At 60.5% G+C, this 56878-nt stretch carries 53 protein-coding genes and 2 pseudogenes (2 of these 55 only partly in view); 30 read left to right on the forward strand and 25 right to left on the reverse strand.

From position 1 onward, the window contains the following. A protein-coding gene (locus C934_RS0115380) for an LLM class flavin-dependent oxidoreductase (RefSeq protein ID WP_018857546.1) crosses the window boundary here: on the forward strand, positions 1–472 show its 3' portion. 590 nt of this gene lie to the left of the window's left edge; 472 of the gene's 1062 nt are visible here — the last part of the coding sequence; the start codon falls outside the window, past its left edge; it ends in the stop codon at positions 470–472. Positions 473–578: 106 nt separating this feature from the next. Then, positions 579–1337, forward strand: a complete 759-nt coding sequence (gene map, locus C934_RS0115385) for a type I methionyl aminopeptidase (RefSeq protein ID WP_018857547.1) — start codon at positions 579–581, stop codon at positions 1335–1337. Between the two features lie 4 nt (positions 1338–1341). Here the strand turns inward: map and C934_RS0115390 are convergent, their stop codons facing one another. Then, the gene (locus C934_RS0115390; protein WP_026371824.1) at positions 1342–1911 is read right to left on the reverse strand and encodes a PadR family transcriptional regulator; all 570 of its coding nucleotides are present in this window, start codon (positions 1909–1911) and stop codon (positions 1342–1344) included. Between the two features lie 128 nt (positions 1912–2039). On the opposite strand from C934_RS0115390, the gene C934_RS0115395 reads away from it, so the two are divergent. Then, a complete protein-coding gene (locus C934_RS0115395; RefSeq protein ID WP_025660435.1) occupies positions 2040–3248 on the forward strand; it encodes a YbfB/YjiJ family MFS transporter in 1209 nt (402 codons plus the stop codon). Positions 3249–3372: 124 nt separating this feature from the next. Next, positions 3373–4638: a bacteroid development protein BacA gene (gene sbmA / locus C934_RS0115400; protein ID WP_018857550.1), complete on the forward strand. Its 1266-nt coding sequence runs from the start codon at positions 3373–3375 to the stop codon at positions 4636–4638. Positions 4639–4660: 22 nt separating this feature from the next. Here the strand turns inward: sbmA and C934_RS0115405 are convergent, their stop codons facing one another. Both C934_RS0115405 and C934_RS0115410 read right to left on the reverse strand, forming a co-directional pair. Then, positions 4661–4927: a DUF2277 domain-containing protein gene (locus C934_RS0115405; protein ID WP_018857551.1), complete on the reverse strand. Its 267-nt coding sequence runs from the start codon at positions 4925–4927 to the stop codon at positions 4661–4663. Positions 4928–5061: 134 nt separating this feature from the next. Beyond that, positions 5062–6060 (reverse strand): polysaccharide deacetylase, encoded by a 999-nt coding sequence (locus C934_RS0115410; protein WP_018857552.1) that lies wholly within the window; start codon positions 6058–6060, stop codon positions 5062–5064. A gap of 117 nt (positions 6061–6177) precedes the next feature. Here C934_RS0115410 and C934_RS0115415 point away from each other — a divergent pair, with 117 nt between their 5' ends. The 3 genes from C934_RS0115415 to der all read left to right on the forward strand — a co-directional run bounded on the left by C934_RS0115415 (position 6178) and on the right by der (position 8990). Next, complete coding sequence (locus C934_RS0115415) at positions 6178–6762, forward strand: NnrU family protein (RefSeq protein ID WP_018857553.1); 585 nt, start codon at positions 6178–6180, stop codon at positions 6760–6762. Positions 6763–6866: 104 nt separating this feature from the next. Then, positions 6867–7550, forward strand: a complete 684-nt coding sequence (locus tag C934_RS0115420; RefSeq protein ID WP_018857554.1) for a tetratricopeptide repeat protein — start codon at positions 6867–6869, stop codon at positions 7548–7550. A 15-nt stretch (positions 7551–7565) separates the two neighbouring features. Beyond that, on the forward strand, positions 7566–8990 hold the full coding sequence (der, locus tag C934_RS0115425; RefSeq protein WP_018857555.1) for a ribosome biogenesis GTPase Der: 1425 nt from the start codon (positions 7566–7568) through the stop codon (positions 8988–8990). 14 nt (positions 8991–9004) lie between these two features. On the opposite strand, the gene C934_RS0115430 is transcribed toward der, so the two are convergent. Next, the gene (locus C934_RS0115430; RefSeq protein WP_018857556.1) at positions 9005–9442 is read right to left on the reverse strand and encodes a MarR family winged helix-turn-helix transcriptional regulator; all 438 of its coding nucleotides are present in this window, start codon (positions 9440–9442) and stop codon (positions 9005–9007) included. 159 nt (positions 9443–9601) lie between these two features. On the opposite strand from C934_RS0115430, the gene C934_RS0115435 reads away from it, so the two are divergent. Beyond that, complete coding sequence (locus C934_RS0115435; RefSeq protein ID WP_018857557.1) at positions 9602–10615, forward strand: alpha/beta hydrolase; 1014 nt, start codon at positions 9602–9604, stop codon at positions 10613–10615. Between the two features lie 5 nt (positions 10616–10620). Here C934_RS0115435 and C934_RS0115440 read toward each other — a convergent pair whose 3' ends face one another. Together C934_RS0115440 and C934_RS0115445 are read right to left on the reverse strand one after the other, a co-directional pair. Next, a complete protein-coding gene (locus C934_RS0115440; protein ID WP_083929858.1) occupies positions 10621–11787 on the reverse strand; it encodes a glycosyltransferase family 4 protein in 1167 nt (388 codons plus the stop codon). Positions 11788–11943: 156 nt separating this feature from the next. Further along, positions 11944–12864, reverse strand: a complete 921-nt coding sequence (locus tag C934_RS0115445) for a sugar kinase (protein ID WP_018857559.1) — start codon at positions 12862–12864, stop codon at positions 11944–11946. 151 nt (positions 12865–13015) lie between these two features. Between C934_RS0115445 and C934_RS0115450 the strand changes: the two genes are divergently transcribed. Together C934_RS0115450 and bglA are read left to right on the forward strand one after the other, a co-directional pair. Continuing rightward, positions 13016–13249, forward strand: coding sequence for a hypothetical protein (locus C934_RS0115450; protein ID WP_018857560.1), 234 nt, complete (start codon positions 13016–13018; stop codon positions 13247–13249). Positions 13250–13315: 66 nt separating this feature from the next. Continuing rightward, positions 13316–14965, forward strand: a complete 1650-nt coding sequence (bglA, locus tag C934_RS0115455; RefSeq protein WP_018857561.1) for a beta-galactosidase BglA — start codon at positions 13316–13318, stop codon at positions 14963–14965. 4 nt (positions 14966–14969) lie between these two features. Here bglA and ade read toward each other — a convergent pair whose 3' ends face one another. The 8 genes from ade to C934_RS0115495 form a co-directional block, all read right to left on the reverse strand. Then, positions 14970–16667 carry an adenine deaminase gene (gene ade / locus C934_RS0115460; protein WP_018857562.1) on the reverse strand — a complete coding sequence of 566 codons (1698 nt, stop codon included), beginning with the start codon at positions 16665–16667 and terminating at the stop codon, positions 14970–14972. Positions 16668–16804: 137 nt separating this feature from the next. Next, positions 16805–17908: a branched-chain amino acid ABC transporter substrate-binding protein gene (locus tag C934_RS0115465; RefSeq protein WP_018857563.1), complete on the reverse strand. Its 1104-nt coding sequence runs from the start codon at positions 17906–17908 to the stop codon at positions 16805–16807. 257 nt (positions 17909–18165) lie between these two features. Further along, positions 18166–19494 (reverse strand): aspartate aminotransferase family protein, encoded by a 1329-nt coding sequence (locus C934_RS0115470; protein WP_018857564.1) that lies wholly within the window; start codon positions 19492–19494, stop codon positions 18166–18168. A 265-nt stretch (positions 19495–19759) separates the two neighbouring features. Beyond that, positions 19760–20077 carry an ArsR/SmtB family transcription factor gene (locus tag C934_RS0115475; RefSeq protein ID WP_018857565.1) on the reverse strand — a complete coding sequence of 106 codons (318 nt, stop codon included), beginning with the start codon at positions 20075–20077 and terminating at the stop codon, positions 19760–19762. 96 nt (positions 20078–20173) lie between these two features. Beyond that, positions 20174–20929 (reverse strand): HugZ family pyridoxamine 5'-phosphate oxidase, encoded by a 756-nt coding sequence (locus tag C934_RS0115480; protein ID WP_018857566.1) that lies wholly within the window; start codon positions 20927–20929, stop codon positions 20174–20176. Between the two features lie 32 nt (positions 20930–20961). After that, a complete protein-coding gene (gene choV / locus C934_RS0115485) occupies positions 20962–22014 on the reverse strand; it encodes a choline ABC transporter ATP-binding protein (RefSeq protein WP_018857567.1) in 1053 nt (350 codons plus the stop codon). Beyond that, the gene (choW, locus tag C934_RS0115490; RefSeq protein ID WP_018857568.1) at positions 22011–22856 is read right to left on the reverse strand and encodes a choline ABC transporter permease subunit; all 846 of its coding nucleotides are present in this window, start codon (positions 22854–22856) and stop codon (positions 22011–22013) included. The genes choV and choW overlap by 4 nt, the downstream gene beginning before the upstream one ends. Before the next feature lie 81 nt (positions 22857–22937). Beyond that, positions 22938–23894 (reverse strand): choline ABC transporter substrate-binding protein, encoded by a 957-nt coding sequence (locus tag C934_RS0115495; RefSeq protein ID WP_018857569.1) that lies wholly within the window; start codon positions 23892–23894, stop codon positions 22938–22940. Positions 23895–24131: 237 nt separating this feature from the next. On the opposite strand from C934_RS0115495, the pseudogene C934_RS31995 reads away from it, so the two are divergent. The 3 genes and pseudogenes from C934_RS31995 to C934_RS0115510 all read left to right on the forward strand — a co-directional run bounded on the left by C934_RS31995 (position 24132) and on the right by C934_RS0115510 (position 27098). Beyond that, positions 24132–24733 (forward strand): annotated as a pseudogene (locus tag C934_RS31995) (thymidine kinase). 73 nt (positions 24734–24806) lie between these two features. Continuing rightward, positions 24807–25901, forward strand: coding sequence for a hypothetical protein (locus C934_RS0115505; RefSeq protein ID WP_018857571.1), 1095 nt, complete (start codon positions 24807–24809; stop codon positions 25899–25901). A 75-nt stretch (positions 25902–25976) separates the two neighbouring features. Then, positions 25977–27098, forward strand: coding sequence for a DUF2333 family protein (locus C934_RS0115510; protein WP_018857572.1), 1122 nt, complete (start codon positions 25977–25979; stop codon positions 27096–27098). Between the two features lie 8 nt (positions 27099–27106). Here C934_RS0115510 and C934_RS0115515 read toward each other — a convergent pair whose 3' ends face one another. Beyond that, positions 27107–27832, reverse strand: a complete 726-nt coding sequence (locus C934_RS0115515) for a helix-turn-helix transcriptional regulator (RefSeq protein WP_025660418.1) — start codon at positions 27830–27832, stop codon at positions 27107–27109. Between the two features lie 241 nt (positions 27833–28073). Next, the gene (locus C934_RS0115520; RefSeq protein WP_018857574.1) at positions 28074–28598 is read right to left on the reverse strand and encodes a TIGR00645 family protein; all 525 of its coding nucleotides are present in this window, start codon (positions 28596–28598) and stop codon (positions 28074–28076) included. A 154-nt stretch (positions 28599–28752) separates the two neighbouring features. Between C934_RS0115520 and C934_RS0115525 the strand changes: the two genes are divergently transcribed. Further along, the gene (locus C934_RS0115525; RefSeq protein WP_018857575.1) at positions 28753–30432 is read left to right on the forward strand and encodes a formate--tetrahydrofolate ligase; all 1680 of its coding nucleotides are present in this window, start codon (positions 28753–28755) and stop codon (positions 30430–30432) included. A gap of 57 nt (positions 30433–30489) precedes the next feature. Beyond that, positions 30490–30744, forward strand: coding sequence for a hypothetical protein (locus tag C934_RS0115530; protein ID WP_018857576.1), 255 nt, complete (start codon positions 30490–30492; stop codon positions 30742–30744). 53 nt (positions 30745–30797) lie between these two features. Here C934_RS0115530 and C934_RS0115535 read toward each other — a convergent pair whose 3' ends face one another. Then, entirely contained in the window at positions 30798–31649 is an 852-nt protein-coding gene (locus tag C934_RS0115535) for an extensin-like domain-containing protein (RefSeq protein WP_018857577.1), read from the reverse strand. Between the two features lie 264 nt (positions 31650–31913). Here C934_RS0115535 and C934_RS0115540 point away from each other — a divergent pair, with 264 nt between their 5' ends. The 8 genes from C934_RS0115540 (at position 31914) to queF (ending at position 42553) form a co-directional block, all read left to right on the forward strand. Then, positions 31914–34217 (forward strand): TonB-dependent hemoglobin/transferrin/lactoferrin family receptor, encoded by a 2304-nt coding sequence (locus tag C934_RS0115540; protein ID WP_018857578.1) that lies wholly within the window; start codon positions 31914–31916, stop codon positions 34215–34217. 248 nt (positions 34218–34465) lie between these two features. Beyond that, the gene (locus C934_RS0115545) at positions 34466–36655 is read left to right on the forward strand and encodes an anthranilate synthase (protein ID WP_018857579.1); all 2190 of its coding nucleotides are present in this window, start codon (positions 34466–34468) and stop codon (positions 36653–36655) included. A 17-nt stretch (positions 36656–36672) separates the two neighbouring features. After that, positions 36673–37380, forward strand: a complete 708-nt coding sequence (locus C934_RS0115550; protein WP_018857580.1) for a DUF2161 domain-containing phosphodiesterase — start codon at positions 36673–36675, stop codon at positions 37378–37380. A gap of 254 nt (positions 37381–37634) precedes the next feature. After that, positions 37635–38093: a (2Fe-2S)-binding protein gene (locus C934_RS0115555; RefSeq protein ID WP_018857581.1), complete on the forward strand. Its 459-nt coding sequence runs from the start codon at positions 37635–37637 to the stop codon at positions 38091–38093. A gap of 3 nt (positions 38094–38096) precedes the next feature. Continuing rightward, on the forward strand, positions 38097–40256 hold the full coding sequence (locus tag C934_RS0115560) for a xanthine dehydrogenase family protein molybdopterin-binding subunit (protein WP_018857582.1): 2160 nt from the start codon (positions 38097–38099) through the stop codon (positions 40254–40256). Positions 40257–40267: 11 nt separating this feature from the next. Beyond that, positions 40268–40921, forward strand: a complete 654-nt coding sequence (locus tag C934_RS0115565; RefSeq protein ID WP_018857583.1) for a hypothetical protein — start codon at positions 40268–40270, stop codon at positions 40919–40921. A gap of 252 nt (positions 40922–41173) precedes the next feature. Next, on the forward strand, positions 41174–42088 hold the full coding sequence (emfA, locus tag C934_RS0115570) for a CDF family cation efflux transporter EmfA (protein WP_025660411.1): 915 nt from the start codon (positions 41174–41176) through the stop codon (positions 42086–42088). Beyond that, positions 42089–42553 carry a preQ(1) synthase gene (gene queF, locus C934_RS0115575; protein WP_018857585.1) on the forward strand — a complete coding sequence of 155 codons (465 nt, stop codon included), beginning with the start codon at positions 42089–42091 and terminating at the stop codon, positions 42551–42553. It abuts the gene before it with no gap. A 45-nt stretch (positions 42554–42598) separates the two neighbouring features. Here queF and C934_RS0115580 read toward each other — a convergent pair whose 3' ends face one another. Together C934_RS0115580 and C934_RS0115585 are read right to left on the reverse strand one after the other, a co-directional pair. Next, entirely contained in the window at positions 42599–43393 is a 795-nt protein-coding gene (locus C934_RS0115580; RefSeq protein ID WP_018857586.1) for a glycosyltransferase family 25 protein, read from the reverse strand. Positions 43394–43519: 126 nt separating this feature from the next. After that, complete coding sequence (locus C934_RS0115585; protein WP_018857587.1) at positions 43520–44323, reverse strand: DUF2076 domain-containing protein; 804 nt, start codon at positions 44321–44323, stop codon at positions 43520–43522. 212 nt (positions 44324–44535) lie between these two features. On the opposite strand from C934_RS0115585, the gene C934_RS0115590 reads away from it, so the two are divergent. The 3 genes from C934_RS0115590 (at position 44536) to leuA (ending at position 48584) form a co-directional block, all read left to right on the forward strand. Next, the gene (locus C934_RS0115590; protein WP_018857588.1) at positions 44536–45123 is read left to right on the forward strand and encodes an ATP-dependent Clp protease proteolytic subunit; all 588 of its coding nucleotides are present in this window, start codon (positions 44536–44538) and stop codon (positions 45121–45123) included. Between the two features lie 229 nt (positions 45124–45352). Next, positions 45353–46537, forward strand: a complete 1185-nt coding sequence (locus C934_RS0115595; protein WP_018857589.1) for a benzoate/H(+) symporter BenE family transporter — start codon at positions 45353–45355, stop codon at positions 46535–46537. A 331-nt stretch (positions 46538–46868) separates the two neighbouring features. Continuing rightward, on the forward strand, positions 46869–48584 hold the full coding sequence (gene leuA / locus C934_RS0115600; protein ID WP_018857590.1) for a 2-isopropylmalate synthase: 1716 nt from the start codon (positions 46869–46871) through the stop codon (positions 48582–48584). A gap of 44 nt (positions 48585–48628) precedes the next feature. On the opposite strand, the gene C934_RS0115605 is transcribed toward leuA, so the two are convergent. Next, complete coding sequence (locus tag C934_RS0115605) at positions 48629–49018, reverse strand: winged helix-turn-helix transcriptional regulator (RefSeq protein WP_018857591.1); 390 nt, start codon at positions 49016–49018, stop codon at positions 48629–48631. Positions 49019–49117: 99 nt separating this feature from the next. Between C934_RS0115605 and C934_RS32000 the strand changes: the two are divergent. Continuing rightward, positions 49118–50081 (forward strand): annotated as a pseudogene (locus C934_RS32000) (quinone oxidoreductase family protein). A gap of 26 nt (positions 50082–50107) precedes the next feature. Here C934_RS32000 and C934_RS0115615 read toward each other — a convergent pair. The 4 genes from C934_RS0115615 to C934_RS0115630 all read right to left on the reverse strand — a co-directional run bounded on the left by C934_RS0115615 (position 50108) and on the right by C934_RS0115630 (position 53247). Then, positions 50108–50950 carry an anti-sigma factor family protein gene (locus tag C934_RS0115615; protein ID WP_018857592.1) on the reverse strand — a complete coding sequence of 281 codons (843 nt, stop codon included), beginning with the start codon at positions 50948–50950 and terminating at the stop codon, positions 50108–50110. A gap of 1 nt (position 50951) precedes the next feature. Further along, on the reverse strand, positions 50952–51458 hold the full coding sequence (locus tag C934_RS0115620) for an RNA polymerase sigma factor (protein ID WP_018857593.1): 507 nt from the start codon (positions 51456–51458) through the stop codon (positions 50952–50954). Positions 51459–51627: 169 nt separating this feature from the next. Then, positions 51628–52188: a hypothetical protein gene (locus C934_RS0115625; RefSeq protein WP_018857594.1), complete on the reverse strand. Its 561-nt coding sequence runs from the start codon at positions 52186–52188 to the stop codon at positions 51628–51630. A gap of 150 nt (positions 52189–52338) precedes the next feature. Then, entirely contained in the window at positions 52339–53247 is a 909-nt protein-coding gene (locus tag C934_RS0115630; RefSeq protein WP_018857595.1) for a metallophosphoesterase, read from the reverse strand. A gap of 113 nt (positions 53248–53360) precedes the next feature. Between C934_RS0115630 and C934_RS0115635 the strand changes: the two genes are divergently transcribed. After that, positions 53361–53798, forward strand: a complete 438-nt coding sequence (locus C934_RS0115635) for an NUDIX domain-containing protein (RefSeq protein ID WP_051085592.1) — start codon at positions 53361–53363, stop codon at positions 53796–53798. Between the two features lie 9 nt (positions 53799–53807). On the opposite strand, the gene C934_RS0115640 is transcribed toward C934_RS0115635, so the two are convergent. After that, positions 53808–54794, reverse strand: coding sequence for a glutathione S-transferase family protein (locus C934_RS0115640; RefSeq protein WP_026371828.1), 987 nt, complete (start codon positions 54792–54794; stop codon positions 53808–53810). Between the two features lie 270 nt (positions 54795–55064). Here C934_RS0115640 and C934_RS0115645 point away from each other — a divergent pair, with 270 nt between their 5' ends. Together C934_RS0115645 and C934_RS0115650 are read left to right on the forward strand one after the other, a co-directional pair. After that, the gene (locus C934_RS0115645; protein WP_025660399.1) at positions 55065–55565 is read left to right on the forward strand and encodes a GNAT family N-acetyltransferase; all 501 of its coding nucleotides are present in this window, start codon (positions 55065–55067) and stop codon (positions 55563–55565) included. A 72-nt stretch (positions 55566–55637) separates the two neighbouring features. Continuing rightward, on the forward strand, positions 55638–56878 hold the 5' portion of the coding sequence (locus tag C934_RS0115650; RefSeq protein WP_018857599.1) for an MFS transporter. Its footprint extends 70 nt past the window's final position; the window shows 1241 of its 1311 coding nt (coding positions 1–1241); the start codon lies at positions 55638–55640; the stop codon falls past the right edge of the window.

Below are 56878 nucleotides of genomic sequence, written 5' to 3' on the forward strand. Positions count from 1 at the left end.
ACTGGCGATCATCGGCGGCGAGCTGCGCCGTTTCGCGCCGCTGTTCGACCTCTATCGCGAGGCGGCTCGCCGAGCCGGGCAGGAGGCATCGAAGCTCAAGACCAGCATCAACGTGCACGGCTTCATCGCCGATACGACGGACGCTGCTGCCGATCAGTTCTACGGCCCGCAGACCGAGGTCATGAACCGAATTGGCCGCGAGCGCGGCTGGGGGCCGACGAACAGGGCGCATTTCGACATGTCCCGCGGACCTAGCGGCGCGCTCTTCGTGGGCGATCCGGAATTGGTCGCGGAGAAGATCATCGCGCACCATCGGTTGTTCAAGAACGACCGTTTCCTGCTGCAGATGGCGATCGGCTTGATGCCCCACGACCAGATCATGCGCGGGATCGAACTCTACGGCACGAAAGTCGCGCCGCTCGTCAGAAAGGCATTGACTGAAAGCGACGAAGAGGCGAAAGCCACCGCCTGAAGCTGGAGCATGATGCCGTAAAGGATGAATTGGATTCTGAACGCCGTCGTGCTCTCATCGTGATCGAGAGCCGGCCGACCGGCCGAAGAAGGCCGGGTAGACGTTCATGATCATTGAAAGCGAAGACGAACTCCTCAAGCTAAAGGAAATCGGGCGAATCTGCGCCAATGCCCTGCAAGTGATGAGCGCATCGCTTGAACCGGGTATCACGACCCTGGAGCTCGATCAGATCGGCCGCAAAGTGTTGGAAGATGCCGGTGCGCGTTCTGCGCCCGAACTTTGCTACCAGTTTCCCGGTGCGACCTGCATCAGCGTCAATGAGGAAATCGCCCACGGCATTCCAGGCCCGCGCGTCATTCGCCCGGGGGATCTGGTCAATATCGATGTCTCAGCGGAGAAGGACGGATTCTTTTCCGACACCGGCGCGTCGTTCAGTGTTCCGCCGCACAGGTCCAAGATCGAAAAGCTCTGCCGCGACGGCAAAAGGGCGCTGTGGGTTGGGCTTAACCAGGTGAAACCGGGCGAGCCGCTGGCCAAGATCGGGCAGGCTGTCGGCGCCTTCGCCCTGAAGAATCGCTATACGCTCGTTGCCAATCTGGCGAGCCACGGGATCGGCCGTTCGCTGCACGAGGAGCCGGCCGAGCTCTCGACCTGGCCGGATCCGTCCGAGAAGCGAATGATCACGGAAGGCCTCGTCTTCACGGTCGAGCCGTTCCTCTCGCTCGGCGCAACATGGGCGGAAGGCGGCGACGACGCCTGGACGCTCTACGCGGACCCGGAGGCCCCGACCGTGCAATACGAGCACACGGTCGTCGCCACGCGAAATGGCCCGCTGATCCTGACGCTGCCGGAAGGCGGCGCCTGAGGCCTCACTCGCCCGAACGTCCGCCGGCAAGAATTTCGCCGGCCGCGCGCTCCAGAATGCCGGCGATGCGCTTGGCCTCGTCCTTCGACCAGGGAAAGCGGAGCCGGAGGGCCGATTTCAGCAGCATTCGTGCAGCTGCGACTTCGCTTTTGTCTTCCGGAAATGCGTCCTCGTCCCGATCGCCATTGCGGCTTTCTGGGTCGAAAATCTTGCGGACATGCGCCATCTTCGCGCCGATTTTCTCCAGCTTTCCGAGCGTCATGTCGATCATCGACTGGTTCTCCTCGACGAGCCTGCGGCCGCTCTCCGTGATGCGGTAGAGCTTCTTGGTGCCTTCGCTCTCCACGTCGGCAAGGCCGGTTTCTTCCAGGTAGGTTAGCGCCGGATAGATTACGCCGGGGCTTGGAACATAGAAGCCGCCCGAACGCTCTTCCAAGAGCTTGATCAATTCGTAGCCGTGGCGGGGCTGCTCCACCAGCAAGGCCAGGATCACCAGTTGCAGGTCGCCTGATGCGAATTTCCGCCCCATGCGAAAACCGCCACCACCCATCATTCCGCCTCTAAAACCTCTCATAGGTCACTCTTAAGATGTATCTTCCACTATGTCGTAAAACATATATCGTAAGATAGTCGCTTTCAAGGGCTGGCTTTATGATTTCGTGAGATTGATCAATCGATCAGAAATTCTTGATTGTCGGCGCCGTGTTGCAGCGCGATAAACACGCCATGTTGGCACGCAATGAAACTTTCCCCGAAAACTTGTTTCGAACTGGCCTTGCAGGCGCCATCGCCATGGCCGCCGCGATGGGCTTTGGACGCTTTTCCTACACGCCGATCCTGCCGAGCATGATCAGCGGCGTGCCGCTCTCGGCCGCCGATGCCGGCTTCATCGCCTCTGCGAACTTCGTCGGCTATCTGGTGGGCGCTGTTCTCGCCGCCTACGGGTGGGCAACAGGATGTGAGCGCAAGGTCGCACTCCTTGCGCTTGCGGCGACAGCATTGCTTCTTGCTGCCATGGCCACGACGACATCCGTCATGGTCTTTGCAGTCATCCGCTTCCTGGCGGGTGTTGCGAGTGCCTTTGCTCTCGTATTCAGTTCGCAGATTGTACTTAGCCACGGAGCCATGGCCGGTAACGACCATGTGCAGGCAGCCCATTTCGGCGGCCCGGGTGCCGGCATCGCGCTTTCATCGGTGATGGTTCTGCTGGTCGGGTTGTTCTTTGATGGAAGCAGCGACGCCTGGCGGGCGTCCTGGGTTGGAGGCGCGATCTATTCGGCTCTCAGCCTGCTGGCAGTCTGGTGGCTGCTGCCGTCGGGCCCGGCTGCCGCGGCACAGACCGGCAAGGAACCGCGGATCGCTTGGAGCCTGCCGATGCTGCTTGTCACGGCGTCCTATGGCCTGTTCGGGTTCGGCTATGTGATTACAGGCACATTTCTGGTGACGATCGCGCGCATGGATGCCGCCGGGCCGATGGTTGAGTTTCTCTGCTGGTTCATCGCCGGCCTGACAGCTTCGGTCGCGCTTTTTGCATGGAAGCCGTTCGTCCGTCCGCTAGGATTGGGCTGGGTCTACGTGGCGGCGCTGCTTATCGAGGCGGTCGGTGTGTTGGCGACTGTTCTACTGCCGCACTCTGTTGCGCCGCTGATTGGGGGAGCGTTGTTTGGAGCGACCTTCCTCGCGATCACCGCCTATGGCCTGCAGATCGGCCGTAAACTTTCGCCGGCCAGCCCGCGCCGGATATTGGCGACGATGACGGCAGCATTCGGAGTCGGGCAGATTGTGGGCCCCATTGTTGCTGGCTGGATGGCAGAGCGAACCGGCAGCTTTACGACGCCGACTTACGCTGCCGCGGCGGCGCTGCTGGTGTGCGCAATGCTGGTGATGCCGGTCGCCAAAAAGCTGTCATAGCGCGTTACAAGTGCGTAACAATGGGGTGAGGCCATTGCCGCTCTTTGCGAACTGCCGTAGTTTTCGCCGCAATCTGTCTGTTTAGAGACACCGAAGACTCCAGTTCAGGAAAGCAAGCTCTCCCGTGTTCGTATCGTATTTCCCCAGGCCCAGGCTTTTCTTCATCTCAGCTGTTGCTTGGGCACTTCTGGCCGTTCTCTTTTGGTATTTCGTGGGTTCCGGCCTAGGCTCGGTGATCGGCCTCCCGCCGCTGGCTCCAGGGGCGGAGGCTCCAATCGGTGTTTCGGTCTTCTGGTCGGCTCCGTTCCTGTGGTTCTACATCTATTATGCTTTGGCCGTGGCGCTCTTCGCCGCCTTCTGGTTTACCTACAGCCCGCATCGCTGGCAGATGTGGTCGGTGCTCGGCTCGGCACTGATCATCTTCAACACCTACTTTTCGGTTCAGGTGAGCGTCGCCATCAATGCGTGGTATGGACCGTTCTATGACCTGATCCAGCAGGCGCTCGCAAAGACGGCGCCGGTGACCGCAATGCAACTCTACCTCGGCATGTTGGGCTTTGCCGGCATCGCCTTCGTGGCGATCACCGTCGGCGTGCTCAACCTCTTCTTCGTCAGCCATTGGATCTTCCGCTGGCGCACGGCGATGAACGAATACTACATGGCACACTGGCCGAAGCTCAGGCACATCGAGGGCGCCTCGCAGCGTGTCCAGGAAGACACGATGCGCTTTTCCTCCACGGTCGAAAGCCTTGGCGTCAGCCTCGTCAGCTCGGTCATGACGCTGATCGCCTTTCTGCCGGTGCTATTCAAGATCGGCGCTAATATCACCGAGTTGCCGCTGATCGGCGAGGTGCCGCACGCGCTCGTCTGGGCCGCAATCTTCTGGTCGATCTTCGGAACAGTCTTCCTCGGATTGGTCGGCATCAAGCTGCCGGGCCTCGAGTTCCGCAACCAGCGCGTCGAAGCCTCCTACCGCAAGGAACTCGTCTACGGCGAAGACCATGCCGACCGCGCGACGCCGCCGACTGTCGCCGAGCTTTTCGCCAATGTGCGCCGCAACTATTTCCGGCTCTATTTCCACTACATGTATTTCAACGTCGCCCGCATCTTCTATCTGCAGGCGGATAACCTCTTCAGCCTGATCGTGCTCGTGCCGTCGATCGTCGCCGGCAAGCTGACGCTCGGCTTGATGACGCAGATCAACAACGTCTTCGACCAGGTGCGCGGCTCGTTCCAGTATCTCGTCAATTCCTGGACGACCATCGTCGAGCTGTTGTCGATCTACAAGCGCCTTCGCACCTTCGAATCCGCGATCGAAGGCGAGCCGCTGCCGGATATCGACCAACGCTATCTGGAGCGCGAGGCTGGCATCGTTCACGCCGACGGCTAGAGTCGTCGGCTGTGAGGCCCTCTTAGGCGAACCGCATCGCTGTTCTCGCGCGAGCCTTTGCGGCCACTTCTTCACGGTCACGAGGAGGCTGGGAAGTCTCCAGTGAATCAAGCAACTCGTGGGCGCATTTCGCGATCGAATTGACCGCACGTTCGAACGCCGCCTCATTGCGTTTCGATGGTTTGGTCGTTCCGCTCAGCTTCCGCACGAACTGAAGCGCCGCATCATGGATCTCCTCGTCCGTTGCTGGCGGATCGAAATTGAAGAGGGGTTTGATATTCCGGCACATGACTAGCTCCCGGTCGTCTTCTCTCCGCCACTACGAGGAGGGTGGCGTAGGACAGAAGGTAGTCGCGTAAGCGCTAATTGCAAACGGACCAGATGGCCGCGCCGGCAAAAGGCGGAAGGGATGGCAATGCCTGCTTAAAGACCCGATGTTTGCGTCTGGTCCTGCAGCTTACCCCGCGCTTCGATCATCGGGATCGCCTTCGAATAGCTGACGCAGGCTACGTCCGCGCGACGGCAGACATCGCTGACCAGCCGGTCGAGCGCGCGCCAATAGGCGCCGCCGTTCATCTCGACGAAGTGAAAGCCCAGCTGCAGCGGGATGCGGCTGCCTGAATACTGCTTGTCGAAGGCTTCCTTGAAGGCGGCATAGGAGCGGTCTTCGAATGCCTTCGAATCGGCCTTGTCTTCCTCGCCGTTGGAGTGGCGAACGAAGAGGTTGTAGTCCATGCCGATGATCGGTTTTTCGCGCGGGCCCTCGGGGATCAGTGGCAGGCCGAAGCGGATGATGCCGTTTTCCTCGACCGGCAGGGTCGGCCCCTTGGTCACCAGGCTGGCGTCATAGGTGAAACCGGCCTTCCTTTCCGCGGCGATCATATCGGCGCCCGGCGTTGCCGAGAGATAGGGCGCGCGGAAGCCGTGGATGCCATGGTCGACCAGATCCTGCCAGCCCTTGGGTTCTTCGAGGTCGACGCTCTTCCAGGCATTTTTCAAGGTGGCTTGGAAGGTGGCGAACTCCTTGCCCCAATCTGCCTCGCTCCACTGCCGTCCATCGAAGTGGCCGCAGGCGTGGCTCGAGATGTCGTGCCCCTCGAGGTGGGCGTGCCAGATGTTGCCGAGCCGCTCGCGAATCTCGTCGTCGCCCTGGGCAAAGCCGACATTGGATTTGCCAAGCTTCTGGTGCGGCGCCTGATAGGCCTTCTTGGTCGCCTGGTTCATCAGGAAGGTGCAGGAGAGGAAGTAGGTGAAATGGGCGCCGTTCTTGGCGGCCATCTCACGGCTTTTCTGCCAGAGCGCATTGTCGTGCGCACCGTCGAACGAGATCATCACCAGCTGTTTCGGCTGGTCGACAGCGCCCGCTGTGCCTGGAATAAACAAAGAGAGGGCGAGGGAGGCCTGGAAAAAAGAACGAAACATGGACACCGCGAGAATTTGTTTGCGGCTTTCCTGTTACAGAAATGCGGCGAAGCTGCGGTGACGCTGGCGTTTTTGCGCGGCTCCGGCTAAGTCTCGGAAAACGCACAGGAGATCGCCATGACATTGCTTATCGTCGGCATCATCATTTTCCTCGGACTTCATCTCATACGCGTCATCGCGCCCGGCTTTCGACAGTCCATGATCGATAGTCTCGGCGAGAACGGCTGGAAGCTGGCGTATTCCATCGTCAGCATTCTCGCGCTGATCCTGCTGATTTACGGCTTTGGTCAGGCCCGTCAGGTGACCGGCTTGCTCTACACGCCGCCGGTCTGGATGGCGCACATCACCCTGACCCTGATGCTGCTCGCAATGATCTGTCTGGTCGCCGCGCTGCTGCCGGCGGGGTATATCGCCGTCAAGGCGAAGCATCCGATGGTGCTTTCGGTGAAGATCTGGGCCTTCTCGCACCTGCTGGCCAATGGCGAGACCTCTTCGGTACTGCTGTTTGGTGCTTTCCTGGCATGGGGTGTGATCCTGCGGATTGCGCTGAAGCGTCGTGAGCGCGCCGGCGAGCTCACCCTTCGTCCGTTCGTCTCGGGCAAGTATGATCTCTATGCCGTCATCATCGGCGCGATCGCCTGGGCGCTCATCACGTTCAAGCTGCACGAGCTATTGATTGGCGTGGCTCCGATCGTTATGTGACGAATCTTTCCAATCCCCCTTACAACTGCTGAAAAATGGGGTAGAAGGCGCCACAATGTGCGTGCAACCCGCATGCCGAAGCATATCCGCGGCCGGAGACGAGAATGGCATTCAACGACGACAGCTTCATTCGTGAAGTTAATGAGGAACTGCGTTCCGACCAGGTGAAAGGCGCATGGCGCCGGTTCGGCCGCTACCTGATCGCGCTCGCCGTCCTGATCGTTCTCGGCACCGTCGGCTACAAGGTCTATGAATATTGGGACGACAACCAGTCCTCCGGCGCGGGTGACAAGTTTATCGCTGCCATGAAACTCGCCGACGAGAACAAGCACGACGAGGCGCTGGCAGCGCTTGAGACGCTCGAAAAGGAAGGCCACGGAGCCTATCCGATCCTCGCGCGGATGCGTGCCGCAAGCGTTCTCGCCCAGAAGGGCGATACGGCGGGTGCTGTGGCGGCCTTTGAGGTGATCGGCAAGGATAACGCCGCGCCGGCAGCTGTGCGCGATGCCGCCAGAATGCGCGCCGGCTGGCTGCTGATCGAAGGTGGCACCTACGAACAGGTCTCGGCCCAGGTTGAGGAAATGGCTGTTCCCGGCAACGCCTTCCGTCACTCCGCCCGCGAAGCACTCGGCCTTGCTGCCTACAAGGCTGGCAACATGCCGCAGGCACGCCAGTGGTTCCAGGCGATCGCCGACGACGCGCAGAGCCCGCGCAATGTTGCCAATCGCGCCCAGATGATGCTTGATAACATCACCGCATCCGGCAAGGCGCCCGCCGCACAGGGCTGAAAGTAAGGAATATCAATGAGCTTCACGGTCGCCATCGTCGGTCGCCCGAATGTTGGCAAGTCGACGCTTTTCAACCGCCTGGTTGGGAAGAAGCTGGCGCTTGTCGACGACACGCCGGGTGTCACCCGCGACCGTCGCCCCGGCGAGGCGCGGCTCGTCGACCTGCGTTTCACCATCGTTGATACCGCCGGTCTTGAAGAGGCCCATGAAGAGAGCCTGCAGGGCCGCATGCGCGCCCAGACCGAAGCGGCGATCGATGAAGCCGACCTTTCTCTGTTCGTCGTCGATGCCAAGACGGGCCTGACGCCTGTCGACACGGCGCTCGCGGAAATGCTGCGTCGTCGCGGCAAGCCGGTCGTGCTCGTGGCCAACAAGTCGGAAGCTCGCGGCTCGGACGCTGGGTTTTACGACGCTTATTCGCTCGGCCTTGGCGAGCCGACTCCGATCTCGGCGGAGCACGGGCAGGGGATGCTCGATCTTAGGGATGCGATCGTTGCCGCGCTTGGCGAAGACCGGGCGTTTCCGCCGAAGGAAGATGTCGCCGTCACCGACGTCGATATCCCTCAGTCGTCCGGCGAGGAAGGCGAGGAAGAGGAAGAACCCGTATACGACGACACCAAGCCGCTGCGTGTGGCGATCGTCGGCCGCCCGAATGCCGGCAAGTCGACCCTGATCAACCGCTTCCTGGGTGAGGACCGGTTGCTGACCGGACCGGAAGCCGGAATCACACGCGACTCCATCTCGGTTGAATGGGACTGGCGCGGCCGCACCATCAAGATGTTCGACACGGCAGGCATGCGCCGCAAGGCCAAGGTGATCGAGAAGCTGGAAAAGCTTTCGGTTGCAGATACGCTCCGCGCTATCCGCTTCGCCGAACTTGTCGTCATCGTCTTTGACGCGACGATCCCCTTCGAGAAACAGGATCTGCACATCGTCGATCTCGTGCTGCGCGAGGGCCGGGCTGCCGTGCTCGCCTTCAACAAGTGGGACATGATCGAGGAGCCGCAGGCGGTTCTCGCGGACCTGCGCGAAAAGACCGACCGGCTGCTGCCGCAGGCGCGAGGAATCCGCGCCGTACCGATCTCCGGCCAGACGGGTCGCGGGCTCGACAAGCTGATGCAGTCGATCATCGATACGGACAAGGTCTGGAACAAGCGCATCTCGACCGCTCGCCTCAACCGTTGGCTGGAGCAGCAGCAGGTTCAGCATCCGCCACCGGCAGTCTCCGGTCGCCGTATCAAGCTCAAGTATATGACGCAGGTGAAGGCTCGCCCGCCGGCCTTCATGATCTCCTGCACGCGCTCGGACGCGTTGCCGGAATCCTATACGCGTTATCTGATCAATGGCTTGCGCAACGATTTCGACATGCCGAGCGTGCCGATCCGCATTCACTACCGCTCGCCCGAAAATCCGTACGAATCGAAGAAAAGACGGAGCTGATCAAGCGAGCAATCTTACGTCTCATAACGCGACAGCGTATCGCGTAGTGTGATGATATCTGCCGCCAGCCGCTTCAGTTCTGCAAATTCCCGGCCCGATGCATCCAGAATGCAGCCGGGAATGGATGCCGCACGCTTCCTGAGTTCGCGGCCTTCCTCAGTCAGGCCAATAATGACGACACGCTCGTCCTCCTTGCCGCGCTGCCGCTTGATGTAGCCGGTCGCTTCCATGCGTTTGAGGAGGGGGGTAAGGGTGCTCGACTCGAGATGCAGCTTCTCGCCGATGCCGCCGACAGTCTGTCTGTCTTCCTTCCAGAGAGTGACCATTACCAGATATTGCGGGTATGTGAGATCCAGTGCGTCAAGCATCGGCTTGTAGACGCGGTTCATCGCGTGGTTCGCGGTGTAGAGGGCGAAGCACATAAAATCGTCGAGGTTGAGATCGTCGCTCATGTCGTGTTCTCCGGAAATGATCTAATTATATCGCGCAATAAATAATCGCAATCAAGTTTGTTGCATAGGAGTTATGCCAGAATGTTTATCGTGCGATAAACAATAGTGCGATAAACAAATGGTGTGTTCACGACGAACCGCAACCAAGAGGACTGGACAATGTCGACCATCAAGACCGCACTCTCCGCAGCCACGATCCTGGCAGCCACCACATTCGGCGCCGCTGCCGATCCGGTATTGGAACCGACGACGCAGAAGTTCATCGACGCGCTGGCCGGCGCCAAGCCGATCTACACGCTGTCTCCGTCCGACGCCCGCGACGTACTTGCCGGAGCGCAGAAGGGCGATGTCAAGAAACTCGCCGCCAAGGAAGAGAACCTCACGATCAAGGCTGGTCCGACCGGCAGCATCAAGCTGCGCGTCGTCCGTCCGGAAGGCGCGAAGGGCAAGTTGCCCGTCGTGATGTATTTCCACGGTGGCGGCTGGGTTCTCGGCGATGCCGAGACGCATGACCGGCTCGTTCGCGAGATCGCCAACGGCGCCAAGGCCGCCGTCGTCTTCGTTGATTATGAGCGCTCGCCTGAGGCACGCTATCCGATCGCGATCGAGCAGGCCTATGCCGCTACGAAATACGTCGCTGAGCATCAGAAGGAATTCAACGTCGATGCGAGCCGCCTGGCAGTGGCCGGCGATAGCGTCGGTGGCAACATGACGGCAGCAGTGACCCTTCTAGCCAAGGAGCGGGGCGGTCCCGCAATCGATCAGCAGGTCATGTTCTATCCCGTGACCGACGCCAACTTCGAGACCGGCTCCTACAACCAGTTCGCCAATGGTCCCTGGCTGACCAAGGAGGCCATGAAGTGGTTTTGGAACGCCTATCTGCCTGACGAAGCCAAGCGCAAGGAGCCGACCGCTTCGCCGCTCCAGGCATCGCTCGACCAACTGAAGGGCTTGCCGCCGGCATTGATTATTACCGATGAGAACGACGTGCTGCGCGACGAAGGCGAGGCCTATGGCCGCAAGCTGACGCAAGCCGGCGTCAAGGTAACCTCCATCCGCTACAACGGTACGATCCATGACTTCGTGCTTCTGAACGCCATTGCCGAGACACCGGCAGTGCGCAGCGCGGTCTCGGTCGCCAGCCAGACGCTGCGCGAGGCGCTCAGCAAGTAACGCCTTCAGGTTCCCGAAGAGACAGGCCCGGCGGCTTCGCCGGGCTTTTTCGTTCTTGGCAGCGACTTGGCGGCAAATTGCCAGGCCTTTTTCCATTTCGGCGTAATGACACCGTTGGCAGCGCGGATGTTGTTGATGAACTGCGTGGTTGCCGCTTCCCAGGAATATTGAAGCGCGAGTTCGCGTGCTTTCTCGCGGGAAGCAGACAATGCCGTCAGGCAGGCCGTTTTCAGGTCGTCGTCGAGTGCTCCGACTTCGTTGTCGTCTCCGATGATGTCGAACGGGCCGGTGACAGGGTAGGCGGCCACGGGAACGCCTGACGCGAGGGCCTCGAGGATCGTATTGCCGAACGTATCCGTCAGCGACGGGAAGACGAAGACATCGGCCTGGGCATAGGCCTTTGCCAGCTCCTCGCCGACTTTTAGGCCGGTGAAATGCACATCGGGATAGCGTTTCTCGAGTTCCGTGCGGGCCGGCCCGTCACCGACGACGACCTTCGATCCGGGCAGGTCGAGATCCAGGAAGGCCGGCAGGTTCTTTTCCAGGGCAACGCGGCCGACTGTCATGAAGATCGGGCGGGTAAGGCTGAACGGCGCATCTTCCGGGGGCATGGGGCGGAAATGATCGGCATCAATGCCGCGGCTCCACGGCATGAGGTTTCGAATGCCCTTTTCGGAGAGTTCGCGCGCGAGGCTTGGGGTCGCGACCATGCAACCGGCGCCCGAGTTGTGAAACCAGCGAACGAAGGCGTAAAGCCAGCTCTTCGGTATGGGCAGGCGAGCCGAAACGTATTCCGGAAAGCGGGTGTGGTAGCTGGTGGAGAAAGGCATGCGATTCTTCAGGCACCAGCGCCGCGCCGTCAGTCCCAACGGGCCCTCCGTCGCGATATGAACGTAGGAGGGCATGTGTTTCTTGATCTCGCGCGCGACGCGGCGGTAGCTCGCTATCGAGAGACGAATTTCGGGATACGTGGGGCAGGGCACGCTGTGAAAGCCCTGCGGCGTCACCATCGCCACGTCGATGCCCATCTTCGCCAGTTCGCGATTGGTGTTCTCGATCGAACGGACGACGCCGTTGACCTGCGGATGCCAGGCATCGCTGACAATCACCAGCCGTTCCGCCATGCCCAGCCGAGATGCATACCGGCCTTCGTTGCCTCCAACATCCGACATATGTTGCAGCACGCCCCAATCCCATCCATGCCGCGCCCGCGGGGGCGCCGGCCCAATTCCCGGCTGACCCGGAGACTCGATTCCCGCGCCTCACATTCTGGCGGTCGTCGATGATGGAAATATTACAGTCGCACTGCGCCGATCGTTCGATGTTGCTCAGGTCTTGTCGATGCCGAGCTTTTCCCATGCGACGAGGGCGCCGTGTTCGCTAACCACGCGTGCGGCGACCTTCGCGGCAAACGCCGCTGCAGCAGGGGCGTCCTTCGTTTCGAGATAGCGGGCGAGAAATGCGCCGTTGAAACTGTCGCCGGCGCTGGTCGTGTCGACGACCTGTTCGACCTTTTCGGCTGGGACGAAGCTCTCCACGCCGTCGAAGCTCAGGGTCGCTCCCTCTGCGCCGTTCTTAACGACCACATCGGTCGCGCCAAGCGTGCGATACCGCTGGATCGTCGCAGCGATCGAGACGTCGCCGAAGTGCGTTGCTTCGTCGTCAAAACTCGGCAGCACCAGGGACGAGGCGCGCGCACCTTCGCTGATCGTCGCATGCATCACGTCATAGCCGGACCAAAGCCGCGGGCGGATATTGGGGTCGAAGGCCACGATCTTGCCGGCGGCCTTGGCGCGACGGACTTCGGCGAGCAACGTATCGGCGTCATTGCGAGACAGGATCGCAAGTGTGATGCCGGAGAAATAGATGACGTCGCATGCCTCGATCGCCTCGCGCAGGAGCTCCGCATCGGCTGCCAGCTGGCGGGCGGCCGAGTTGTCGCGCCAGTAGCTGAAGGAGCGCTCGCCGTCCTTGAGGCTGATCATGTAGAGACCGGGCGCTTTACCCTTGATGCGCCTGATAAATTCCGTGCCGATGCCAGCCTGCTTGTAGAAGGCGATCATCTCATCGGACATGGCTTCGTCGCCGAGCGCGGTAAAATACTCCACCGACCAATCTGCCGGCAGGCAGGCGCGAGCATACCAGGCGGTGTTCAGCGTATCGCCGGCAAAGCCCTTGCGTAGCAATCCGGCGCCTGCCTGCGAAAGCTCCACCATGCATTCACCGATCGATAAAAAACGCCCGCTCACAGAAAGCCTCCCTGAATTTTCCCGTTTCGCTGATACGCGCAGAGCACCTTCCTGACAAGCCGAGAGCGGCATGTGCCTGCGGCATTAGGCCGGATTTGTTGACCGTGTGGACGGGGCGCATAATGACGCGCGTAGCTATGGGGATATGTTCATGCAGAAGATCCCAGTTTCTCTGATCGCCATTTCACTTATCGCGGGACTATCCCTCTCAGCTATTCCCGCTTTCGCACGCGGCGGAGGCAAGGGCCGAAAGATGGATTGCCAGACACTCGCCATGCAGGAGCGCAACTCCGTGGGCGGCAAGCTACCGAGCAAGGACATCAAGCGCCGCGACAAGATAAAGCGCAGAATGCAGAAACTTGGATGTGCGACGGATCCCGGCTGAAGGTTGTTTTTTGGCGCGCCCGCTTTAGTCTTGGCATGATTGCGTGATGCGGGAGATGATTGGCTGATGTCGGTTGCAGGCAAGACGGCGGACTGGTGGCGGGGTGCTGTCATTTATCAGGTCTATCCGCGATCCTTTCAGGATACCAACGGAGATGGTCTCGGAGACCTGAAGGGCATTACCCGGAGATTGCCCTATATCGCCAACCTTGGCGTAGATGCGATCTGGCTGTCGCCGTTCTTCAAGTCACCCATGGCCGACATGGGTTACGATGTTTCGGATTATTGCGATGTCGATCTGATCTTTGGCACGCTTGATGATTTCGATGAAATGATGGCGGCCGCCCATGGGCTCGGCCTCAAGATCATCATCGATCAGGTCATTTCCCATACCTCCGATGTTCATCCCTGGTTTGTCGAAAGCCGCTCGAGCCGGACCAATCCCAAGGCGGACTGGTATGTGTGGGCGGACCCGAAACGGGATGGGACGGCCCCCAACAACTGGCTCTCGATCTTCGGTGGACCAGGATGGGAATGGGACGGCGTGCGCCGGCAGTATTACCAGCATAACTTCCTGACCTCGCAGCCGGATCTCAACTTCCACAGTCCGGAGGTTCAGGATGCCGTGCTTGCCACCGTGAAGTTCTGGCTCGACCGCGGCGTCGACGGCTTCCGCCTCGACACTGTCAATTATTACTTCTGCGACAGGCTGCTTCGCGACAACCCTCCGCATGCGCCCGATGAGAGCGATACCGGTCTCGATGCGCCGGATACCAACCCGTACGGCATGCAGAACCACCTCTACGACAAGACGCAGCCGGAGAATGTCGGCTTCCTCCGGCGGTTCCGGGCGCTGCTTGATCGCTACGAGGCGCGCGCGACGGTCGGCGAGGTCGGCGACGGTGCCCGCTCGCTGAAGACCGTCGCCGCCTATACGGGCGGCGGCGACAAGCTGAACATGTGCTACACCTTCGACCTGCTCGGACCGGACTTTACCGCGACGCATATTCGAAACTGCGTCGATGCCTTCCAGAAATCGGTTGCCGATGGGTGGGTATGCTGGGCGTTCTCGAACCACGACGTCAACCGTCATCTGAGCCGCTTTGCCAAGACGGCAGCAGAGCGGCCCGTGATCGCCAAGCTCGCCATGTCTGTGCTGGCGACGCTGCGCGGCTCGATCTGCCTCTACCAAGGAGAAGAACTTGGGCTTCCCGAGGCCGAGCTCGCCTTCGAGGATCTGCGTGATCCCTATGGCATCCGCTTCTGGCCGGCGTTCAAGGGACGTGACGGATGCCGCACTCCGATGCCCTGGGAGGCTGCCAAGGCGCATGCTGGCTTTACGAGCGCCGAGAAGTCATGGTTGCCGGTGCCTTATGAGCAGGCGGCGCTTTCCGTCGATACGCAGGAGAGCGATCCGAATTCCGTGTTGCACCACTACCGGCAGACGCTCAATTTCCGGAAAAGCCACCCGGCTTTGCTCAATGGCACTATGGAATTCATCGGTACCAATCAGGACCTTCTCGCCTTCACGCGCAGCAAGGGAAGCGAGAAGCTGCTCTTCGTCTTCAACCTGACGCGCAAGCCCGCGCAGTTCATGCCGCCGGCCGGAATGGTGATCGGAGAACGGCTGGCGATGCCGGGCTTCGCGGCGGCAGCCGGAACCGGTCCAATCAAGCTGGCCGCACTCGATGCATTCTGCGCACGGGTGGCTGGCTAGACGCTCACCCGACGAGGGCGAACTTGTCGACGTCCACCATTCCGCGATCCGAGATCTTCAGGTGCGGAATGACCGGGAGCGGCAGGAAGGCCACCTGCAGGAAGGGTTCCTCAAGCGTCGTGCCGAGCGCGTAGGCGGCCTTGCGTAGATGGTGGAGCGTGTCGCGCACCGTCTCGTAGGTCTCGAGGCTCATCAGGCCGGCAATGGGCAGGGCGATCTCGCCGGTGACCTTGCCATCCTCGACGACAACGAAGCCGCCGTTGATTTCGCCGAGGCGATTGGCGGCGAGGGCCATGTCATCCTCGCTGACGCCGACGACGCAGATGTTGTGACTGTCATGCCCGACGGTCGAGGCGATCGCACCTTTCTTCAGGCCGAAGCCCTGGACGAAACCATTGGCATGGTTGCCGTTCTTGCCGTGCCGCTCGATGACGGCGACCTTGATGATGTCATTGCCGAGATCGACGTCAGTCTGGTTGCCCTTCACCGGTAGCCGGTAGCGGCGATGTTCGGTGATGATCTTGCCGGGCGTGACGCCGATCACAGGGGTTTCGCCGTCGGCGACGGGAACGCCGAAGTGCGCGGCGTTGACGGGCCGGGCCTTGACGCTATCAAGGCCGACCGGTTCGACGGGCTTGCGCGTGGCGAAAAGCTCTGGGGTCACTTGGCGCCCAGCGGCAAAGACGAGATCTGCGCGGCAGTTTTCGAGGCTGTCGATGACCACGAGGTCTGCACGCCAGCCGGGGGCTACGAGACCGCGGTCCCTCAGGCCGAAGGCACGGGCAGCCGAGATCGACGCGGCGCGATAAATGGCCAGCGGCTCGACGCCGTTCTTGATCGCGGTCCGGATCATGTAGTCGAGATGGCCTTGCTCGGCGATGTCGAGGGGATTGCGGTCATCAGTGCAAAGGGCGAGGTACGGCGACAGGCGCTCGGTGATGATGGGCATCAGGGCCGCCAGATCCTTCGACACGGAACCCTCGCGCACGAGGATATGCATGCCCTTGCGCATCTTTTCTAGCGCTTCGGCAGCACTGGTGCATTCATGCTCTGTGCGGATGCCGGCGGAGAGGTAGCCATTCAGGTCATTGCCCGAGAGCAGGGGGGCGTGGCCGTCGATATGCTGCCCCTGGAAGGCATCGAGCTTGGCCATGCAGATGGGATCCTTGTGGATCACACCGGGGAAGTTCATGAACTCGGCGAGGCCGATGACCTTCGGATGATGGCGAAATGGAAGGAGACGTTCGATCGGCAGATCTGCGCCCGATGTTTCCAGATGCGTGGCGGGCACGCAGGAGGAGAGTTGGACACGGATGTCCATGATCGTTTCGAGGGACGAATCGAGGAAATACTGAATGCCTTCGGTGCCGAGAACATTTGCAATCTCGTGCGGGTCGCAGATGACTGTCGTTACGCCATAGGGCAGGACGCAGCGGTCGAATTCGTGCGGCGTCACCAGCGACGACTCGATGTGGAGATGCGTATCGATGAAGCCCGGCACCACGATCTTGCCCGAGATATCGATCTCGGTTTCGCCGTCGTAGCTGCCGCACGTGCCGACGATACGATCCTGTGCGATCGCGACATCGGATGCCACCAGTTCGCCGGTCACGAGGTCGAAGAAGCGTCCGCCTTTCAGAACGATGTCGGCGGGCAGGCGGCCCGTCCCTTGGTCGATAAGGCGTTCGAGCTTGGCGGTCATGGCATCCTCGTGCTGGCGTTTCACCAGTTATAGCCCATGTGTCTGACAAAGCGAGATCGGCTTTGTCGGCCGGTCCACAAACGAAAACCGGGCGCCCCAGAGGGACGCCCGGCGATCGAAATCGGAAGATCGAAGGCTTATTCGGCCGGAACGATCTTGCCAGCTTCCCACTTGTAGAGCGCGAAGCTCTGCGAAGTCAGGTCGCCGGTTTCGCCGTAGGTCAACTTGCCGATTGCCGTCGGGATCGCTTCGCCGCCCTTCAGCGCCTTGGCGACTGCTTCGGAATCCTCAGCGCTGCCAGCCTTCTCGATACCTGCCTTCAGGACTTCGACTGCGGCGTAGGCGTTGAGCGTGAAGGCTTCGGCCGGGATGCCCTTGGCCTTCAGCGCATCTGCAGCTGCCTGCGAATCCGGGCTCTTGGTCGCATCCATGGCATTGGTGAAGATCGTGCCGCCGGCTGCGTCGGTACCGATGTTCCAGAACTCGCTGTTCGAGAGGCCGTCGCCGCCGATGATGACGGCCTTGACGGACAGGTCATGCAGCTGGCGGGCCAGCAGGCCGCCTTCCGGGTGATAGCCGCCGAAATAGACGACATCGACGTTCTCGGCCTTCAGACGGGTGGTCAGCGCGCTGAAATCCTTGTCGCCAGGGGTCAGGGAGTCGTCGAGCACTTCCTTGATGCCGCCAGCATTCAGTGTGGCCTTGAATGAATCGGCCAGGCCCTTACCGTAGGCGCCCTTGTCGTTGATGATCGCAACGCGCTTGTCCTTGAAGTTCTTCAGGACGTAGTTGGCGGCGACTTCGGCCTGCTGGTCGTCGCGACCGCAGGTGCGCAGGACGTTGGCGAGGCCACGCTTGGTGAGGTCTGGTGCGGTTGCCGTCGGGGTGACCATCAGCACGCCGTTCTCAGCAAGAACGTCGGAAGCCGGGATCGCGACGCCCGAGGTGACCGGGCCGACGACGAAGCGGATACCGTCGCCGACGAGCTGGTTTGCAGCGGAAACGCCCTGCTTGGGTTCGCCGGCATCGTCGGCATATTTGAGGATGACTTTCTCGCCGAGGATGCCGCCCTTCTTGTTGATCTCGTCAACAGCAGCCTGCGCGCCATTCTTCACCTGATCGCCATAGGCGGCAACGGGGCCAGTCAGCGGCGCGATGAGGCCGATGGTGACGTCAGCATGGGCGAGCGGCGCAAAGGCAAGCGAGGCGACGAGGGCCGCCGACAAAGTCTTCAGACTCATTTTCTTTCTCCTTGGGTGGGTATCAAAACCCGCGATTTAAGTGCCGCGGCGGCGAGCCCAGATCGTCAACAACCCTTGCAGGGGGATGCGCCAAGAGACGATGAGCAGCCGCGCGCCGAAACACCCGCCCTCCATATTTGGCTTCGACGGACGCTTTGCAAGTTTCTTAGGAATTTACCGTCGATTTCGCAAGAAGATAAAGAAATAGGGCCCGCTTTTGCCTGATTTGACAAAAGCGGGCCCCGAAAACGCGTCGTTTAGATGTTATTTTGCAAAATTTCGCGCAGTTTTCCGAAGAGCTCGTCGATGTGGTGCTTTTCGATGATGAGCGGCGGCGAGAGCGCGATGATGTCGCCGGTAGTGCGGATCAACAGGCCCTTCTCATAGGCCTTCAGGAAGGCGGTAAAGGCGCGCTTGGTCGGCTCGCCGGCGATCGGATCGAGCTCGATCGCGCCGATCAGGCCGGTGTTTCTGATGTCGATGACATTCGGGCAGTCCTTCAGGGAGTGCAGCCCGTCGGCCCAGTAATCCGAGAGCTCGGCGGCGCGGGTCAGGAGGCCTTCTTCCTTGTATGTGTCGAGCGTGCCGAGTGCTGCGGCGCAGGCGATCGGGTTGCCGGAGTAGGTGTAACCGTGCATGAACTCGATCATGTGCTCGGGGCCGCTCATGAACGCGTCATGGATCTCTGCGGTCACGAAGACCGCGCCCATAGGAATCACACCGTTGGTCAGGCCCTTTGCGGTGGTGATCATGTCCGGCTTGACGTCGTAGTACTGGGCAGCGAACGGCGCGCCGAGGCGGCCAAAGCCGGTGATGACTTCGTCAAAGATCAACAGGATGCCGTGCTTGGTGCAGATTTCGCGGAGCTTCTGCAGGTAGCCCTTCGGCGGGATCAGCACGCCGGTCGAACCGGCAATCGGCTCGACGATGACGGCGGCAATCGTCGAAGCGTCGTGTAGCGTGACGATGCGCTCGAGCTCGGTCGCCAAGTCGCCGCCATGCTCGGGCTGGCCGCGGGTGAAGGCGTTCTTGCCCGGCTGATGCGTGTGGGGCATGTGGTCGACGCCCGTCAGCAGCGTGCCGAACATCTTGCGGTTGGAAACGATGCCGCCGACGGAGATGCCACCGAAGTTGACCCCATGATAGCCGCGTTCGCGGCCGATCAGACGGAAGCGCGAGCCGTTCCCCTTCACACGATGGTAGGCGAGGGCGACCTTCAGCGCCGTCTCGACCGATTCAGACCCCGAATTGGTGTAGAGAACGTGGTCCATGCCTTCGGGCGCGATGTCGACGAGGCGGTTCGCGAGTTCGAACGCCTTGGGGTGGCCGAGCTGGAAGGCCGGCGCGTAGTCGAGCTCACCAGCCTGTTCGCGGATCGCTTCGGTGATCTTCGGCCGGCAGTGGCCAGCATTCACGCACCAGAGGCCGGCGGTGCCGTCGAGCACCTGACGGCCGTCATGGGTCTGGTAGTACATGTCCTTGGCGCTGACGAAAAGACGCGGCTCCTTCTTGAACTGGCGGTTCGCAGTGAAGGGCATCCAAAAGGCCCGAAGGTCGTTTGGCGTGGTATTGAGGCGATTGGACATGCTGTTCTCCATGGCCGTTTCGGAGGCCCTTCCCAGTATTGGCTGATGCGGTTTTTTTACTGCCCGGTCAAATTATCAGCGGTTCTTCGGGCGTCAAGCCGCTGACATTGCCGTCAGGCCGTTGCATCGGAGGTACGCGCAAAAAATAGACCGGCATCGCTGCCGGTCTAAAAGTATGTAAACGTGCTGAAATGAGGTTGCCACACTATTCCGGATGCATTTCACGGCAGTGGGGCTTATCAGCTGACATTATGTCAGCTTGTCCTTACGCCGCGGACTTTGCCTGGCTTTGAACAGAGTAGATGTCGGTGAGGGCTTCGAGGATCCTGAGGACCGGCTCGGAGCTGCTGGAGTAGTAGATCGTCTGGGCGTCGCGGCGCGTCTTCACCAGTTTCTGGGCGCGCAGCTTTGACAAGTGCTGCGACAGCGCGGACTGGCTCAAGCCAACCTCCTGCGCCAGCGCACCGACCGGGATTTCGCCCTTCACGAGGTTGCAGAGAATGAGAAGCCTTTTCGGGTTTGCCATTGCGGACAAGAGCGCAGCGGCAATATTCGCATTGGCGGTTAAATCGATTGTGTCCATATCTTCTTCCCGATGTGAAACTAATTTCAAAAACGCATGTTCCCGCTCAATGCCGGACGGCGAAAACTATCAATACGGCGTCAAGATTGTATATAGCTAAATTTCAGGTATTGCGGATTTTATGTTAGATATATGGAAATAAACGTCCTCGATGTCCTCTGCGACGGCAGCGAATTCGCAACGCAGAAGCAAATCACCCGAAATCAGATCGAAACCGGCGCAGTCCACTCCACAAATGCGCCAATCGCCGCCGTTGCCGGCCTTCAAACTCGCTGCGGTCATGGGGGCGAGATCGGGGCTTGTACCTAGTAATTCTTGCACTATCGCATCGGCCTGCGCCGCCACGTTCTCGTTCCCGGGGGATCGAATCGTCAGGTCGTCTCCATCAAGAAGATAGGCGCGACCAAACCCACCATTCAGGCTCGCGGATTGCGGCACCAGCCGGAGGAAGCGGAAATCCGGGAAATCGATATAGAGCTTTGCCTTGGCATGGCGGTTGAGGAAGCGGCTGCGAATCCGGGCATGGATGACGCTGTCGCGCTCGACCAGTTCGGCAAGGCATTGGGTCGTCAAGCGCGGATAGGCCAGTGGATCGCCCTTGCCGGGCTCGCCCGTCAGAAGCGACGCACGGCGATCGGCGTCGAGCGCGCGGGTATGCGTCGACAGGCCCGACACGAGAATGACGGGAACGCCATCGATGTCGGTGCCGAGAAGTACCCGGCTGGCAAATGGGAAGCCGGTCTCGGGATCGAGGACGGCGATTGCAGCATAACGGGCGGAGCGGAGAAGCGTGCGCGCGAGCTTGCGGGCTTCTCCGTCCGTTTCCCTGAGAACGGAAGCTTGATCTTTCATGTCCACTTTTCTGACCGAAGCGGACGGTCGGATCAAGCTTCTTCTTTGCGGCGATGCTGCGTCAGACCCTCAACGATATCCTGGGCCGAAATGGTACCGATGATCGCGCCGTTTTCCACCACCCCGATACTGCCGGGCTGGCGCGACAGTGCATCGAGAATGTCGATCAATGGTGTCTCGGCGCGCGCAGTGCCGCTGACGCTTGCGCCAGCGGCGGCGTGGCCGAGGCCTGGCTGCATTACGTCCTGCGCCGTCAGCATGCTGATCGGATTCATGTGCTGGACGAAATCGGCGACGTACTGGTCGGCGGGGTTTTTGACGATCTCCTGCGGCGTGCCGCATTGGATGATGCGCCCGCCCTCCATGATGGCGATGCGGTTGCCGATGCGGAAGGCCTCATCCAGGTCGTGGCTGACGAAGAGGATCGTCTTCTTCAGCCGCCGCTGGAACTCGAGAAGCTCGTCCTGCAGGCGCGTGCGGATAAGCGGATCGAGCGCCGAGAACGGCTCGTCCATCAGCAGGATCGGCGCACCGGTCGCGAAGGCACGAGCGAGGCCAACGCGTTGCTGCATGCCGCCGGACAATTCATTGACCTTGCGGTCCGCCCATTTGGTCAGGTTGACCAGTTCGAGCTGTTCGCCCACGCGCTTCTTGCGCTCGGCCTCGGGCATGCCCGCAAGCTCAAGGCCGAAGCCGACATTTTCCGCGACCGTTCGCCACGGCAGCAAGGCAAACTGCTGAAACACCATGGAAACGGTGTGCATGCGCAGGTCGCGCAGGCCCTTGGCGGTGGTCTTGTAGGGATTGCAGGGGCCGTTTGGCGTTGCGACCGAAACCTCGCCGCGCACGACGGGCGCCAGCCCGTTTACGGCCCGCAGGAGGGTGGACTTGCCGGACCCAGAAAGTCCCATGAGGACGAGGATCTCGCCTTCCTGCACGGAGAGCGAGGCATCAGCCACGCCGAGAACAAGACCAGTCGCAGCACCGATCTCGTCGCGGTTCTTGCCCTGATCGGCCAAAACCAGGGCGTTTTCCGGCTTGTCGCCGAAGACGATGCTGACGTTGTCGAAACGGACCGCAGTCATACGCCTTCTCCTTCACCCGCAGTGCGGAACATTCGGTCGAGAATGATGGCCAGGATGACGATGCAGAGACCCGCTTCGAAGCCCTTGGCGACGTTGACCGTATTGAGTGCACGAACCACCGGCACGCCGAGGCCGTCGGCGCCGACAAGCGCGGCGATGACCACCATCGACAACGATAGCATGATCGTCTGCGTCAGGCCTGCCATGATCTGTGGCATGGCAAAGGGCAGCTCGACCTTGCGCAGCACCTGCATCGGCGTAGCGCCGAAAGATTCTGCCGCTTCCACCAGGGAGGAAGGGGTCGAGATGATACCGAGGCGCGTGAGGCGGATGGGGGCGGGGATTGCGAAGATCACGGTTGCGATCAAGCCCGGCACCATGCCGAGTCCGAAAAGGATAAGTGCAGGAATGAGATAGACGAATGTCGGAATGGTCTGCATCAAGTCGAGGATCGGGCGCAGGGCGGAATAGACCCAGGCGCGGCGCGCGGCGGCGATGCCAAGAGGAATGCCGACGATCATGCTGACAAAGGTTGAGGCGAGTACCAGCGCCAGCGTCTCCGTCGTCTCCTTCCAGTACCCCTGGTTCACGATGAAGAGGAGGCCAAGACAGGTGAAGACGGCCACGACGATCGAGCGACGGAGCCAGTAGGCAATCGCCCCGATCCCGAGGATGACGATTAGTGGGTGAGGTTTCTGCAGAATGAAAAGCAGCCCGTCGATGACGTGGGACAGAATGAAGGCGAGCTGATTGAAAAACCAATCGGCGTTGGAGGTCAGCCAGTCCACGAAGGCTTTCGCCCAGGAGCCGATGGGAATTTTAGTGTCGGTGAGCCAGGTCAAGGGAGCGCCTATCCATTAGGAACAACAACATTTCGCGACGATAGCGAGATGGGGCGGCGCGAGCCGCCCCGCTCGTCGTTATCAGAGGCCGAGGCTCTTCTTGACGACCGCGAGGCCATCGCCGCTGTCATCGCGCGCCTTGACGCCGGCAAGCCACGGGTCAAGCGCGGAAGGATTGGCCTTCAGCCACTCTGTCGCTGCCTTTTCCGGCTCATCGCCGTCGTTCAGGATCTTGCCCATGATCTGGTTTTCCATCTCGAGCGAGAAAACCATGTTCTTGAGCAATGCACCGACGTTCGGGCACTCATTGAGATAGCCCGCGCGCACGTTGGTGAAAACCTTCGCGCCGCCGAAGTCCGGCCCGAAGACATCGTCACCACCGGTCAGATAGGTCAGCTTGAAGTTGTCGTTCATCGGATGCGGCTCCCAGCCGAGGAAGACAACGGGCTTGCCTTCCTTCTCGGAGCGAGCCACCTGCGCCAGCATGCCCTGTTCGGAAGACTCGACCACTTCCATGCCCTTGAGGCCGAAGGTGTTCTTTTCGATCAGATCCATGACGAGGCGGTTACCGTCGTTTCCGGGCTCGATGCCGTAGATCTTGCCGTCAAGGTCATCCTTGTGAGCTGCAATATCCTTGAAATCCTTGATGCCGAGCTCAGCGCCCTTGGCGTTGGTCGCCAATGTGTATTTTGCGCCGACGAGATTCGGTCCGAAGGATTCGACCGATTTATCATCAAGGAAGGGGCGAACGTCTTTTTCCTGTGTCGGCATCCAGTTGCCGAGGAAGATGTCGATGTCCTTGTTCTTTAGCGATTGGTAGGTTACCGGCACGGAAAGAACTTTGACGTCAGGGGTATAGCCTAGTCCCTTCAGCACGACTGCTGCAGTCGCCGTTGTGGACGTGATGTCAGTCCAGCCGACGTCCGAAAAATGAACGGTGGAACAACTGTCTGGATCTGCGGCGAGTGCAGCGGTTGCGACAGAGAGAGCGGCAACTGCGGTGGCGGTGATCAGTCTGAATGCGCTTGTCGTTTTCATTTATAGACTCCCAGTCTTACGTTCCCAAGCCAAGCACCAATAGCCGAGTTTTACAAGCGACCTCAGCGCGTTTGCGCCGCATTGCAGTACTCGATTGCGACGTGGGTCATTTTTCCGCCAGTGCTGAGATTTCAAAGGTTTTTGGCGATTTTTGGTCCTGAATTTCCTGTGACTATCAGAATGAGGGACTTTTCTTCGCGGTTTCGAGCTTCCAAGAAGCGAACGACGGAGAAAACGATGGCAAAGCTCTATTTCAACTACTCGACCATGAACGCCGGCAAGTCGACGATGCTGCTGCAAGCCGCCTACAACTACGAGGAGCGCGGCATGCGTGTCGTTCTGCTGATTGCGGCCTTCGACGAGCGTGCTGGAAAGGGGATTATCGGTTCCCGGATCGGCCTGCAGGCAAGCGCCGTCGCCTTCGAACCGGAAGCTGACCTCCAGGCCTTGATCGGCGAACTCGGCAAGGAGGGAGAGCCGATCGCCTGCGTCTTTGTCGATGAGGCTCACTTCATGACGCGCGAGCAGGTCTGGCAGCTCGCCCGGGTCGTCGATCGCATGAATATACCTGTCATGGTCTATGGATTGAGAACTGATTTTCAGGGGCGCCTCTTCCCGGCGTCGCAGGAGCTTCTGGCGATTGCCGACGAGATGCGCGAGGTGCGGACCATCTGCCATTGCGGACGCAAGGCGACGATGGTGGTGCGTCTCGACGCAAATGGAAAGGTGCTGCGCGAAGGCGCACAGATCGATGTCGGCGGCAACGAAAAATACGTCTCGCTCTGCCGGCGTCACTGGGATGATGCAGTGAACGGGGATGGCTCGCCACGGCGGTGTGACCGGTCCTCAAAGTGATTCCGGTTTGGCAGCTTATGCGCTAGGTTCGCGATAACCGATTCATGGAGCCGCCCGGTGCGCAAGCCCTTCTCCTTCGATACCCAGCTCGAAGCCGCGCGAGCGCTCGTGGAGCAATTGCGTCTTGAAGCCAAGGTCTGCGTCGAATTCATCAACGAGTTCGCACGCCAGGCGGCTGCCGTCGATGACGAACGGTTTCTGGTCGAGAATGGCCGCTTCCAGGCGTTTGTTGCAAACGGCGCGAGCTTGACCAATCTTCTTGCTGAGCTCGTTTTCGTCCTCGACACGCTGACGGTCAAGATTTCGGCGGATCTCGATGGTTTCCGTGGCCTGACCGCCGGCGAAAGATTCATCGGTCGTTTTTCGCGCCAGCGGATGTGGCGTCGCCACAGCGCGCGCGTGCGCGCAGCCCCTGTCGTGGAGCGGCTGCGCGACCTGCTGGTGAAGTCCGAAGCCACGGCAGGTGTCATCGCGATCTACCGCACGATTGCGATCGACTTTCACAAGCTGGGTGAGCATGGGCTGATCGGCATCGTCGAGCAGCGCCGTCGGCTTGTCGACAAGATCGACATCGCCCGCCTTCGCATCCGGGAATTGAACGCCAAGGCACTGACGACGCAGGGCAGGATCGGCCTATACGGAAGCAGAGCCGAATGGGAGCTTATGGAACAAGAGCGGCGCTCGCTGAAAGCGGAGGCCGACCGTGTTGCCGATGAGGAACACGGAATGCGCGAGGAGAGCCAGCGCCGCGAACGCTTCATCAATCTCTTCCAGGTTTTCGTCGATGCGCTGAATAGCCAGGTGGGCCAGTGCAACGCCCTCAGGCGCAAGATGTTGATAGACACCGAAGAGCGGCTGCTGATCTATCAGGCGCAAGTCGACACCGACATCCCGGGATCGAAGGTTCAGATTTCAGCGGAGCTCTTTCCCGCCATCGCCGGTCCGATTGAATTGTTTGAGCGCAACATGCTGGCGCCACAGGAATTGGAGCAGCGCAAGCGGGCCGCCGACGCCGTCTTCGCGAGCAAGTTCGAAGCTTTCGGGCAGGAGCCGGAGGAGGGCTTCGCAGTGCCGATCATCGATACGACGGAAATCTCCAGGCGACTGCGCTTCCGTTTTCTGCGTCCTGGCTTCTGGCCGAAGAAACAATAATATCAGCACGATATTGTTCTTCCTGGAGCGAGCGCATATGTCAGTGCGCAGACCAAACTTATCAAGGAGAAGACGATGCTCGACCGGATCGCCGGTTTTTTCAGGCTGATCGGCCGAACAATCGGACGCTGGGCGCGGGTTTTCTTTGCCTGGGCTTTCTGGCCATTCATCGCTGCCCGCGGCTGGTACGTTCAGCGGACTTGGATGATCCGCTTGCCGATCCTTGGTCTGATCGCGCTTCTTGCTGTCCTCTATTGCTATTTCATTTGGCAGACGCAGGTCTGGTCTAACTTCAATCCCTCCTTCGTGAATGAGTACAGACTTTCCGAGCGCAAGGTTCCTGCCGGCCAGGAGCTGCCGTCAACAGACGGAGCGGCAGCCAAGACTTGCCAGCGGTCGGCGATCGTCGATGTCGCAGCCGACCTGACCGATTTCAACGTCAACCAGAATGCGTGGATCTCCTCCATGCTTCTCTACCGTTTCGGCTTCTTCGGCATCGACTGGGATCACACGCCGTTTCTCGACAACAAGGCGTCGTTCCAGCGGGGCGTAAACCAGGCGGTTCGCCGCACCTCGGTCGAACTCGTCGATACGCTCGGGCGCGTCCGCGGGACGTCAGGGATCAATAACGATCTGCAGAAGGCGCGCGGCAACCTGCAATTCGACGAGTACAGCTGGTACTTCGGCCTTGATCCGTTCGGACCGAAGACACCGACGCCGAGCTATTATCGCTCGGCGCTCGACAGCCTGCGCAAGTTCAATACCGACCTCGCCGCCTGCAACGCCATCTTCGATGGGCGGGCGGATAACCTGATCCAGTTCATCGACCGCATCGCCAACGATCTCGGCAGTACCTCCGACGTGCTCGCGGACCGCTCGCAGAACCATCATCGGGGCTGGTTCGATACACGTGCAGACGATCGCTTCTGGTTCGCCTATGGTCAGCTTTACGCTTATTACGCCATCCTGGCGGCTGCACAGTCAGACTTTTCTCAAGTTATCGCGGAGCGCAATCTGGGCGCCATCTTTGGCGCAACAATGAGACAGTTCCAGGCGGCACTGAAGATCCAGCCGGCAATCATTTCTAACGGCCGGGAAGACGGCTGGCTTATGCCGAGCCATCTGGCAACGATGGGCTTCTATATTCTCCGCGTCCGGTCGAACCTCGTCGAGGTCCGCTCCGTGCTCGATCGCTGAGCGCTTGCTTAGTTGATCAGCTTCATACGGATCGCCTTGGCGACGAGCTGCGTCCGGTTCACACAGTCGAGCTTCTTGATGGCGCTCGTCATGTAGGCATTCACTGTGTGGTCGGATAGCGAGAGGATCTGGCCGATCTCGATCGACGTTTTTCCCTGCGCCGTCCACCGGACGACCTCGCGTTCGCGAGCGGAAAGGGGCGTGTGTTCCGGAAGCTTCGAATGCTGCGTGCGATGATACGCGTCGAGCAGATGGAGGATCGCAATGGTGAGTTCGTTGAGCTCGGTCTGCGCGAGCAGTGGGCGGTCGCCGGCCAGCCAAAACAGGATGCGCTCGCCGTCGCGAGTGTAGGCGGGCACCGCAACGCCTGTCGGTATGCCGAAGTGATGCAGAAGTTTGCTCAACTCATTGGGGAAAATTTCGGCGGAGGAACTGTCCAGAAGGCTCCATGAGCGCGGCAGGGCCGACTCGCTCATGCCCATTGCCAGCATGGGAAAACGCATGATGCGGGCGCGGTCGAACTGATTGAAGTATGCGGACGGAAGTGTTGTTTCGATGACCAGGGCCTTGAGGAGGACGCTTTCAGGAGCGGGCGCGAGCAACAGCGTGATATGCCGGAAGCCGTAGGCACGGGCTACCTTTACAAGAACTTGCGCGAATTCGGCCCTGGTATTGACAGCTGAAATCTCTGTGGCCAGTGACAACTGTCTTTCCAAGGTAGTCATGTAAGACATCGATGCGTCCCTGCTTACCTTCATATCAGCGCCATAGAATATGCAAACTGATATATTTGCTAGTGCGAAACGGGGAGGCGCGCAGCGATTAATTTCAAATGTATTACTTTAACCACAGCGGATCGTCCCATGGTTGCGTTATTGTTTTCCAAAAACGCAACTTCAGGCACAATCGAGTTCCTCTTCTACGCCGCAGGAAAGCACACGGGTTCGCCGGAGAATAGACCAAAGCGTCTTCGAATCACTTGGCGATCAGATCTTGTCCTTCACCCTTGGCCTTTTTTGTCAGCTGCTCGAGGAAACCGAGCATCACCGCGGAGACGACGAACGCAAGATGCATTGCCGTCAGCCACATGATCTTGCTGTCGGTGTATTGTTCGGCATTCAAGAAGACCTGGAGGAGGTGAATCGATGAAATTGCCACGATCGACGAGGCCACCTTGACCTTGAGGCTGCCGGCGTCGAGCTTGCCAATGAACGAGACGTCCTCCTCGCTCTCGTCAAAGCGGCTGACGAAGTTCTCGTACCCGGAGATCATCACCATGACGATGAGGCTCGCGACCAGGGCTGCGTCAATCAGGCCGAGCATGGCCAGGATCATTTCCCCCTCGTTGAGGACAAACACGCCGCCCGCCACCTTAAGGAATTTGTAACCGAAGGACACGGCGTACACGGCGAGCGCAAGAGCGAGACCGAGATAGAAGGCGACGAGTATCCAACGGCTCGAAAGGATGATGCGCTCGACAATCAGTTCGAGTGATTTCATGTCCGGTCCTCGCAATGTAAGAATCAATGCCTGACAGATAGCGGCTTGGATGAGCGTTGGGCAACCAGCGCGCTATTCACAGTCTCGGCATATTTCGCTATCCCGTTGAAACAATATGGGCGCGCCTTCGAGCGCAGAAAACCGGGGAACGGGGATGGCAGCACACAAGTCCGACATCGAGATCGCGCGCGCGGCGAACAAGAGACCGATCTTCGAGATCGGTGCAAAGCTCGGTATTCCGGCCGAGCAATTGGCGCCTTATGGGCATGACAAGGCTAAGCTCAGCGCGCAATTCATTGCCGCGCAGGCAGACAGGCCCGACGGCAAGCTGATCCTCGTCACGGCAATCAATCCGACCCCGGCAGGCGAGGGCAAGACGACAACGACCGTCGGTCTCGGCGACGGGCTGAACCGGATCGGCAAGAAGGCGATCGTCTGCATCCGCGAGGCCTCGCTTGGGCCATGCTTCGGAGTGAAGGGCGGGGCGGCGGGCGGCGGCTATGCCCAGGTCATTCCGATGGAAGACATCAACCTGCATTTCACCGGTGATTTCCATGCGATCACGTCGGCCCACAATTTGCTCGCAGCGATGGTCGACAATCACATCTATTGGGGCAACGAACAGGATATCGACCTCAGGCGCGTCACGTGGCGGCGCGTCATGGATATGAACGATCGGGCGCTGCGCGAGATGGTCTCTTCGCTGGGTGGTGTGGCCAACGGCTTTCCCCGGCAGAACGGCTTCGACATCACGGTCGCTTCCGAGGTGATGGCCATTCTTTGCCTCGCCAAGGACCTCGAGGATCTGGAAGAACGCCTCGGCAACATCATCATCGGCTACCGTCGCGACAAGTCGGCCGTCTACGCCCGCGACCTGAAGGCCGATGGGGCTATGGCGGTTCTTCTGAAGGACGCCATGCAGCCGAACCTCGTCCAGACGCTGGAAAACAATCCGGCCTTCGTCCATGGCGGCCCCTTCGCCAACATTGCCCACGGCTGCAACTCGGTGATTGCGACGAAAACGGCGTTGAAGCTTGGCGACTATGTCGTGACCGAGGCGGGCTTCGGCGCGGATCTCGGAGCCGAGAAATTCTTCGATATCAAGTGCCGCAAGGCGGGACTGGAGCCGGATGCCGCCGTCATCGTTGCGACGGTGCGTGCGCTCAAGATGAACGGCGGTGTAAAGAAGGAAGATCTCGGAACGGAGAATGTCGCTGCGCTGAGAAAGGGCTGCTCCAATCTCGGGCGCCATGTCGCCAACGTTCGCAAGTTCGGCGTTCCGGTTGTCGTTGCCATCAATCATTTTATCTCGGACACCGATGCGGAAATCGCTGCGGTGAAGGAGTATGTCTCGCGCCTCGGGGCTGAAGCGATCCTCTGCCGGCACTGGGCCGAGGGCTCTGCCGGTATCGAGGAGCTTGCCTACAAGGTGGTCGAGCTCGCGGAATCGGGACAGTCGAGATTCGAGCCGCTTTATCCCGACGATGTCTCCCTGTTCGAGAAGATCGAGATCGTCGCTTCGAAGATTTATCACGCAGGAGAGGTGACCGCTGATAAGGCGGTGAGGGACCAATTGCTTGCCTGGGAAGAGCAGGGTTATGGACACCTGCCGGTCTGCATGGCCAAGACGCAGTACTCCTTCTCAACCGATCCGAACCTGCGGGGTGCGCCGGAAGGGCATATCGTGCCGGTCCGTGAAGTTCGCCTATCGGCGGGCGCGGGCTTCGTTGTCGCCATCACAGGCGAGATCATGACCATGCCCGGCCTGCCGAGATCGCCGTCGGCGGAGCGGATTTACTTGAACGATCAAGGGTATATCGAAGGGTTGTTCTAATCTTCGATTAAGGACGGGGAGAGCTTATTGTCCCAGCCTATCAATTTGGAACCGATAATGTCGGCCTATTGGCGAAGCTGCGTTTTTGGCGTGGCTGCAGTTGTTTCTGTGATGGCAAGCAGCGCTGCGACCGGTGAGTCGGTTGCTACCGAACAAAGCATGGCCGACTTCATGAAGGGCAATCCCGACTGCGTGGAGTTCAACGATCAATGTTCGATCTGTACCGTGGTCGACGCCAAGGCCAATTGCTCCACGCCTAAGATAGCCTGCATCAAGAAGCCTTATGTCTGTACGCGGCGTTCGGACAAGTGAGTTGACGTCGACGGATGGCCGAGAGCCGCGATAAGGGACATTGGCGAAGCTTGCTAATGACAGTAGCGATATCCGCCCTTGCGTTCCAAGACATCGAGGTGGAAGTGGGTTTCGTGTGCTGCATCGCTTTCCGGATCCAGCACTGTCGTGAAGAAGAGGCAGCCTGCGGAACTGACTGTGCGCTGGAAGGCACCGATCAGAGTCGAATCCTCGCGGCGAGGCTGCACGGCGATATCCTTCCCTTTTTCGAAGCTGAAACTTGCGATGTCGATCGCGTTGCCGCGGGCATGCTCGGACACCTTGCCGGTCTCGGCACCATTGCGCAGGCGACAGATGTAGGATGATGCCTGGTTGATGCCGACTATGCTCCCCTGATCCGGCGCGGCAACGCGGGCGGCCGGGATGACACTCTCCTTCATCCAGCGGGCGAGGCCGAGAGCCACGGGGCATCGGAAGACGGCATCCGGTTTTATCTTGATGCCCGGAAGGACCTCGGTGACCTTGATGGGCTTGTCGATGCCGCAACCGTTGCCATCATCGATGCGCGAGATGTCCTTGAAGACGACGCCAAGGGCCTGAAGCTCCTTCACACATTCAGAATGTTCCGCATCGCTCTCGGGGGCGATTGTCAGGTGTTGCTCCTCGAGCGTCTGCTGGGAGGGGAGCTTCGGCCCCTGCTTTTCCAACGGAGGAGAAGAGCCGGAAGGCGGCTGAGTGACCGGCGGCGTTTCGGTATCGGGCCTTTCCGGTTTTGGTTCGGGCTTTGGGGGAAGTCCTGGCGTGGGTTCTGCTGTAATTGATTTACCCGGACGGATTTCAGGTCGAGGGCCTTTCTCCGGCAGGCCTGCGTTGGTCAGGAGGCCAATGCAGCTCAGCGCCGCCAGTATCACGATGATCTTCTTCACACATCCACCCTTGTACGTTCGCCCCGGGAGAGAACGTGCGGATGCGGTTTTCGTTGCAATTTCGCAACGTTGATTGCTGCGGCGTAAATATGACTTATTAAATCAAGATATCTCGGGTCTGATATATTGACAATTATAGTCATGTTTTTTATGCGGCGAAAAGAAGGCGAGAAATCTTCGCCTGAAAGCCTAGCCAGCCCATCGAAAGCGCAACCGCGCCACGACCAGCCAGCCCGGTGACATTTCTCTCAAGGGGTTGTTTTCATGATCGTCCGGCACTCGCGCTCGGTTCTTTTGGCTTGCACGGCATTCGTCACGCTCGGCCTTACATCCATTTCACTAGCACAGACGACGGAGAAGCCCGCCGCGTCTGCCGGCGACAGCACGGTGCTGCAGCCGATCGTGGTCAAGGGCAAGCGCGTTGCAGCTAAGCCCGGCAGCGTGGCCGACACGCCGCTCGCCTCGCAGACGACGCAGGAAACGATCCTCAAGAAGAACGTCAACAACCTTGCGGATTTTGGCCGCACGGTGGATCCGGGCGTAACCTATGTGCCGAAGCAGGGCGGTGCCTTCCTGCGCGGCCTTGGTGGTCCCCGCATTACGACGATGGTGGATGGCGTTCCGATCCCGTTCCTGTCGAACGCTGCGCGTGCCGCCAACCCGATCACGGACACCACCAACGCCGACGGCGGCATGAATACCTTCGACTTCCAATCGCTTTCGACGCTGGATGTCGTACGCGGTGCGGACTCCAGCCGCGCCGGTTCGGGCGCGCTCGCCGGTGCATTTGTCCTCCGCACATTGGAGCCGGAGGATCTGATCGAGCCCGGCCGTGATTGGGGCGGCGTTACCAAGTTCGACTATGACGGTACCGACCGCAGCGCTGGCGGTTCTCTGGCTGTTGCAAAGAAGATCAACAACACCTCTGTCCTGTTCCAGGGCTCGTATCGAAAGGGGCATGAGATCGAGAACAACGGCAAGGTCGATACCATCGGACCGACCCGCACGGAGGCCAATCCGGCCGACTACGACCAGAACAACCTGCTCTTCAAGCTGCGGCAGCAGCTGGAAGGCGGCCACATGGTTGGGATCACCGCCGAACGCTTCAGCCGCGATACGACGACCGATCTGAAAACCCTTCAGGGCGCAACAACCGGCTCTTCCCGAGTCTACAAGATCGGCGACTATGACGGTACGGAAGACAATCGGCGTGAACGCGTTTCGTTGGATTACCAGTTCGAGGCGCCCAGTGCTGACTCGACCTTTGATGCGGCACGGATGAGCCTTTACTGGCAGCGTCTGACCCGTGAGGCAGGTGCCGAGGGTACCCGCGTCGGCACCGTCGCCGGCCCCTGGCTGCGCAACAACCAGATTCAGGAAAACGACTATGGTTTGACGGGTAACCTCACGTCCCGCTTTGCGACGGGCACATTTGAGCACGAGGTCAATATTGGCGGGGATGTCTCGCTCTTCAACGCGACATCCTTCATCGACGGCCTCGACGCTTGCATTCTCGGAACTGCCAGCGCTACCGCGAAGGCCTTTTCATGCCCGAATCTTCATGCCGACCAGGCTGATATTCCTGATGTCGATGGAGCACGCCTTGGCCTCTTCGTCGATGACAAGATCTCCTTCGGCAATAGCGGCTTTGCCCTCACGCCCGGTTTGCGCTTTGACTGGTACGACTACGACCCGAAGCAGACGGCCGCCTTTGAAGACAATCCGGGCTTTGCGGCCAACGGCCTGCCTGATGGAAGCGACGGTTCGCGCTTCTCGCCGAAGCTGCTTGCAACTTATCAGGTCGCGCCCGCAGTCGAACTCTTTGCGCAATGGTCAATGGCCTTCCGAGCGCCGACCATCAATGAACTCTATCTTGATTTCTCCAACCCTGCCTTCGGTTACGCTACCGTCGGCAATCCCGACCTGAAGCCGGAAACGGCGAACGGTTTCGAGATCGGCGCGAACTTCGGTGATAGCGATACGGGCGGTCGCGTCACGGCGTTCCACAATCTCTACCGGAACTTCATCGACAGTGAGACCAGCTTCGCCAATCCGCTCTATCCGGCGGGCCTGACCAGCTATTTCAATCGAAATCGCGTCCAGATATCGGGCGTCGAATTGGAGGCACATAAGCTCTTCGACAACGGCATCAACCTCCACGGCTCGCTTGCTTATGCCTACGGCAAGGACACCGACACGAACGAGTATCTGCGCTCGGTCGCGCCGCTCAAGGCAATTGTCGGCGCCGGCTATCAGCGCGAAACCTGGGGCACGGACCTGTCGCTTGTCACCTCCGCCGGCATGCGCAGTGACGGCAACACCAGGACCTTCGACGCACCTGGCTATGGCGTTGTCGATCTGACGGCCTGGTGGGAGCCGGAACAGACCAAGGGGCTGCGGATCCAGGGCGGCATCTACAACCTGTTCGATAAGACCTACTACAACGCCGTTGCGCTTAAGGACCTCAACAACACGACGGTTCCAAGCAATAGCAATACGGCGCAACCGCTGGACTTCTATTCGGAGCCTGGCCGGGTGTTCAAGATCTCGCTCGTACAGCGGTTCTGACGCGAGGGAAGGGCGGCCGTTGTGCCGCCCTTTTTATTCCCGGATTTCGGCTCTTGCGCTTGGTCCGATCTCACGCTAACAATTTCGCCCATGAACACGTCCTTGAACATTGCAGTTTGGTGGTGGGCTCGCTGAGGCGGCCTCGACCAATCGTGTCCAAAGACGACGATGAGCCGCCCGGAAAACGCCAGGCGGCTTTTTTGTTTTTAAGGCTGCCTGTCATCCGGGCCTGATAACGGAGTGGAACAATGGTAACGATCCTTCGTGATGACGGAGCGGAAATTTACGAGACCCGGGGCGGTATCACCGTTACCCGGCAGCGGCGCGCGATTCCTTACGCCGATGCGGTCTCCTCCTATATCGACAAGCTCGACGAGCGCCGCGGTGCCGTCTTCTCGTCGAATTACGAATATCCGGGCCGTTACACACGTTGGGACACCGCCGTCGTCGATCCGCCGCTCGGTATTTCCTGCAATGGCCGCCAGGTTTGGATCGAAGCCTACAACGAGCGTGGTGCGGTAATCCTCGCCTTTGTCGCCGAGCGCTTGAAGACAATTTCCGACCTCGTGCTCGGTGCGTCCTCGGCACGCCGTCTCGACCTAACGGTGAAGACGCCGGAGCGCGCCTTTACCGAGGAAGAACGCTCGAAGATCCCCACCGTCTTTACGGTGCTGCGCGCCGTCACCGATCTCTTCTATTCGAAGGCGGATGCGAGCCTCGGCCTCTATGGCGCCTTCGGCTACGATCTTGCCTTCCAGTTCGATGCGATCAATCTGAAGCTGACGCGCCCGGCCGACCAGCGCGACATGGTGCTCTACCTGCCGGATGAGATCCTCGTCGTCGACAACTACTCGGCCAAAGCCTGGATCGACCGCTACGATTTCGAAAAGGGCGGGCTTTCCACCGAGGGCAAGGCGGGCGACATTCCTGCCGAACCCTTCCAGCGCACGGATGCCATCCCACCGAAGAGCGATCATCGCCCCGGCGAATACGCCGATCTTGTCGTCAAGGCGAAGGAAAGCTTCCGCAAGGGCGACCTCTTCGAAGTGGTTCCCGGCCAGAAATTCATGGAACGCTGCGACAGCAAGCCGTCCGACATTTCCAAGCGGCTGAAGGCGATCAACCCGTCGCCCTATTCCTTCTTCATCAATCTCGGCAACCAGGAATATCTCGTCGGTGCTTCGCCTGAGATGTTCGTGCGAGTGTCGGGCCGCCGCATCGAAACCTGCCCGATCTCGGGCACGATCAAACGCGGGGATGATCCGATCGCCGACAGCGAGCAGATCCTGAAGCTCTTGAATTCCAAGAAGGACGAGTCCGAGTTGACGATGTGCTCGGACGTCGACCGCAACGACAAGTCACGCGTCTGCGAGCCAGGTTCGGTCAAGGTCATCGGTCGCCGCCAGATCGAGATGTATTCGCGTCTCATCCACACCGTCGACCACATCGAGGGCCGACTTCGCGACGACATGGATGCCTTCGACGGCTTCCTCAGCCACGCCTGGGCCGTGACGGTGACCGGCGCGCCGAAACTCTGGGCCATGCGCTTCATCGAAAGCCATGAGAAGAGCCCGCGCGCCTGGTATGGCGGCGCGATCGGCATGGTTGGCTTCAACGGCGACATGAACACTGGCCTGACGCTGCGCACCGTGCGCATCAAGGACGGCATCGCCGAAGTCCGGGCAGGGGCGACCTTGCTCAACGATTCCGATCCGCACGAAGAAGAAGCCGAAACCGAACTGAAGGCCTCCGCCATGCTTTCCGCCATCCGCGATGCCAAGGCCGGCAACTCCGGCAAGGTCAGCCGCGACGTTGCCGTCGTCGGCAAGGGCGTCAAGATCCTGCTCGTCGACCACGAAGACAGTTTCGTGCACACGTTGGCGAATTATTTCCGCCAGACAGGGGCGACGGTCTCCACCGTGCGCACACCGGTGCCGGAGGAAATCTTCGACCGGCTGGATCCTGATCTCGTCGTGCTGTCGCCGGGGCCCGGCAATCCGAAGGACTTCGATTGCAAGGCGACGATCAAGAAGGCGCGGGCGCGCAACCTGCCGATCTTCGGCGTCTGCCTCGGCCTGCAGGCATTGGCGGAAGCCTATGGCGGCGAGCTTCGCCATCTGGCAGTGCCGATGCATGGCAAGCCGTCGCGTATCCGCATTCTTGAACCTGGCTTGGTTTTCTCCGGCCTTGGCAAGGAAGTGACGGTGGGCCGCTATCACTCGATTTTCGCCGATCCATCGACTCTGCCGCGTGAATTCATGATCACGGCGGAAAGCGAAGACGGCACGATCATGGGTATCGAGCACACCAAGGAGCCGATCGCGGCGGTGCAGTTCCACCCGGAATCGATCATGACGCTTGGCGGCGATGCCGGCATGCGGATGATCGAGAACGTCGTCGCCCATCTGTCACGCAAGGCAAAGACCAAGGCGGCCTGACGGCGGCGCGGCTCTCGATGGAAACCTCGCTCTATCTGCCGGTCAAAGGCTTTCTGGAGGCGGCAGGCTATGTCGTCAAAGGCGAGATCGGCGGATGCGATCTCGTCGGCTTGACCGAGGGCGAGCCGCCTGTCGTGGTGGTGTGCGAGTTGAAGCTCAGCTTCAACCTCGAGCTCGTCCTGCAGGCGGTCGATCGCGCCGCCATGAGCGACGAGGTGTGGATCGCTGCCCGCGTGTCCGCCAAGGGACGCGGGCGCGAGGCTGACAAGCGCTACCGCGATCTTTGCCGCCGCCTCGGGATCGGCATGCTCGGCGTGTCCGACGGCGGCGACGTCAGTGTCATCGTCAGCTCGGTTTCGCCGATGCCGCGCACAAATCCGAAACGCCGGTCGCGGCTGGTCAGGGAACATCAGCGCCGGCGCGGCGATCCCGCCGTCGGCGGCAGTACGCGTGCGCCTGTCATGACGGCCTATCGCCAGCGTGCGCTGATCTGCGCTGCAGCACTCCAGCAGGGTTTGGTGCGACCGCGCGACATGAAGACGCTGGCGCCGGACGCGGGGAAGATCCTGCTCGGCAATGTCTACGGTTGGTTCGAACGGCGAGACAAGGGCGTCTATGCCCTGACGGCAGTGGGCGAAGCGGCGCTCCTCCGCTGGCCGCAATCCGTCAGCATCGCTGCTGAAGGCGGTAGTACAGGTATCGTTGACCCGGCGGAGAATTTCTGACGCCATCCGGAATGAGCAGTGGTCGCCGGCATAGCACTTGTGCGCACGCAGCCCCAAGATTGTTGGCTACAGGACCGCGCAATTGAACGCCGGCTTAGCTACGTGCGGCTGTCGATAGGCCGGACCTCCAGTAACGCAACCTTTATCGGATGGCCGTGGTCGCGGCGTTCCAATCGCCCTAGCTTACCCGTTGTGAAAAATGCTGCGACGCTCGCTGGGGCCGCAATTGGTCCCGCCAATCCCGAGGCTCGACCATGGTTACGTTCACGCTCAATGGACAGAAAAGAACTTTTGACGGCGATCCGGATACGCCGCTGCTATGGGTTATCCGCGATTTCGAAAGGTTGACAGGCACGAAATACGGTTGCGGCGTCGCCCAATGCGGCGCCTGCACTGTGCACATGGACGGCTTTACGCGTCGCTCCTGCATTACCCCGATTTCGACAGCTGAGGGCTCCGAGATCATTACGATCGAAGGGGTCGAAGGCAAAGAAGCGGAGGCTGTGAAAACCGCCTGGATCGCGATCGACGTGCCGCAATGCGGCTACTGTCAGTCGGGCCAGATCATGTCGGCCGTCTCGTTGCTGCAGAACATTCCCAAGCCGACCGACGAGGATATCGACGGTGCCATGGCCGGGAATATCTGTCGATGCGCCACCTACCACCGGATACGCGCGGCCATTCACAACGCCGCTGCTTCGATGGAGGGTTGAGCCATGACGATCCAGGAAATTTCAGCAACGCGCCGCGCCTTTCTTGCGGGCACGGGTGGATTGGTGATCGGCTTTGCGCTGATGCCGAAGGTATCCGCCTTCGCCGCCGAAAGCGGTGTGCGGGCCGGTGGCCCGGATTCGCTGGTGACGCTGAACACCTTCGTCAGGATCGGCACCGACGATATGGTGACGATCCTTTCCAAGCATATCGAGTTCGGGCAGGGGCCGTTCACTGGCCTCGCGACGCTGGTGGCCGAGGAGTTGGATGCCGATTGGGGGCAGATGCGCGCCGTGCATTCGCCCGCCGACGACAAGGTCTATGCCAACCTCGCCTTTGGCCTGCAGGGCACCGGCGGTTCGTCATCCATCGCCAATTCCTACGAGCAGTTCCGCAAGGCGGGCGCAACGGCACGGGCCATGCTGGTTGCGGCAGCCGCCGATGAATGGAACGTGCCGGCTAGCGAAATCACGGTCGAAAAGGGCCGCGTCAAGCATGCCGGTTCGGGCAAGGAGAGCGGCTTCGGTGCGCTGGCAACGCAAGCCGCGGGCATCAAGCCGCCGTCTAACGTCAATCTCAAGGACCCCGCGAACTTCACGCTTATCGGTCAGGAATTGCCGAAACTCGACACGTTCTCCAAGACCAATGGCCAGGCGATCTATACGCTGGACATCGTGCCCGACAATCTTCTTGTCGCGGTGGTGGCTCACCCAGATCATTTCGGAGCTGCGGTCAAATCCTTCGACGACAGTGAAGCCCGCAAGGTAAAAGGCGTGGTCGATGTCAAGCAGCTGCCGCAGGGAGTTGCCGTCTATGCCGACAATACCTTTGCCGCACTGAAGGGCCGGTCAGTGCTGAAGGTCGAGTGGGATCTGTCGAAGGCGGAAACGCGCTCCAGCAACCAACTCTCTGCCGACTACGCCAAGGCGCTGAGCGAAAAGGGCATCGTGGCATCTGAGAAAGGCGACGTCGAAAAAGCCTTCGGCGATGCAAATCTGAAGATACTGGAGGCCCAGATCATCTTTCCGTTCCTTGCCCATGCCCCGATGGAGCCTCTCGACGCGGTCTTCATCAAGGCGGCGGATGGAAGTCTCGACGTCTATAATGGTGCGCAGTTTCCCGGAATGGACAAGGCGACGGCGGCGAAGATCGTCGGGCTTGACCCGTCGAAGGTCCGGCTGAATACCCAGATCACCGGCGGCAGCTTCGGGCGCAAGGCGCAGTTTGGTTCGCCCTATATGCAGGAGGCGGCGGCAGTCTTTGCGGCGACCGACCAGTCGCGTCCGGTCAAGCACATGTGGACGCGCGAGGACGATATTCGCGGCGGCTATTACCGCCCGATGTATCTTCACAAGATGCGCGGCGCCATCGATGCGGATGGCCGCATCGTCGCCTGGGATCAGGCGATCGTCGGCCAATCGATCTTGGCCAAGGCGGATCTCGACAGCACTTCGGTCGAAGGGGCCTCGGACCTGCCCTACGACGTGCCGAACCTGCGAGTGGTGTCGCATAATGTGAACCTGTCGATCCCGCCGCTGTGGTGGCGGTCGGTCGGGCATACGCATACCGGATTTGCGGTCGAGACTTTCCTCGACGAACTGTTCCAGATGGCTGGCAAGGATCCGGTTCTGGGGCGGCTCCAGCAGTTGAAGGAGGACCCGCGTTACGCGGGCGTGTTGAACAAGGCCGCCGAGCTTGCCGATTGGGGAGGGAAGGTCCCCGAAGGCAGAGAGCGCGGCGTGGCAGTGGTCAAGAGCTTCAACACCTATGTCGGCCAGGTGGTCGAAGTCTCGGCTGGGACCGATGGCGTGCCTCGTGTCCACAAGGTCTGGTGTGCGGTCGATTGCGGCGTGGCGATCAACCCGAACGTCATCAAGGCACAAATGGAAGGCGGCATCGGCTATGGTCTCGGCGCGGTGCTGTTCGATGCCGTGACGCTTGGGGAGGGCGGCGCGATCATGCAGTCGAACTTCCACGACTATCGGTCGATCCGGATCAATGAGATGCCGGATGTCGAGGTCGCCGTTATCAAATCCGATGCGCCGCCTACGGGTGTCGGGGAGCCAGGCGTACCGCCCGTCGGACCCGCGACGGCGAATGCCTGGCGGCGACTGACCGGTGCGCCGGTTCGCAGCCTTCCGATCGTTGCCGTGGCGACGAGCTGAGGGAGGCGGAGATGAAAAGCAGACTAGCACTCGCCTGCGCAGCAGGCGGCCTCTCCCTTCTTGCGGCTTTGCCCGCCTCGTTCATGGCTCTGGCGCAGACGGCGCCCGCGTCCGACATGTCGACACTCAAGCCCGCGGCATCCTTTTCGTCGATCGCCGATCAGAAGGCGCGCTCGGTCGCTCTCTTCGAAGAGGCAAGCAAAGTGATCGAGCATCCCCGATGTCTGAACTGCCATCCGGCGGGCGACAGGCCGCTGCAGACGATGGCGATGCATCCGCATCAGCCGCCGGTGACCCGCGGCGATGGCGGAATGGGTGTGCCCGGCATGATGTGCAATACCTGTCACGGCGCGGACAATGCCACTGTCGTGGGGCAATCGCCGACGTTGGAGAGCATTCCCGGCAATCCGGCCTGGCATCTGGCGCCGATCGAAATGGCGTGGGTGGGCAAGTCGCTCGGCGAAATCTGTCAGCAGCTCAAGGACCCGGCACGCAACGGCGGCAGGGATCTGAGCAAGATCGTCGAGCACATGTCCCATGACAGCCTCGTCGGCTGGGGCTGGAACCCCGGGGAGGGCCGCGAGCCCGCGCCGGGCACCCAGGCGGAGTTCGGTGAGTTGATCAAGGCCTGGGTCGACACGGGAGCCGCCTGTCCGGCCGGATGATGAGACGGCGTCAAGCGTCGGTCAGTCTCGACGCTTGACGACCCTAAGGTTCAGCTCCAGGCGCTTTTTCCAAGCCGAGCGTCTGGTAAGGGGCCTGGTTTTGTGACCTTGACCTTTGACAAACGGTACCGCTTCGCCCATATGAACCCCATTGGCCGCCTGTGCGATTTTCGCGCGGGCGGTTTTGCGTTTGGATAGGTTGGTTTCTGCAATTCATTCGCATCCGCACCGATGTCTGCGCAGGGGATGAAGATGGACGAGAAGGGCAATCTTACGGTTCGGCGGTTGGCGCTCTGGGGCATCCCGATGTCGTTCGGCGTGATGGGCCTGAAGATGCTTGCATGGTGGATAACCGGTTCGGTGGCATTGCTGTCGGACGGGCTGGAATCGACGGTCAACGTCGTTGCCGCCTTCATCGCCTTCTTCGTCATCCGCTATGCGCAGAAACCGGCCGACCACGATCATCCGTTCGGTCATCATAAAGCGGAATATCTTTCGGCCGTAACCGAGGGCGCGTTGATCGTCGTGGCGGCGCTCTTGATCGTCAACGAGGCGATTGGGCATCTCTTCGATCCCCAGATGCTGGATGCGCCGGCGCTCGGTCTTGCGATCAACTTCGTCGCCGGCGTAATCAATGCCGTCTGGGCGCAGATCCTGATCAGGACCGGGCACAAGTATCGCTCGGCAGCGCTGACGGCGGATGGCCAGCATATCATGTCTGACGTCTTCACTTCGGTCGGCGTTCTTATCGGCCTGCTTCTGGCGCTGGCCACCGGCTATGCAATCTTCGACCCTGTGCTTGCCATTCTGGTTGCCGTCAACATTCTTTATCAGGGCTGGAAGGTGATCTCGAATTCGATCGGTGGCCTGATGGATCAGGCTGTCACATCCGAGGAGGAGGAGGCGATCAAGCAGGCGATTGCCACCCATGCCGCCGGCTCGATCGGCGTGCACGATCTGAAGACGCGCCGCGCGGGCGCGGTCACCTTTGTCGATTTTCATCTTGTCGTGCCGGCAGCCATGTCTGTAAGGCAGGCGCACGATATCTGCGATCGCCTTGAAGATGCCATCCGTGCAGCGCATCGGGGCTCCAGCATCGCCATTCACGTGGAGCCGGAGGGCGAAAAGGCTCATGGCATCCGCGTCAAAGTCATCAAGGAGGCTTGAATGCCCACAACAGACGTATCCAACCTGTCCATGCTGGGTAGCCAGACGGAATCTCCGAAATCACCCGAAGAGGCGGTTCTTGAGAAGGTGCCGTCGAGTCATGCCGGCACCGACTATGTCGTCCGCTTCACAGCACCGGAATTCACGTCGCTCTGCCCGATGACGGGCCAGCCCGATTTCGCCCACATCGTGATCGATTACATCCCGAACGAATGGCTGGTGGAATCGAAGTCGCTGAAGCTCTTCCTGCATGCTTTCCGCAACCATGGTGCATTCCACGAGGATTGCTCGGTCTATATCGCCAAGCGGCTTGTCGAATTGCTCGACCCGAAGTGGCTTCGAATTGGCGCCTACTGGTATCCGCGCGGTGGTATTCCGATCGACGTCTTCTGGCAGACCGGCAAGCCGCCGGAGGGCGTGTGGCTGCCCGACCAGGGTGTCGCAACCTATCGCGGCCGCGGCTGATGATTTGAAAAGAGTCGGTGGCGATCGTCTCGTATCGCCGTCGTATCAGTCGCCTGATTTGGTGGGATCGAGCGGGAAGCTTGCGCGATCCATCCGCAGCGGGCGCTTCTCGCCGCCGAGCCAGCCCCGGATCAGGTTTCTCGTCTTGATGCCCTCGAGGCAGAGCCGCATGAGGTTCTTGCGCAGCTTGCTCCGGGGGGTGAAGGCGCGGTCGATCGACCTGCGTACGAAAGCCGTCTTGTCGGCGCTGCCGTCCAGGAACTGCATCTGGATGACCGGCGCCGGTTCGATCTGGTAGGCCTTCAGCCAAGCGCGATGCCACATATAGGCATCGAGGAGGCCGTAAATCTTGGTATCCTCGAGCATCCGTTTTGCCGTGCGCGGGCCGATGACGTAGCCTGCTGTCCCGACACGGTTCTGGAACACCCGTGTTGCCCTGTAGATGCCGTCGGTCCAGAGGGGCGTCCTTGCCAGGATATGCGGGCGCGGCGCGAATTCGAGATCGTAGGCGCAGTCGCCGTCCTCGGCGCGCGCTTCAATGCTGGCGAGTACATCGGCAAAGCTTTCGGCAAGCACCGCATCGTCTTCGAGGATCAACGTCTGCTCGTTGCGGTCGATGATGATCTGCCAGGCGATCCTGTGCGAGGTGAAACAGGCAACGTCTTCGCGCAGCGTCGGGCTCGGCCAGCTGTTTGCTGCCTTCTGGCAATCTTCTGCAGAAAGGTCGCGGGCTTCGAACGCATCCAGGAACTTGAAATCGAGGCCAAGTCTGCGCATCTGCTGCGTCTGGAACTGTCGTCTCTTCTCCTCGGCCTTCCGACTGATGATAAGGATCTTCACTGATGCCCGCCTGCTCGACAATGTCGGCGGACCTTATCCGCCCGGCGGGGGCTTATCAATCGATGCGGTGCCATGCCCACGGAAACTCGGGGCCAATGGCCGATTAGGCGGATGCCGGATCTCGGATCAGACGTCGAAGCTGTCGTCATTGTCGGATTGATCGTCGTCGCTGTCGTCGTAAGCGGCCTGCTGCAGACTGGCATCGTCGTTATCGTTGTCATTATCGTCGACGACTTGTTGTGCGTTGCCGGTATCATTCGATGCCTGTTGCTTGTCGCCGTCGCTGTTGAAATAGTTGTTGATGACAGTCTCTTCAGTCGGCGCGTTGCCGAAGGGATTGTTGCCGGCATGCGGGCTACCCCAGCCAAGCGACGACATGTGGCTCCCGAAGATCCCGCTCAGCGAATTGGCAAGCAACATGCCGCCCGCAACGCCAGCCGCCGTGCCGAGCGCGCCCTGCAGGAAGCTGCCGCCCGCGGAAGGTGCCGCCGCCTGTGAGCTCCAGGGGCCGGTCGGCTGCTGCGGCACGGCTCGAGGTGACGTGTCGAAGCCGCGCTCCTGCTGGATCTGCTGACGCGGGGCGCTTCCCCACGGACCGGAGGAGGGCGGAGGCGCCGCCGGCTGCTGCGGTGCCTGGCTGCTGCCGAAGATCGAGCTAAGGAAGCCGCCACCCTGTTCGGCCTTGTGGTATTCGCTTTGGTCGGCCTCGAGCAGACGAATGCGCTCCTCCAACTGCTTGATGTGGTTGGCTGCCGCTTCCAGGCCCTTCTCTTGCACGATCACGGCTTGCGCAAGATAATAGGTGGCATAAGGCTGCTCGCGCGTTCCCTGATCGATCAGCGCTTCGGCGTCATGGTCACGCGGCGTTGCCGATGCGGTGCGGACGCGCTCGAAAAGGGCGGTCAGCAATTGGCGTTCTTCAGGTGACATGGCCGGTCTCCTTTGTTGCTGGCGATTTGCGCCTAGGGATGACGTAGGAACCGATTCCGACTTTTCAAAGCCGCGCTAAGTTACATCGCCGTAACCCGGCCCGGCTGCCACCATATCTTCACCCGTTCCGTGGCTTGTCTTTTTCCCGCATTGTTTTACGCATGGAGTCGCACTATGTGCGGTGAACCGAATTGGACGTAAGAGAGGTTCGAATGTACGAAGAAGAAGAACAGGACGACAAGACGAAGGAACTGCCGCTCGGCAAGGAAACGGAGGCGAACCTTTTTAAGTCGCGTTCGATCTTCATCTACGGGCCGATTACGCAGGAACTCGCGCAGAAGGTCTGCACGCAGCTCGTGGCGCTTGCCGCGGCCAATGACGACGATATTCGCATCTACGTCAACTCGCCCGGCGGCCATGTCGAATCCGGCGATTCGATCCATGACATGATCAAGTTCATCAAGCCGAAAGTCTGGATGATCGGAACCGGCTGGGTCGCATCCGCCGGCGCGCTGATCTATGTCGCGGCTCCGAAGGAACAGCGCCTTTGCTTGCCGAACACGCGCTTCCTGCTGCACCAACCGTCCGGCGGCACGCGCGGCATGGCTTCCGATATCGAGATCCAGGCTCGTGAAATCATCAAGATGAACGAGCGCCTGAACAAGATCATGGCTGAAGCCACCGGCCAACCCTACGAGAAGATCGCTGCCGACACCGACCGCGACTATTGGCTGTCTGCTGAAGAAGCGAAGGCTTACGGCCTCGTCTCGCGCATCATCACGTCGCAGGCCGAGATCTGATTTTGAGCTATGAGAAGCGCCCTTGCCTGCCAGACAGCGGGTGAGGGCGCTTTTTTGTGGTCTGATGCGTCGTGACCCTTTGATGTGGCTAGCCTGAGCGAGCTCTGTTGGCCATCGGGCCCGCCAGACAACGCGCTAGCAGGAAGCAGAACCATATCGGCTCTTTCTGCCCTTGCCTCGCCGCGTTCCCTCGTGCTCCATGCGGACTTTCCGCTGCTCGAGTCCCGCGATGCTCAAAGATTTTTCCATCCAGGCCCTGTTCATGGGCATCCTCACCACCTTCGTGGGATTTGCCAGTTCGTTTGCCGTTGTCCTGCACGGCCTGCAGAGTGTCGGCGCGACGGATGCGCAGGCGGCGTCGGGTCTTATGGCGCTGTCGATCGCGCTGGGGCTCTGTGCGATCTTGCTCAGCAGCGTGACGCGGCTGCCCATCAGCATTGCTTGGTCGACGCCGGGTGGGGCGCTGCTTGCAAGTACCGGTGTGGTTGAGGGTGGGTTCAATGCGGCGGTCGGTGCGTTTCTGATTTGCGCGGTGCTGATCGTCATCGCCGGCCTGTTCAAGCCGCTCGGCCGGGCGGTGGCCGCCATTCCGGCGCCTCTGGCCAATGCAATGCTCGCTGGCGTTCTGATCGGCTTGTGTTTTGCCCCGGTTAGGGCGATCAGTTTCAATGCGTTGCTAGGCTTGCCGATAGCGCTGGCGTGGATTGTCGTCGGCGCGTTCAAGCGGCTCTGGGCAGTGCCTGCGGCGCTCGCAGCCTTTGTGCTGGTGGTTGCCTTTGGCGTGGACATTCCCGATGGAGCGCTCGGCTCGATCGAACAAGCGCTGCGGCCGCCCGTCGAGTTCGTTATGCCCGTCTTCAACTTGCCGGCTTTCATCTCCATCGCCCTGCCGCTTTTCATCGTCACCATGGCGTCGCAGAACATTCCCGGCATCGCCGTCTTGAAGGTGAGCGGCTATGCGCCGAAGCCCGGGCCGCTTTTTTCCGTGACCGGACTGTTCTCGATAGTCTCGGCGCCATTCGGCGGCCATGCGGTGAATCTCGCGGCGATTACCGCCGCGATGTGCGCCGGCCAAGACGCGCACCCCGATCCCGCGCGACGCTATTGGGCTGTCCTCGTCTCAGGCATCTCCTACGTTATTCTCGGCCTGCTGGCAGGCGCGGTGACGACGTTCGTTGCCTTGGCGCCGCCGATCCTGATCCAGGCAGTGGCCGGTCTCGCACTGGTCGGGGCGTTTTCCAGTTCCGCCATGTCGGCCTTCCAGGCACAGGACTCGCGGGAGGCGGCAGCCATCACGTTCCTGGTGACGGCATCGGGCGTTTCCTTCGGAGGAATCTCGGGCGCATTCTGGGGATTGCTCGCCGGAGGGCTGATGCTGGCCCTGTCACGTATCGTGCAAGCGGCGAAAAAATAGACGGAGGGATTGCCAGTTTTTTGTACCCCGGCTATAAGCGCGACCATGAAGAACACGGGCATCACGATTTCTGAGCAGGTTGCTCGCGGGCGCATCGCGCTCCGTGACAACACGCGTGCCCTTACCTCGCTTCTTCTCCTCGGCCTTACGCGCGGTTGCCGGGTCCGTTGAGGAGCGCCCGGCGGCCGAAAGCCCGCCCAGGCCATCGCTCCTCGTGACCAATCCCGAAAACTGATCAGCCGGATGCTTTCGCACCGGATTCGTCATCGCCAAGCCAGACCCAATACGCTACGACGCGGCTGGCCAGATGACGGGAAGAGGAAGAGAAGACATGGACACGAACACCCGCTCCCAAACCAAAGGCATGCCCGAGGCGGCGATCAAGTATCGCGCCTATCCGCAGGTAAATATCCCTGACCGTACGTGGCCGTCGAAGACGCTGACCAAGGCGCCGATCTGGTGTTCGGTCGATCTGCGCGACGGCAATCAGGCGCTGGTCGATCCGATGGGCCACGACCGCAAGGCCCGCATGTTCCAGCTGCTGCTCGACATGGGCTTCAAGGAAATCGAGATCGGTTTCCCGTCCGCGTCGCAGACCGACTTCGATTTCGCGCGCTGGTGCGTCGAGCAGGGCAATGTGCCCGACGACGTCTCGCTGCAGGTGCTGGTGCAGTGCCGTCCGGAGCTGATCACCCGCACCTTCGAGGCGCTTGAAGGCGCGAACCGCCCGATCGTTCACTTTTACAACTCCACCAGCGAGTTGCAGCGTCGCGTGGTGTTCGGCAAGGACGTCCACGGCATCAAGCAAATCGCCGTCGATGCGGCAAAGATGATCTCCGACATGGCGGCGAAGGCCGGCGGCGGCTATCGTTTCGAATATTCGCCGGAGAGCTTCACCGGCACCGAGCTCGACGTGGCGCTGGACATCTGCAACGCCGTTATCGAGGTGATGAAGCCGACGCCCGATAACAAGCTGATCATCAACCTGCCGTCGACCGTCGAAATGGCGACGCCGAACGTCTATGCCGACCAGATCGAGTGGATGTGCCGCAATCTCGACAACCGCGAAAACCTGATCATTTCGCTGCATCCGCACAACGACCGCGGCACCGGCATCGCCGCCGCCGAACTGGCCCTGCTGGCGGGCGCCGACCGCGTTGAAGGCACGCTCTTCGGTAATGGCGAGCGCACCGGCAACGTCGACGTCGTCACCATGGCGCTGAACATGTTCACGCAGGGCGTCGACCCCGAGATCGACTGCTCTGATATCGTGCGGATGAAGGAAGTCTTCGAATATTCGAACCAGATGCCGATCGGCGAGCGCCACCCCTATGTCGGCGAACTGGTCTATACAGCCTTCTCCGGCTCGCACCAGGATGCGATCAACAAGGGCATGAAGGCGATCAAGGTCGCCAACCATCCAGTGTGGGAAGTGCCTTACCTGCCAATCGATCCGCAGGACGTCGGTCGCTCCTACGAGGCGATCATTCGCATCAACTCGCAGTCCGGCAAGGGTGGCATCGCCTATATCTTGCAGCAGGACTACGGGCTCAATCTGCCGCGTAACCTGCAGGTCGAATTCCGCGAAGACATTCAGCGGATCACCGATGAAGAAGGCAAGGAATTGCCGTCGAAGCGGATCTACGACCGTTTCGTCGAGCGCTACGTGACGCAGCCGCAAGGCCGCATCAAGTTTGTTGAGCACCACACCTATGCCGATCCCGAGCGCAAGGGGCAACGCATCGTTGCCGCCGAAATCACTGATAACGGCGAGACGAAGCATATCGAGGGCAGGGGCAACGGCCCGGTCGACGGCTTTATCAACGCGCTCTCGCACTATCTCGGCATCGAGATGTCGGTCGAGGATTATTCGGAGCATTCGCTGCAGCACGGTTCGAACGCTGCCGCGATCTCCTACGTCGAGACGTCCTATCCTAGCGGCAAGCTCTTTGGCGCCGGCATCAGCACGAACATTGTCGGGGCGTCGCTGGAGGCGATCGTCTCGGCTGCGAACCGCGTGCTTGAGGTGCGGGCCGGAAAGGCCTGACGAAATCAGCGCAGCGGAGTATTCTGCTGCGCACTTTATCCGGCTCAGGCAGCCAGCCGTGCCCGGTTGCGTGGCCGCACGATGCAGTCCGCGATATCGTTTGCCTCGTCCTGTGCTTCGGCATGTTTCTGACCCCATTTGCAGAGCGCCAGCAGAACCGGTTCCAACTCCAAACCCACCTCAGTTGCCGAATATTCGACGCGTGCAGGTACCTCTGCGAAGATCTGCCGGGTCACCAGACCATGCTTCTCCATCTCGCGCAGCTGCTGGATCAGCACCTTTTGGGTGATCTTTGGCAACATCCGCTTGAGCTCCGACAGGCGCTTCGGGCCATCGAAGACATAATAAAGGATGATGGGCTTCCAGCGTCCGGCTATCACCTTGAGCGCCCGCTCGACAGGCAATCTGGCCAGCTTCTTGATCGGAGCGGTCATGGTCACCTCCTGGTGGGTGTAGCACCAAATTCTCTGTATTTTGGCAGCGCAGCTTATTGCTAAGGCGCATCTCACGCCAATTCAAACGTGAGGTTTGCTATGAAAGCCATCCGCTACGACCATTTCGGTTCGCCCGAGGTCTTGACCTGTGTTGAGCTGCCGGTGCCCGAACTGCAGGCCGGCGAAGTGCTCGTTAGGGTTCACGCCGTAGGCGTCAATTTCTTTGAAGTCTTGATGCGCGCTGACCGCTACGCGGTGACGCCTCTATTGCCGATGCTGCCGGGCGTCGAAGTTGCCGGAGTGGTCGAGAAAGTGGGTGAAGGCGTCGACGGCACTCGGCTTGGGACGCGAGTTGCCGTGCCGCTCTTTGCCCTCGGTCGCGGAGGCGGATACGCCGAATATGTGGCGGTCGACGCAGGATATGCCGTGCCTATACCCGATAGGCTCCCCTTTTCCGGCGCAACTGCCCTGGTGGTGCAGGGACTGACAGCATTGCATATGGTCCAGCAAAGCTCGCTGATGGGCAAAACGGTCCTTGTTCATGCCGCGGCAGGTGGCGTGGGTTCACTTGCTGACCCAGCTTGCCAGGCGTCGTGGTGCTCGGCGCGTGATCGCGACGGCAGTGAGCGCAGCAAAGCGATCGCTGGCGCTGGAGATGGGGGCTAATCTGGCTATAGACTATAGCGCCCCCGGCTGGGAAACGTCTTTAGCTGGCCCCCGCCCGGACGTTGTTTACGACACGATTGGTGGCGACATGACGCGTGCGTCGCTCGCGGTTCTCGCGGATGGCGGCGAACTTGTCTTTGCGGCGCTCGGCCGGTTCGCAGCCACAGCCGAGGACATTACCCGCATGCTCGACAAGAACCAGTCGCTGAGAGGCCTTGCGCTTCTGCCGTTGCTGGGAGCAAGTCTTGTTCCCGATCTCCAGTCGCTCTTCGAACTGGCCGCTTCCGGGGAGCTGAGGCTCTTACCCGGGCGCCAGTTTCCGCTTCACGGCGCAGCGGAGGCGTATCGGGCGATCGAAAGCCGCATGGCAACGGGGAAGGTGGTCCTGATGTCCTAAAGCTTTTCAATTCAACCCTGAAAGGCTCAGATCGATGTAGCGACCTGCATGGCGAGCTGGCCAAGCGAGGCTTCCGACGACGGGCCAACGAGCACATAGGATGTGCCGGCATTGTGCCAGGAAACGACGCCGATCTCGTCCTTGATCGTTTCCTTGAAATCGTCTGCCTCGGAAGGCAGGTTGTCCTTGCGGAAGCAGATGGAAGCCAGGTCGCCATCGGAGCTGGTGTAGACGAGTTGGCCGACCGGCCTGCTGTCGCCGATGAAGACGCGGGCACCCTGGAAGGTCCAGCCCTGTTCCGACAGGTCAGGGACACGGAACGCGACGCCGACCGTTGAGGTCAGCCAGGTAGAAATTTCCTCTGCCTGGGTCGACGGAACCTCGAAAATATGACGGGGCTGGCGGGCGATAAGCCGCTGGTTGGCGATGACGTCGGTCAGCCACTCGTTGGAGTCAGGAATGGCTTCCATCGTTGTCGCGGCAGGCGATTGCATGGTGCTCATGCTGCCGGCGGCGAAGAAGCCGATGCCACAGCCGGCAATGAGGAGGACGATTGCAGCCGCAAGAGCCTGTGGGCCGATCGGCGCAAGTTTGAAGGAGGGCCGCGAAACGCGCGGTGCAACCGGAGCCTTTGGTGGCTGCGCGCTCTTGATCGACCGCACGAGGGCGAGTGGAACCGGCTCCCTGAGAACGTCGTCGAGGCGGTGCTTTCCGAAGTCGGCGCCGTGTCGCAGCTTGTCGTAGAGCCGCTTGGCACCCTCGTCGGTGGCCAGGCGCTGCTCAAGCTCATGCTTCTGTTCGGGCGTCGTCTCGCCATCCAGCAGGGCGGCTAGCTGAGCATCGAGCGGCAGTTTCTTGAAATCGAGCAATTCAGTACCTGTGAGGATAGTTGTCCGCGACACTGGCGAAATGCAGTCTCGCCGCGGCAAGCTGGGATACGACGATGTTGATGGTGACACCCATGATGTCGGCGGCCTGCTGATAGCTGTGCCCTTCGACAACAACCAGCAAAAAGGCGCTGGATGTGCCTTCCGGCATGTCGGCGATCATGCGGTGGATGACATCGGGATTGACAAGCGAGGTGCGATCGCGGTTCGCTTCCCGGATATCGGTGACATTGCCCCTGGGAGTGGGGTGCGGCTTCCGACGCCGATGCTCGTCCGTCCAATGTTGGCGGGCGAGGGCGTAGACCCAGCTTTCCAGGCGGCCTTCGCCATTCCATTGTCCGCTCTTGGCGATGGCGCGCTCACACGCCACTTGTGCGAGTTCGTCCGCACTCGCTGCGTCACCTGCAAGGGTCATCGCGAAACGCCGCAGCCGGGGCAGAAGGCCCACCAGGTCGCGTCTGATATCGATGGTCGTCACGGGTTGACGCATAGTCTTTCCAGGTAATGCTTGGGCGGTCGGCGAGAGCGCCCAGCAGCATATCGATTTATATTGCTTCTGTGTCCTTTATGAAACAAGTACCGGATGCTTCGCAAGCATCCGGCGGCCTATCCCACGGGTTCTCAAAGCTTTTCTTCATTAGGCTCGGCTCGGATCAACGTCAGTATGTACGATAACCATTCAGTGCCTGCAGCAGCGAGCGATAGGCCCAGGTCTGCTCGCCGCCCCGATCCCGGATCTCGACGAGCTGGACGCGCGCTCCCTGCACGTCACCCTGTTCCACCAAAGCTTGTCCCATATATGACCGTGCCAGAATATAATTCTCGTCCGCCTGCAGCGCCTTGCGGTAATACGACATCCCCAGCTCCATTCTGCCCGCCTTGCGGTTGGCATAGCCGAGATAGTTCAGGATGCGCGGATCGTTCTGGTTCCTGGCAAGCTGAAGCACCGTCAGGGCGTTGTCGTATTGACCGGCATAGGCAAATTCGCGGGCAGCCTTGTAGAGTTCATCGTCGTTGAACGAATTCTTCTTCGGGACCACGCATTCCTTGCGCTTCGCATCCCAAACCTTGCCGCCGGCACATTTTGTCGTCGTTTCGGTCTTTGGCGGCGGCTTGGTTTCGTCGCTTTCGTCGCCGATGGCAAGGGCGGATGAGGAGACTGCGAGGGCAAGCGAGCCGGCCAAAGCCAGACTGCGAAGACTGATCGACGCCATGGGCATGCAATAACTCCGTGAATTGGTGCTGCCGAGGCGACAAGTTTACGTGGCAATCGCCAATTGCCAAGACCTCGGATGCTTTGCCAAATTCAAGATATCGTCATCTTGAATTCCTGAATCAGCTTGGCGAAGAAGATGAATCCAAAAACGGCGCTAAGCCTTGAAAATATCGACGCTTTCGCTGCACACGCCATCGCCCATGGAGTTGATGCTGAACCGTTCCCCGGTCAGCTCCCAAGCACCCGGTGCGCCATCGATCGAGAAGAGGTTGTAGCCGGCACGGGGTTTCAGCCCGCCGGGCCCCTGCGATGCAGAGGCGATACCGACGACGGGAACCGGACCAGTCTGGCCGCGCAGCCAGTGCAGCGTGTTCAAATGGGTATGGCCGTGGAGCACCAGTTCTGCACCGCCGGTGGAGATCACGGCGCCGAAGCGGCGGATGCCGATCATCCGCTTGTGGAAGGAGGTCGCGCCGCGGATCGGCGGATGGTGGATCATCACGACGCGAAACAAGCCGGCCTCGCCAGCGGCACGCAGCATGTTCACCGTATCGCGGGCCTGGCGCTCGCCGAAGAAGCCGCTGGCCGCGAAAGGGGGCGTCGCGACCGCCGTCGAACAGCCGACGATCGCGACCTTGCCGCGAACGCGAAGATAGGGAAAGACGTGGCGATTTTCCTGCCATTCGGCTGGAGCGAGGTCACCGCGCACATTGTCGTACCATGCGCGCACCGACTTTTCGTAGGCGCCGGGCACGTAGGCATCGTGGTTTCCCGGCACGACTGAATTGTCTTCGGGATCACCGAGTTCTTTCAGCCAAGCGGCTGCGGCTCGGATCTCCAGTCCGCTTGCGAGGTTCACGAGATCGCCGGTAACCGCCAAATGATCGGCTTGCTTCGCGTGTATGTCATCGAGCAGCAGATCGAGCGTGCTACCGAAAAGGTGCTTGCTCCTGTTGCGATGCCAGTTCACAAAGCCGGTAATGCGTTTGGAAAAGAGCTCGCGGACCGAAAGGCGAGGAAGAGGGCCGAGATGGATATCGGAGATGTGTGCGAGCTTGAACATGCGACGACACATAGCCCAGTCAGTCTGCAATTCAAACACATCTGCTTGAACGGATTAGCGGAATTGGAAAAAGCGTGACCAGAACCATACGCCCCTGGCAATCGCGAGTGCTGATGCGCATCGTGCATATGTATTTCGCGGTTGCGCGCGGAATGACGATGGGCGTGCGGGCCGCCTGCTTCGATTCGGCGGGTCGTATCTTTCTCGTGCGGCACAGCTACCTGCCGGGCTGGCACATGCCTGGCGGCGGGCTGGAGCGCAATGAGACTGCCGAGGAAGCCTTGATCAAAGAGCTTCGCGAGGAAGGGAATTTGCGCATCCTCGGACGGCCGGAGCTCTTCCACATCTATTTCAATACGGCGGCCAGCCGCCGCGATCATGTCCTTTTCTATAAGACGCAGGTTGAGCAGACGGCACCGCGCCCGCCAGACCGGGAAATCGTCGAGTGCGGCTTCTTCGCGATCGATGATCTGCCAGTGGGCACAACGGACGCGACGCGTCGTCGTCTGGCTGAACTCGCGGGCGAGCGGGAGCCCGCCCACGTGTGGTAGAGCGCAGGGCTAGGCCGCTGCCAGTAGGGCACGGCCATGCGGGCGATCGAGATCCAGTGCCGGGCCGACAGGCACGATGCCGGTCGGATTGATCGTCTTGTGGCTGCGGTAATAGTGGTCCTTGATGTGGCGGAAGTTGACCGTCTCCTTGACGCCCGGCGTCTGATAGAGATCGCGCAGATAGGCCGACAGATTGGGGTAGTCGTCGATGCGGCGAATGTTGCACTTGAAGTGGCCGACATAGACAGCATCGAAGCGCACCAAAGTCGTGAACAGCCGCCAATCGGCCTCGGTCAGTCGATCGCCGAAGAGATAACGACCCTTGCCGAGACGGTCTTCCAGCATGTCCAGCGTTTCGAAGAGCCTGACGACATTTTCGCCATAGGCTTCCTGTGTCGTGGCAAAGCCGGCCTTGTAGACGCCGTTGTTGACGGTGTCGTAGACGACAGCGTTGAGCTCATCGATATCGGCGTGCAGGTCGTTCGGGTAGAAATCGGCGGTCGAGCCCGTCAGATGATCGAAGGCGCTGTTGAACATCCGGATGATTTCGGAGGACTCGTTGTTGATGATCGTGTTGGTCTTCTTGTCCCACAAGACCGGAACGGTCACCCGGCCGGAATAGTGCGGGTCGGCCTTCATGTAGATTTCGTATAGCGTCTTGGCGTCGAAGAGATGGTCGCCGGTGGCGCCGTCGCCGATCTTGAATTCCCAGCCCTTCGAAAGCATCAGCGGATCGACGACCGAAACGCTGATGAGGTTTTCGAGCTTCTTCAGCTTGCGGAAGATCAGGGTCCGATGCGCCCACGGGCACGCCAGCGAGACATAAAGGTGGTAGCGGTCTGCCTCTGCCTTGAAACCACCCGTTCCGGACGGGCCAGCCGCTCCGTCCGCTGTAATCCAGTTCCGAAACTGCGAGGCGGTGCGCTTGAAGTGCCCCTTGGTTTCCTTCGTGTCGTACCAGACGTCATGCCAGACGCCATCAACCAGCATGCCCATATTGTGATCCTTCAAATTTTCCTTGGCTCGAACATATCCCACGTCCTGGCGATTTGCAGGGCGGTAAAGATTGAACACTGCGTCACGCCGCGCCGTCGCTTTCTAAATTTCCATTGGACGACTGAAATTTTTCCTGCTATCGGCGATTTCACATTTCTGGAAACCGATTTGATGTTTGCACCGAGAAACCTGCGACGACGCTGATGCTCCCGAACGCCTGACGGCGTGCTCGAGATCCATCAACTCTGTCTATCCGGTTTCCGTCTCATCATGCACAAGCACGATCTGGTCTACCTCACTGAGGATGCGTCGCACGACGCTGCTATCGAACACATCAACGAAGAAGCATTCGGCCCTGGCCGGCATACGCGTGCGGCCGCCCGGATCCGCGAGCAGGGGCCGCACGATCTCTCGCTCTCCTTCATTTGCGCCGATGATGGCGAGACCATTGCATCTGTGCGCATGACGGCTGTTCAGGCCGGCTCGGTGAATGGGCACCTGCTTGGGCCGCTTGCAGTACGGCCGTCGCACAAGGGTCGCGGCATCGGCCGGGAACTCGTCCGGATTGCCATCGACGCCGCGCGTCGCAAGGGATCGGAAGCGGTCATCCTCGTCGGCGATCCGCCTTACTACTGCCCCCTCGGCTTCGAGCGGGTGGCCCACAACGCGATCACGTTTCCCGGTCCCGTTGATCCGTCTCGCGTGCTGGTCGTGCCGCTTGTCGAGGATGCGCATAGCAGGCTGAAGGGAACTATCGGCTGGCGAAAATAGGTTGCATGCGGTATTGAGAGCCATAGGCCTGAGACACGCTTCGCGTGATTTTTCAGCGGCTTGAGAGGTAGCATGAGCAACGTTTCCATGGACGAGGCGCTGGATCGCGCCGGCACCGGGCCCTTCCAGTGGCGCCTGATCGGCATCTTCGGTCTTGTCTGGACAGCGGACGCGATGCAGGTCCTCGCCGTCGGCTTTACGGCAGCCTCGATCGCGGCCACCTTCGGGTTGACTGTTCCGCAAGCCCTGCAGACAGGTACGCTGTTCTTTCTCGGCATGCTCATCGGCGCTGTCGCCTTTGGGCGCATGGCCGACAAGGTCGGGCGGCGTCGGGTCCTGATCACCACTGTTGCCTGCGATGCGCTTTTCGGCACCCTTTCCATCTTCGCTCCCAGCTTTGCCAGCCTGCTCGTGCTGCGTTTCCTGACAGGAGTGGCGGTCGGTGGCACGTTGCCTGTCGACTATGCGATGATGGCGGAGTTCCTGCCCGCCAAGAGCCGTGGCCGCTGGCTGGTGGCGTTGGAAGGCTTCTGGGCGGTCGGCACGCTGATCGTCGCACTGGCTGCCTGGGCTGCGAGCGTCGCCGGGGTAGCCGATACCTGGCGCTACATTTTCGCCGTCACCGCAGTTCCGGCGCTGCTGGGCCTGACACTGCGCTTCTTCGTTCCTGAATCGCCACTCTACCTGCTGCGGACCGGGCGGGCGGGCGAGGCCAAGGTGATCGTCAACCGAATGCTGGCGCTGCACCGGAAAGCACCACTGCTGCCCGAGGATCAAATCGTCGCGTCGTCGCAGGTGGCTGAGGGCATCTTCTCCGACGAGCTTCGTCGCCGAAGTGTACTGATCCTGACGATCTGGTTCCTGGTTTCCGTTTCCTACTACGGGGTCTTCACCTGGATGCCGGCGAAGCTGGCCAGCGATGGGTTCGGCTTCGTCCGCGGATACGGCTTTCTGGTCTTCGTCGCCCTGGCTCAGATCCCGGGCTATGTACTTGCCGCCTACGGGGTCGAGGCTTGGGGTCGCAGGCCGACCTTGATCGGTTTCTGCCTGCTGTCTGCGCTTGGTTGCCTGCTCTTCGTGGTTTCTCCTGACGACATACTGATCGGCGCGTCGCTGCTGGTCATGAGTTTTGCGCTACTCGGGACGTGGGGCGCGCTCTATGCCTACACCCCGGAACTCTATCCCACCGCCTCACGGGCGACAGGCATGGGCGCTGCGGGGGCGATGGCCCGCCTTGGCGGACTGCTGGCTCCATCCCTGATGGCGTTCATCGTCACGGGTGGGTTCGGTCTGGCCATCGGCCTGTTTGCGGG

Origin of the sequence: Rhizobium sp. 42MFCr.1 (assembly GCF_000377185.1) — a bacterium.
Lineage (GTDB): Bacteria > Pseudomonadota > Alphaproteobacteria > Rhizobiales > Rhizobiaceae > Rhizobium > Rhizobium altiplani.

Coding starts and splice junctions, on each gene's coding strand:
- map (WP_018857547.1), top strand. CDS start 579: ATGATCATTGAAAGCGAAGACGAACTCCTCAAGCTAAAGGAAATCGGG.
- C934_RS0115390 (WP_026371824.1), bottom strand. CDS start 1,911: ATGAGAGGTTTTAGAGGCGGAATGATGGGTGGTGGCGGTTTTCGCATG.
- C934_RS0115405 (WP_018857551.1), bottom strand. CDS start 4,927: ATGTGCCGGAATATCAAACCCCTCTTCAATTTCGATCCGCCAGCAACG.
- C934_RS0115410 (WP_018857552.1), bottom strand. CDS start 6,060: ATGTTTCGTTCTTTTTTCCAGGCCTCCCTCGCCCTCTCTTTGTTTATT.
- C934_RS0115415 (WP_018857553.1), top strand. CDS start 6,178: ATGACATTGCTTATCGTCGGCATCATCATTTTCCTCGGACTTCATCTC.
- C934_RS0115420 (WP_018857554.1), top strand. CDS start 6,867: ATGGCATTCAACGACGACAGCTTCATTCGTGAAGTTAATGAGGAACTG.
- der (WP_018857555.1), top strand. CDS start 7,566: ATGAGCTTCACGGTCGCCATCGTCGGTCGCCCGAATGTTGGCAAGTCG.
- C934_RS0115430 (WP_018857556.1), bottom strand. CDS start 9,442: ATGAGCGACGATCTCAACCTCGACGATTTTATGTGCTTCGCCCTCTAC.
- C934_RS0115435 (WP_018857557.1), top strand. CDS start 9,602: ATGTCGACCATCAAGACCGCACTCTCCGCAGCCACGATCCTGGCAGCC.
- C934_RS0115440 (WP_083929858.1), bottom strand. CDS start 11,787: ATGTCGGATGTTGGAGGCAACGAAGGCCGGTATGCATCTCGGCTGGGC.
- C934_RS0115450 (WP_018857560.1), top strand. CDS start 13,016: ATGCAGAAGATCCCAGTTTCTCTGATCGCCATTTCACTTATCGCGGGA.
- bglA (WP_018857561.1), top strand. CDS start 13,316: ATGTCGGTTGCAGGCAAGACGGCGGACTGGTGGCGGGGTGCTGTCATT.
- ade (WP_018857562.1), bottom strand. CDS start 16,667: ATGACCGCCAAGCTCGAACGCCTTATCGACCAAGGGACGGGCCGCCTG.
- C934_RS0115465 (WP_018857563.1), bottom strand. CDS start 17,908: ATGAGTCTGAAGACTTTGTCGGCGGCCCTCGTCGCCTCGCTTGCCTTT.
- C934_RS0115470 (WP_018857564.1), bottom strand. CDS start 19,494: ATGTCCAATCGCCTCAATACCACGCCAAACGACCTTCGGGCCTTTTGG.
- C934_RS0115475 (WP_018857565.1), bottom strand. CDS start 20,077: ATGGACACAATCGATTTAACCGCCAATGCGAATATTGCCGCTGCGCTC.
- C934_RS0115480 (WP_018857566.1), bottom strand. CDS start 20,929: ATGAAAGATCAAGCTTCCGTTCTCAGGGAAACGGACGGAGAAGCCCGC.
- choV (WP_018857567.1), bottom strand. CDS start 22,014: ATGACTGCGGTCCGTTTCGACAACGTCAGCATCGTCTTCGGCGACAAG.
- C934_RS0115495 (WP_018857569.1), bottom strand. CDS start 23,894: ATGAAAACGACAAGCGCATTCAGACTGATCACCGCCACCGCAGTTGCC.
- C934_RS0115510 (WP_018857572.1), top strand. CDS start 25,977: ATGCTCGACCGGATCGCCGGTTTTTTCAGGCTGATCGGCCGAACAATC.
- C934_RS0115515 (WP_025660418.1), bottom strand. CDS start 27,832: ATGTCTTACATGACTACCTTGGAAAGACAGTTGTCACTGGCCACAGAG.
- C934_RS0115520 (WP_018857574.1), bottom strand. CDS start 28,598: ATGAAATCACTCGAACTGATTGTCGAGCGCATCATCCTTTCGAGCCGT.
- C934_RS0115525 (WP_018857575.1), top strand. CDS start 28,753: ATGGCAGCACACAAGTCCGACATCGAGATCGCGCGCGCGGCGAACAAG.
- C934_RS0115530 (WP_018857576.1), top strand. CDS start 30,490: ATGTCGGCCTATTGGCGAAGCTGCGTTTTTGGCGTGGCTGCAGTTGTT.
- C934_RS0115540 (WP_018857578.1), top strand. CDS start 31,914: ATGATCGTCCGGCACTCGCGCTCGGTTCTTTTGGCTTGCACGGCATTC.
- C934_RS0115545 (WP_018857579.1), top strand. CDS start 34,466: ATGGTAACGATCCTTCGTGATGACGGAGCGGAAATTTACGAGACCCGG.
- C934_RS0115550 (WP_018857580.1), top strand. CDS start 36,673: ATGGAAACCTCGCTCTATCTGCCGGTCAAAGGCTTTCTGGAGGCGGCA.
- C934_RS0115555 (WP_018857581.1), top strand. CDS start 37,635: ATGGTTACGTTCACGCTCAATGGACAGAAAAGAACTTTTGACGGCGAT.
- C934_RS0115560 (WP_018857582.1), top strand. CDS start 38,097: ATGACGATCCAGGAAATTTCAGCAACGCGCCGCGCCTTTCTTGCGGGC.
- C934_RS0115565 (WP_018857583.1), top strand. CDS start 40,268: ATGAAAAGCAGACTAGCACTCGCCTGCGCAGCAGGCGGCCTCTCCCTT.
- emfA (WP_025660411.1), top strand. CDS start 41,174: ATGGACGAGAAGGGCAATCTTACGGTTCGGCGGTTGGCGCTCTGGGGC.
- queF (WP_018857585.1), top strand. CDS start 42,089: ATGCCCACAACAGACGTATCCAACCTGTCCATGCTGGGTAGCCAGACG.
- C934_RS0115585 (WP_018857587.1), bottom strand. CDS start 44,323: ATGTCACCTGAAGAACGCCAATTGCTGACCGCCCTTTTCGAGCGCGTC.
- C934_RS0115590 (WP_018857588.1), top strand. CDS start 44,536: ATGTACGAAGAAGAAGAACAGGACGACAAGACGAAGGAACTGCCGCTC.
- C934_RS0115595 (WP_018857589.1), top strand. CDS start 45,353: ATGCTCAAAGATTTTTCCATCCAGGCCCTGTTCATGGGCATCCTCACC.
- leuA (WP_018857590.1), top strand. CDS start 46,869: ATGGACACGAACACCCGCTCCCAAACCAAAGGCATGCCCGAGGCGGCG.
- C934_RS0115605 (WP_018857591.1), bottom strand. CDS start 49,018: ATGACCGCTCCGATCAAGAAGCTGGCCAGATTGCCTGTCGAGCGGGCG.
- C934_RS0115620 (WP_018857593.1), bottom strand. CDS start 51,458: ATGCGTCAACCCGTGACGACCATCGATATCAGACGCGACCTGGTGGGC.
- C934_RS0115625 (WP_018857594.1), bottom strand. CDS start 52,188: ATGCCCATGGCGTCGATCAGTCTTCGCAGTCTGGCTTTGGCCGGCTCG.
- C934_RS0115630 (WP_018857595.1), bottom strand. CDS start 53,247: ATGTTCAAGCTCGCACACATCTCCGATATCCATCTCGGCCCTCTTCCT.
- C934_RS0115635 (WP_051085592.1), top strand. CDS start 53,361: ATGCGCATCGTGCATATGTATTTCGCGGTTGCGCGCGGAATGACGATG.
- C934_RS0115640 (WP_026371828.1), bottom strand. CDS start 54,794: ATGGGCATGCTGGTTGATGGCGTCTGGCATGACGTCTGGTACGACACG.
- C934_RS0115645 (WP_025660399.1), top strand. CDS start 55,065: ATGCACAAGCACGATCTGGTCTACCTCACTGAGGATGCGTCGCACGAC.